The sequence below is a fragment of the Nostoc sp. FACHB-190 genome, assembly GCF_014696905.1.
Lineage (GTDB): Bacteria > Cyanobacteriota > Cyanobacteriia > Cyanobacteriales > Nostocaceae > Nostoc_B.
The window spans coordinates 173,015-225,450 of the sequence record NZ_JACJQW010000009.1; the positions used below are offsets into that span (position 1 = coordinate 173,015).

Below are 52,436 nucleotides of genomic sequence, written 5' to 3' on the forward strand. Positions count from 1 at the left end.
ATTTAGTCAGTGATGTCATTGAAATTCTAGAACCAAGCAAAAATATTCAAATAGAAGTTAGTGATAATTTACCGATTATTTACTGTGAAAAAACTAAAATGCAGCAAGTTTTTCAGAATTTGCTGAGTAATGCCATTAAGTTTTTAGGTAAACCCCAAGGAAAGATTATCATTGCTTGTCAAGAAGTGGCAGATTATTGGCAAATCAGTGTTACAGATAATGGCATTGGCATTGAGGAGAAATATTTTACAAAAATATTCCAGATTTTTCAAAAATTATCTAGTACTGAAGACCCGACAAGTACAGGAATTGGTTTATCTATTGTTAAAAAAATTGTTGAGATGTATGGCGGTAGTACTTGGGTAGAATCAACATTTAATCAAGGTAGTACGTTCTTTTTTACTATCAAAAAAACGCTGCAAATTCAGCCAGTGCAACCAGTGTCTACAGATGTAGGAGTTCTGTTGGATATGTGAATAAGAGAGACAAGGGGGACAAGGGAGACTCACAAGTGTAGGTTTTTAACAGAGTGATGAGTAGCGACTCTAAAAATCACGATTTAATCAGAGTTCCACCCCCCTCACACCCTTACACCCCTACACCCTAAATCAAGGTTTTTGGGGCATAACGTAAAAAACCTACACCTGTCAGCAACTCCCCACTCCCCGTTTCCGCGAACGAGGAAAGGGAAAAAACTGCGGTACAGAACCTTGTTGACGCAGGCGCGTGACAAAGACGTTTTCTAATGTGGGTTCGCCATGTTCGATGCTGGGTGTGGGTAAATCATTTTGTTGCAAGAGTTGGCGGACTTCTGTTTCTCCCGCATCTAAATTTGGGACGAGGACATCTAAGCGATCGCCAAAAATCTGCACATCTATAATATTGTTTTGTACAGTCTGGGAAAGTATCTCTTCTGTGGCTGTTAAATTTGCGGTTCGCACTTCTAAGCGATGCAAGCCCAAGTTAGCGCGTAAATCTGCGGGTGTGCCAATTTCATGAATTTGCCCACTGTACATCAAAGCCACACGGTGACAGCGTTCGGCTTCGTCAAGGTAAGGTGTTGCTACAACAATTGTCATCCCCTCGGCGGAAAGTTCCGCTAACACATCCCAAAATTCTCGCCGGGAAACAGGATCAACGCCCGTGGTAGGTTCATCTAACAATAAAACTTCTGGTTGAGAAACTAAAGCACAACACAATGCCAGCTTTTGTTTCATTCCTCCAGACAATTGTCCCGCCAAGCGATCGCCAAATCTATCCAAACTCATTAATTTTAAATATTTTTGGCGGCGTTCCCACAGCAAATCATCCCCTACTTGCCGCAAACCTGCCGCATAACGTAGGTTCTCATCAATACTCAAGTCTAAATACAGCGAAAACTGTTGAGTAAGATAACCCGTGATTAACCGTGCATCTCGCGCAGGTTGTCCAAATATCTGCACTTCCCCGGCGGTTGCTTCCATCACGCCGCCCAAAATGTGAAAGGTGGTGGTTTTTCCTGCGCCATCAGGGCCGATGAGTCCAAACATTTCGCCTTTTTGGACGCTGAAATCAATGCCTCGAACGGCTGCTAAGTTGCCATAGTGCTTGTGTAATGCTTGTACTTTGATGGCGGTTGTAGTGGGGCTGGATGAGGGCGGTATGATGGTGAGTTGCTGTGTCATAATTTTTCACGCAGAGACGCGGAGGCGCAGAGAGTTATCAAAAGTTGGCAAACAAGTATCTTTCCCACTCCCTACTCCCTACTCCCTACTCCCCACTCCCTTCAACTGAATCTCCCCATCAGCCGGCATCCCAATTTTGGCGCAGGGCAAATCTGATTGGGCATAGGGATTTTCGGGGTTAAAGCAACCATCGGGGTTTGTGACTTCAACGCGAATACCGACGACTTGTCTGACTCTATCTTTTTGGAAGTAAATATTTTCTGGTGTAAAGGAAGCTTGGGGATCAATGGCTATAACTTTACCTTGCAAGGGTTTGTCTGGTGCAGAATCTAGGATAATTTTTGTGGTTTGTCCTAAGCGTACTTTGCCAATGTCGCCTTCGGGAATAAAACCGCGAAAATACAATGTTTTGGGGTCAACAATGGTCAATATCTTTGTTTGGCTGTTCACTACTGCCCCTGGTTCGGCACTCCGGGCTGTGACTACACCATCTATGGGGCTGAGGACGTTTAAATCTTTTTTAGAGTCGGCAATTTGGGTGAGGATTTGTTGTTTGGCGGCTTGGGCATCTTTGACTTTAGCTTGTGCAGATTTAACTTTAGCTTGTGCAGATTTCAGTTGGGCGTAACTTTGCTGTTGCTTGCGGACTAAGGCTGTTAACTGGGCGTTGCGAATATCCGGGTTAAAGCCTGTGGTTTTGGCTTGGGTTAGCGCCCCTTCGACTGCACTTAATTGCTGATTTGCGGCGTTCACTGCCGCTTGTCTGGCTTCTAAGGTGGCTATGGCTGTGTCCAGGGTGGTTTGGGCTTGGTCGAATTGTTGTTGATTAATCGCGCCTTCTTTGACTAATTTGGCGTAGCGATCGCGGTTGACTCGTGCTAAATTTACTTCTGCTGTTGCTTGTTTAACTTGGGCTTCTGCCTGGACTAATATTGCTTTGGCGGCAGCAACGTTCGATTGTGCCTGTTCTATTCTGCCTTGGGTATCACCTTGAGATTGGCGTACATTCAATTTGGCTTCGTTAATTTGGCTGGTAATTTCTTGAATTTCTCTTTCTACTCGCTCAACATCAGAAATTGCTTGTTGTTCATCTGATTCAGCCGATGCTATCCTCGCTTCTGCACCCCGCAATTGGTCTTGTAAAAGTTGATCATCGCTGTCATCCATTGTGATTAATTCTTGTCCCTTTTTGACTGCCGTCCCTTCCCGCATGGCAATTGACTCAATTCTGCCGGAACGCTTCACCCCAATTTCGGTTTCATAACCCTCAATGCGCCCGCTAACTTTCAACACATTTGTTGCGCCTTGGGGTTGACTATGCCAGACTGCATAGCCAATACCAGCAATTACCAATACACCTCCAATGATTAAAGGTATTGGTTTTTTACGATGCTGCGGTTTGGATACTGGGACATTTGTAAGACTTTCCGGGGGAATTGGGGCAGTCTGAGTCATAGTAGCATCCTGAATTGTCCAAAATATTTTGGTCATCATACTAGACTGTCCAGTATGATACAGCAAGAGATCAGCAAAAAAATTTACTTTTCATGCCTCATACCTCTACATCCCCACTGGAAATTGAGTTACCTGCAATTACGCAAAAACAAGAGCAAATTTTGCAAGGCGCAATTCGAGTATTTTTGCGCGAAGGTTACGCAAAAACTAGTATGGATAGGGTGAGTACAGAAGCTGGAGTTTCTAAACAAACAATTTACAGTCACTTTCAAGATAAAGAAGGGCTGTTTACAGCGTTAATGGAAAGGTTAACACTCAGGTGTTTTCAAAGTATTTTTGCTCACACAGAATTACAAGGTGAACCAGCCAGTTTATTACGTCAAGTTGGCGAAACTTACTTAACCAAAGTTGCCGATAATCCTGATTATGTGGCGCTGTTGCGCTTAGTGATTACGGAATCACAAAACTTTCCTGAACTCGCCAAACTTTATAATCAAACAGTTGTGCAACGTGGTCGATTTTTGTTGAGTCAGTATTTTGCATCCCATCCAGAATTAAATATTACTGACCCAGAAGCGATCGCTCATATTTTTATGGGTTCGCTAGTTTCCTATGTAATTCTACAAGAAATTATGTATGGAAAAGAACTGATGTCTTTGTCACGCGATCGCCTGTTAGATAGTTTGATGACTTTGGTAATGAGTCAGTCTACAGCATGTCTCGGTTGAGTGCAGTACAGGTAGATAGGGAAAAGAGGTTAGAGGCTAGAGGCTAGGGAAATGTACCTCACTGGAATGAAAACCGCTATAAACCTGCCAAAGTGTTATACACAATTTATACTGAATTCTGGCTCCTGATTTCTGAATTCTTCTTCATAAACATTCTGAATATCATCAAAAGGAATGGAAAAATGCCCCTAATTTTTAATCAAGATAAATATAAAGAATTATTAATTAAATATCAGCCAAAGTTAATTAAAACTGAGGCGGAAAAAGAACGAATTTTAGCTATTGTCGAAGAATTAACACGGCGTTCTAATCTTATTCCAGAAGAAGCTGAGATTTATGAATTACTAATAACTTTAATCGAGAAATATGAACAAGAATAGGAGTTATACTAATTCACGAAATTAAGGTTAAATTTCATACATTTTTTATTGTGGTGTGCTGATACCGTCGCACAGATGGCGATCGCTTTCTTCTACCGTCGAGTTATTCTGGAGATAATCTCGCGCCAAATCGCAAGCACTAACCATCAAAGAATCTAGATTCCAATCCCACAAAATTACGGTTTTGTCATAACTAGCGGAAGCAATGGTTTTACCGTCGGGACTAAAAGCCAGATCGTATATCTCTTTTTGATGTCCTTGGAAAGTTTGTAGTAGTTTACCGCTTAAATCCCAAAGTTTCACTGTTTTGTCATAACTAGCAGAAGCAATGGTTTTACCATCAGGACTAAATACTACGCTTGTGACTGTATAATCATATCCTTTGAAGGTTCGTAGTTCCTTACCGCTTAAATCCCAAAGTTTTATGTTACAATCCACACCTGATGAAGCAATAATTTTACCATCTGGACTAAATGCAACACCTGTAACCTGGTCTTGATGTCCTTTAAAGGTTTGTAGTTCTTTACCGCTTAAATCCCAAAGTTTTAAAGTTTTGTCAAAACTAGCAGAAGCGATAGTTTTACCATCGGGGCTAAATGCAACACTAAAGACCGAATCTTGATGCCCTTTGAAGGTTTGCAGTAGTTTACCAGTTAAGTCCCAAAGTTTGATTGTTTTGTCCGAACTACCAGAAGCAATCGTTTTACCATCTGGACTAAACACCACTTTATTAATCCAAACTTGGTGTGTCTGGAAGGTTTGCAGTAGCTTGCCGTTTAAATTCCAAAGTCTCACGGTACCGTCATAACTAGCAGCAGCAATGGTATTACCGTCTGGACTAAACGCTACGCTATAGACTGGATAGATATCTCCTTTGAAAGTTTGCAGTAGCTTGCCGTTTAAATCCCAAAGTTTCACGGTACTGTCATAACTAGCAGAAGCAATAGTTTTACCGTCGGGACTAAACACTACTCTATAGACATAATTTTCATGTCCTTTGAGGGTTTTTAATTCCTTAGTACTTAAATTCCACAGTGTCACATCATTGCCCCAATCAGCCGAAGCAATCGTTTTACCGTCTGGACTAAACGCTACACTTCTAAGTGCAGTGTTCTGTTTTTTAAAGGTTTGTAGTTCCTTACCGCTTAAATCCCAAAGTTTCACAGTATTGTCAAAACTACCAGAAGCAATAGTTTTACCATCTGGACTAAAAACTGCTCTTAAGATTTGATTTTGATGTCCTTTAAAGGTTAGCAGTTCCTTAGCGTTTAAATCCCAAAGTTTCACCGTTTTGTCATCACTAGCAGAAGCAATGGTTTTACCATCTGGACTGAATGCCACACTATTGACCCCAGCTTGATGCCCTTTAAAGGTTCGCAGTTCCTTACCATTTAAATCCCAAAGTTTCACAGTATTGTCTAAACTGGCCGAAGCAATAATTTTACCATCTGGACTAAATACCACGTTAATTAACCTATCTTTATGCCCTTTAAAGGTTTGCAGTTCCTTACCGCTTAAATCCCAAAGTTTCACAGTATTGTCAAAACTACCAGAAGCAATAGTTTTACCATCTGGACTAAAGGCTACACTATTAATCTCAGCTTGGTGTCCTTTAAAGGTTCGTAGTTCTTTACCGTTTAAATCCCAAAGTTTGATTGTTTTGTCATCACTAGCAGAGGCAATGGTTTTACCATCTGGGCTAAAAGCAACACTGATAACAGAATCTTGATGTCCTATAAAAGTTTGCAGTAGCTTGCCTTTAAGATCCCAGATTTTAATTGTTTTGTCTCTACCAGCAGAAGCGAATGTCTTGCCATCGGGACTAAAAGCCATGCCATAGACTACACTGCCGTGTGTAAAATTATTGCGCTGCTTGATTCCATAAACTGCTTTTTGCAAAGCTACCATAGCTGGAATGTAGTTAATTTTTTGTTTTTTAAAGATTCTTCCAGCCTTAATTCCTTTTATCAGTGCTTCCAATTCTTGATGAGAATCAAACAGTACTAACGAAGATTGAGTAATAGCCTCCGCCTTAGCTATTTCGGCTTCTTGCTTTTGAGACCAAGCCACCAGTCCCAAACTAGCACTAATCATCACAGCCACAACTGCACCACCAGCCACCCCCCTGGCTGTTCTAATTTCTCGACGGCGACGGGCTTCTTTTTCTGCTTCTTGACGCTGGCGTAACTCTATACAAGCGTTAACATAGTTAGCCTCAAGTTGGTTGAGAAATCCGGTTTGTTTGGCTAAGACTTGAGCATCTTCTAATCTCCCGCCACGATGCACTAAATAATTATCATCTTTTTGTTGCTTGTCCCAATCTAACGCCGCTTGACGAATAGTTTCTCGTAGTTGCAAATTAGTGCGGTTTTCATCCAACCAATTCAGTAATCTTGGCCAGTAGCGAATTAATGCTTCGTGGGCTACTTCCACTTCTTCTTTACTTGTAGAACTATCAATACTAGTAACTACCAGTCTTGCACCTTCCCCAGCTAATCGATTAACTAGTTCTTTAATTGATGCTGCTGTACTACCCGTTGGAACTAGCTCATCTAACCACACTCTGCGCCTTGTATCGCGGCGGATGTCTCCTTGAATAACGCTGTCATCTAGACGGGTGAGGCGAATGAAAATATTTTTAACTTGTTCCTGTTCCGACAGTGATAGGGTATTGTAAACATCATCGGCAGTTTGAGCGATCGCCATCCTCACACCACCAATCGCTTCATACTCCCCCGACTGCAACCATCTGCCATGTCGCCGCTTCCATAACTCTAGCAGTGCGTGTTGCAACAATGGCATTGCCCCCGGTTCACCTTGAACATCATCCAGAATGGTGTTACTCAACCCTGGTTCAAACCGCAAACCTACCTGTGCAGCTTGCATTTCCATTGCTTTTCGCAATTCCGTCCCATCCATTGGCGCAATCAATTTTTGTCGGGCTTCCATAAGTTCTTTCAACTCCCGGTAAGGAGCGCATTCTCCCCAAAAATCTGCCCGCATCGTAATTACAACTTTTTGCTGTTGAGTTAAGTTTAAAACTTGTGCGATAAATTCCCGACGTTCGGTTTCATCAGGACATAGGGTAAATAGTTCCTCAAACTGGTCAACGATTAAAATAAAAGTTTGCTTAACAGTCGTGCTGACAGCAACACCACCACCACCATTAGCTAATTCAACGGCGGTTTCTGGTTTTGGAACCCATTCATTTTCAATATCCAACAAACACAACGACTCAACTAAAGGTGCAGGTTGTTGATTTTCCCCGCCAGCCAATGTTGCTTGCAATTGCGCCATTGGGTTATTACTGGGTGTCATATATGACACAACTAAATGCGGCTGTTTTGCTTGTAATGCAGGAATCAGCCCTGCTAATACCACTGATGATTTCCCACTCCCAGAAGCACCTAACACAGCTAAAAAGTTATGTTCTGTCAGTTTTTCATTGAGTTGAACAATTAATTGTTCTCGCCCAAAGAAAAACTCGCGGTTTTCTTCGCGGAAAGGATACAAGCCCAAGAAAGGACAACAAGAATTATACGTGGGTGGTTGTTGACCTAAAGCCAAGGCGTTAAAACTCAGGTCAATGATTTCTTCGCAACTAGATAAAGCTCAGTATTTCACCGTAAAATTCTGAGGATTGTGGCACGGATTTTTATCAACCTATAACCTGTAACCTATAACCTCTACCCTATTCCTCATCTCCTGTTGTATCAGTCGGTGATTTTTCGTTATCGCTAAGTTTCACCAAACTTTCTAAGCCATACCACAACAGCAAATATAAAGTGGTTGTTTTCCATCGCGCCAAGGGTGGTAGCACTCTTTTGAGTGCGATCGCCACAACAGTAAAAGGTATAATAACTCGTAAATCTACACTTTCTTTCGTAATTTTTTTAACTTGCTCATTTATTCCCAATAAGCTGGTAGCAAAACTTGGCGACTGGGGTTTTTCCTTGGGAATCTCAATAATAACAATGCCTTGAGCCTGCAATTTATCGATAATTTCTGCAAAATCAGTGTTTGCATCGGCAGCATAAAAAGTTACACTGCCTGTTTGAGAATTTACCTTTAACTGTTCAACCTGTGGGAAAAAGGTTTTGAGGTAATTAGCAGTCAACTGAATTTCTGCTTGTTCTAGATTTTGAGGAGAAATTCGCAGCCTTAGCCGTCCCGGAGTTTGACTAACAATTTGAATATATATAGGACTCATATTTGATTTGTGAAAAAAGCGACATACAGCGTTTTTCGGTTGAGTGCAGTATAAGTTGATAGGGAATAGAGGCTAGAGACTAGAGGAATGTACCTCATGGAGATGAAAAACACTGTAACTAAAACATTATCTTTTCTGCTCCCTACTCCTACCCCAAGGTTACTATAGCAATCCTAAATGATCAGGACTTACGTAAGTGTCACAATTGGTGGTTGGTGCGTGACGCTATAAATCTGATGACTACTTTCAAATCTTCCCGTTGCGTCACACACCCTACAGAAAAAATATGCCAGTTGCGTAAGTCCTAATGATATACAAACATCTCTCTACCTTGTCTACCTTGTCCTCCTTGTCTCTTTTGTTCATTTCTCAAATAGGACTCCTATATCTTTGACTGTAACTTGTTACTAGTTTCTATTTTCCAGTTTTTACCGTACGACGATCGCGCAATTTTGGAGTTTGGTGAATATCAATCTGAGAGTCTGGAGAATTTAATTTTAAAACATGATCAACGGTTGACTGCTGTTTAGCGATCGCATCGATAAATAATTCTTCATATCTGGCAATTGCTTGTTCACAAGCATAATATTCAACCGCAAATTGTCTACCTTGCTGCCCTAAATGTTCTCTTAGCTGTGGTTGATGGTACAACTCTAAAATTTTATCGGCTAAGGCTTCTGGGGATTCTGGTTCGACAATGACACCGCCACCACTGTCTCGAATTGCTTTCGCCGCCGTACCTGTGGCTGGTACTGAACCCACAATTGGACGACCACTCGCCAACAGCAAAGGAATTTTAGAAGGCATATTAAAGGAGATGACGTTGCGTTTTTGGACAATTAAGCCAATATCAGCCGCCGCTAACATTTGCGGGAGTTGTTCGCGCGGCTGTAGGGGTAAGAGTAAAACATTATCTGCGCCACAGGCTAAACAATATTGTTGTAATCTTCCCAGAGCGATCGCTTCTCCCGCAATCACAAAGGTAATTTTAGGAAGATGACGCAACCTAGCCGCCGCCGCCACTACTGTTTCTAAACCTTGAGTTAAGGCAATGTTTCCAGAATACATCACCACAAATTTTCCCTCTAATTGATGGGCGATTCTCCAGGGATTTTGATTTTGTGGGAAAGGATGAATAAAATTAACATTGACCCAATTGGGAATACAAGTAATTTTTTGGGGAGATACGCCTTTATTCACTAAATTTTCTAAAAAACCATCAGCAATGACACTGATGGCTTGAGCATTTCTGTAAGCAAATTTCTCTAAGAACTCACAAAATTTAATCATCCTTTGATTTGTCATTAAGCCGACACGCACCGCCGCTTCTGGGAGAATATCTTGGACATTTAATACTACCGGACAATTGTATATTTTTCCTAATAAAGCCGCAGGTAATGTCACTAATAAAGGTGGTATCGTCAGCAAAATAACATCCGGTCGTTTACCTCTCAAAGCCTGCGGTAAACTCGTCAAAATAAAACTTAATTCTAATAATAATCTATCCAGCAAATTAGGTTTAGACTTGATTCGCAAGTAACTGCGCTGAACTGTTACACCATTAATTTTTTCTGTGATGTACCACTTACCCTGATAACCTGGATAAATTTCGCGTTGTGGATAATTTGGCATTCCTGTAATTACCCGCACCTCATGACCTTTTTTTACCAGTCCCTCTGCTAGTTCCGTCATTAAAGGTGCAATTCCAATTGGTTCTGGATGGTAGTTATAGGAATAAATCAAAATCTGCATGAGTTATTGATAAGATTTTTGTAGTAATTAGGCTCAATTTAGGATAGGTTTCTAGCTGGTTTAAGAGTCAAATTAATAGGGAATTTAAATATTGCAGAATTGTAAAAATATATGTATAATCTGCACTCGATTCTATTGGGTATGGAAGATTATATCAATTTATACGAAATTAAAATACACTGATATACACATTAACTGAGGCAGGGTGCAGGAAGCAGGGGAGACAAGGGGGACAAGGGAGACAAGGGAGATAAGGACGCAATCTTTCTACCTTGTCTCCCCCCTCTACCTTGTCTACTCCTCACCCCTCTCAGCACTCAGCACTTTCAAGTCAGAAGGCAGTGCCGATAAAACTTAAACCTGGACGCTGTTTCTGATTTGCTGCAAAATTGCGGCTAAATCTTGAGAGATATCAATATAAACGGCTTCTTGAGGTGTGGGTGCTTCTAAGGTATCAAACTGGCTTTGTAAAAGATTGGCGTTCATAAAATGATTGTGGCGATCGCGCAATCTTTGGGCAATTAACTCATAACTGCCTGTGAGATACACTAGCTTTACCCGTGGATCATGATCCCCAAGAATATTACGATAACTGGCTTTGAGTGCCGAACAAGCCAAAATCACGTTTTTCTCTGCTTGTAACCATTGAGCGATCGCAGTTTGTAATGATTGTAACCAAGGTTGGCGATCGGCATCTGTTAACGCTTCTCCTCGACTCATTTTGGTTTTCGCAGCAATTGAATGAAACCAGTCAGCATCGCAAAATTCCCATCCTGTTCCTGCTGCTAATGCTTGACCAATGGTGGTTTTACCAGCACCAGTCACTCCCATGATTAAAATTATCATTTGTAATTAGTAGGGTGTTGATTTTGAGTAATGAGTAAGGAGTAATGAGTGATGAGTCAATAGGACTTACGCGAAATTATGAAAAAACCTAGATGCGCTCTTCGGCTACTCTTACGATAACGCCTAACGGTAAACCCACAGAGTAAGATACAAAGTTATCAGAGCTTGAGAGATTTCTTACATACGTCTTAACTCATCACTCACTACTCATTACTCAATCTTCCATCCCTAAAAAGGTACAAAATCAACAGCCTATATTTACAGCGCAAGGGTGTAAGGGTATATATCCAAAACCCTTACACCCTATTTTCATCACCGTAACTCAGTTACAATCACCCAACTAGCTTTTCACTCAAATCCCACAGGCGTTCAGCTTTAGCATCATCCCGCGCTTGGGGAGAAACTGTCTGCACAAAAGATTTACCCTCTTTTTTCTGGCGATTTCCCCAACTCCAATAAGCACCAGATTGCTTATATTCTGGTTCAATCACCACGGCTGCAACCCGTTCTCCTGCCGTATCTTGAGAGACATATCCCCCGGTAATATATTTCTGGAACAAGGGGAAGAGTTTTTGGAACAAAGGATAGTGGTTGCGGAATAGTGGTGTTTCAGCCACACATCCCGGATAGAGAGAGGTGAAGGTAATACCAGTTGATTCGTGATAGCGTCGATGCAGTTCGCGCATGGTTAACACGTTGCAAACTTTACTATCTTTGTAAGCTTTAACGGGTTCAAATTTCTTACCGTCAATCATCGAAATCGGTGCTTTAAAACCTGCGGCGAAGCCTTCTAAATCACCCAAGTCTGGACGTGGCGGAATTTTACCACCTAGTTCGTCTGGGTTGTGGGTAACAGTTCCCAAAATCACCATTCGCTTATCCGCAGCCGGAGATTTTTTCATATCTTCCAGCAAGAGTTTGCACAACAGAAAATGACCAAGGTGATTGGTGGTCATGGTTAATTCGTAGCCTTCGGGACTGCGTAATGGCTCTTTGATTAATGGCATATAAATCGCCGCATTCGCCACCACCGCATCTAAATATTTGCCACTGGCTCTAAAGTTGTTGACAAATTGGCGCACACTATCCAAAGAACCCAGGTCAATGTGCATAAGGGTATAGCTGTCCTTGGGTATGCCTACTTCTTGAGCAGCGTTTTCAGCCTTTGCCAAATCTCGGCAGGCCATGACAACGTGCCATCCTCTGCGAGCAAATGCTTTTGCAGCGTACAAACCTACCCCAGAGGACGCACCTGTGATTACAACCGTTGACTTACGATCCTGTGCCATTGCTATTCAGACTCTGTTATCGCCTTTTACTATCTTCTGGATTTTACATCACTCGGTTATACAGATTATCTATCAATTTTTGCTTAATAATTGTTAACAATTACAGAGTTCAGAAGTCAGAATTCAGGAGTCAGAATTGACACTTCGACTAAGCTCGGTGCTGAATCAGTGAGGGAAAAAGACCACCACTGACTTTATATGTAGCAATCCTAAATGATTGATAAACCTATATCCCTTATCTGCCTTGTCTCGTATCTTCCTATATCAAATAGAATTGCTAGAAATAACCTCTAATAAAAAAATAATGGTGGGCAGAACCCACCACAAATCTCTATTTAATTTTTATTTTATAATAAACATTCTCTAGTTTGATGATGATTGATAAACATTTCCATGTCATATTCAATATTGTCTAAGACAATTGAAAAATTTGTTCTATCATATTCACCCTCACAAAAGGTTTCCATATATAAATTACTGCCTGAATTATCAATATATGCTTTCATAAACATAAATAATAAATTCAGTTCATTTACGTATTCTAAAAGATTATATCTATCTACATTCAGATTGCAAGAATAAAGAATTCTAATTAATACACCTCGATTTGGTACATTCTTAACTATTAAACCATGCTTTCTTGGGTGGCGACATAACAGTAATTCATCTTCTTCATCAACGTGATAACCATTGAATTCTAAATGATTGCGATATCTCACCAAGGGGTGAGCTAAATAATCACCGATGTTAATTTCTGACATGGGTATAAACCTCACAATGTGCTTAACCAATGATGTTGGTTAAAGTTAGTATTCCCACTTAGGGATAATTTATTAACTCTATCTTGAGATATATAGGAATCTGGTTTGATGGCTGAATCTGTTGCTGTAGAAAGGGAGTAGGAAAGAAGGCGTATATCAATGTAATGAACAGAGGCTAGAAAAAGAAAGTGATTAATCTCGCTTATACAGGACGTTACTAAAATCCGTCTAATTTTAAATAAGCAGTATGCTCAAAGTCAGAGCATACTGCCATAACAGAAGGTTAAAGGTAAAAATTCACAATGGATCAGAGTTGGAGAATCAGTACTATAAGAATATCTATCTAGTAGAGTACTGATTCATCAATGATTCGGAATGTTGACTATCACCATTACCTTCTGTGGTCAGAATCGCACCCGAAATCACCAATTTTTAGCCGGTATACCAAGCCGCACCAAGTCTACTTTGAGTAGCGACAGTAGATTCTGTAGCTTGTGTGCCATTCACTGTCCAAATCTTATCTGCACCAGAAGCTTGATCACGCCAGTAGACATCGGTTTTACCATCGCCATTGAAATCGCCAAAGGATGGTGTCAAGGATGCGCTGTTGCTGGGGAGGAAGGCTTCAGACTTAACGGCTGTACCATTCATTAACCAAGCTGTATTCTCACCAGTTGTTTTATTGCGCCAGAAGATATCGGTTTTGCCGTCACCGTCAAAATCAACAATGTTAGCTTGCCAAGAAGAATCGAGTGTCTTAGCTGCGGCTTCGGTGACGACGATACCGTTCATAGTCCAAATTTTGTTTTGACCACTGGAAGAGTTACGCCACAGAATATCAGTCTTTAAGTCGCCGTTGAAATCGCCGAGGATGGGAGTTAAAGCCGAAGATTGAGATTGTAGGTTAAACTTGCTGACTTGTGTGCCATTCATAAACCAAGCACTGTTAGCGCCAGTATTGGCATTGCGCCAGAAGATATCGCTTCTACCGTTACCGTCAAAATCAACAACGGTGGGAGTTAAACCAACTGCTGTGGTTTCTAGAACATTGGCACTGGAAACTCTTGTACCATCCATTGTCCAAAGGGCATTTTGGCCAGTTTGAGCATTATTCCAGAAGATATCTGTTTTGCGATCGCCATTGAAATCACCAATTAAGGGATTCAAGTTGGGATCTACTCTTTCTAAGGCGGCGGTACTAGCGACTCTTGTACCATCTATGAGGGCAACTCTGTTCTCCCCTGTCTTCATATTCCGCAACAGAAAGTCAGTTTTGCCATCATTATTAAAATCGGCAATTCTGTAAGTCCAAGAGTTAATGTCAAACGTACCCATAGAACCTTGGGAGAGGATTTGTCCACCATCCATGAGGCGTAGGACAATCTCACCTGTTTGAGCATTCACCCAGAGTTTATCAACTTTACCATCACCGTTAAAATCAGGTGCGATCGCTGCACTCTTTAGGTAAGGGTTGGGGTTAGGATTGGCGCTGGCTGTAACTTTTGATGTTGTATTTTGCTGTGTTGATAAAGAGCTTGTATCTAATGTTGACGCGGAACTACTGCCTAAAAAAGTTTTGCCAATTCCTTGATTGTTGTCGAGAACGTCTAACAAATCACTGGATTTTTTCAAAGAGTCAGAAAATGCTGTTACTTGTAATGCTGATGATTTTGAAGTTAAAGACATAGTGCGTTCTGATCACTGGTTGTCTTCAAAGTTTTAACTTAAAGCTCTTAGTCATTTCTGTATTTTAATAACAGTTATTATCTTTTTATGGTTTCACAGCTAAACATTTTGCTATTTAAAATATCAAGGTTTCTATACAAGTTATTTTATATAAGTTATTTTATTTATTTTTGCAAGTCGTAGATAATCAATCATCCGATTTGTCAGCGTATTTTATTTATGTCAGGCTTTAAATATATAAAATAAGTTTGTCATCTAATTATCAGCAGGCAAAACTTAAAATGACCAAACAATACAAAAATCAAATTCTCCAAAAGTTCTGAATACAATAACTCACTACTCGTTACTCATTACTTATTACTCATGCTGTACCTCACTTACTTCAAAAGTGCTGTATGAAGATTGCTGAGGATGGGTTTTTGACTCAGCCTTAAATACTAGGTAAGGTAAAATAACACAGTATTTAACTGACAAATTGAAAAACTATGCAATTAGAATATCGGCAGCGTCGGGAGCAATTAATGGCAAAAATTGGCAATGGTACGGCGATTTTTCGCAGTGCGCCAATGGCAGTCATGCACAACGATGTCGAATATGCTTATCGTCAAGACAGTGATTTTTTCTACTTAACAGGCTTTAATGAAGCGCAAGCCGTGGCAGTGTTAACACCAAATCACCCCGAACATCGTTTTGTGTTGTTTGTCCAGCCAAAAGACCGAGAAAAAGAAGTTTGGTCTGGTTATCGCTGCGGGGTGGATGCAGCCAAAGAAATTTATGGCGCTGATGCAGCTTATCCTATCAATGAATTAGATGAGAAATTGCCCCAATATCTCGAAAAATCCGATCGCATTTATTATCACTTGGGGCGCGATCGCAAATTTAATGAAAAAGTTTTAGCACATTATCAAAGTTTACTGCGGACTTATCCCAAACGAGGTACAGGGCCAATTGCCATTGAAGATACCTGTACGGTGCTTCACAGTATGCGCCTAATTAAAACAGAAACCGAATTAGAAATGATGCGCCAAGCAGCTGCGATCGCTATTGAAGCACATAATCAAGCAATGGCGATTACCAAACCCGGACGTTATGAATACGAAATCCAAGCCGAAATTGAATGGCTATTTCGCCACCGGGGTGCAATGGGGCCGGCTTATCCTTCAATTGTGGCTTCAGGGGTGAATGCTTGCGTCCTCCACTACATTGAAAATAATCGTCAGATGCAAGATGGCGAACTGCTATTAATTGATGCTGGCTGTGCCTACAATTATTACAACTCCGATATTACCCGGACATTTCCCGTGGGTGGTAAGTTTACGCCAGAACAAAAGACATTGTATGAAATTGTACTAGAAGCACAAAAACAAGCGATCGCCCAAGTCAAACCAGGTAACACCTTTAAAGCAGTTCACGATACTGCTGTGCGCGTCCTCACCACAGGCTTAATTGACCTTGGCATTCTCCAGGGCGAACTTGACAAAATCATCGAAGAAGAAAAATACAAACCATATTATATGCACCGCACCAGCCATTGGTTAGGCTTAGATGTGCATGATGTTGGCGTTTACCAACATGGTGACGACAAACCGCAGATTTTACAACCCGGTCAAGTCCTCACAGTCGAACCAGGGCTATACATTGTTCCAGATACAAAACTAGCCGAAGACCAACCACAAACCCACCCACGTTGGATTGGTATTGGCATTCGCATCGAAGATGATGTACTCGTCACACCCACAGGCCATGAAGTATTAACTGCTGGAGTTCCCAAAGAAATCGATGAGATAGAACGAGTAGGCTAATGAAGGCAGGAAGTAAGAGGAAATACCCATAAATTCTGCCTTTTTGGTCAAAATTTTCCCTTACACCCCTCCCACACCCCCCCTTTCAAGGGCAGGCTTTTTTTATTAGACAAATTTTTGGGCTTTTAAAACCAAAATTATTGTCTGAACAGTTAAAACTACGTTTCATAATTGAGAATATTCTCAACTATTTATCGAAGGTTTAAAAACCTGCCCTTGAAAGCCACACCCCCCACACTCCCCACACTCCCCTCTCTCTCCACACCCGCTACCCATACGTGAGAAATTCGGGTCAAACCCCCACTCCCGACTCCCAATTCCCTACTCCCTTTTGTTCACACTTAAGATTTTCTAGGTAAGTTCAGCAGTTACACGGAAGCCATAAAAAATCAGATCAGTTATTCAGTGGATGATAGTCAGTACATCTAGCTAGAAAACAATGGTCAGTAATAGTTCTGTGCAGGGCGAAAAAACCCAACGGTTAGTAATGCGCCTGCCACGTACCTTAAGTTATCTAGAAACCTGGGGCTTTGGGCTGACGGGTCATGTAGGATGGATTGGCACTGCACCGGTTATCCATGCAGCATTAGGATCTAAAGCTGTTTTTGTGTGGGTGTTTGGGACAATTGTTTCCTGTATTTTGAACTTACAAATCCAAAGTTTAGGTAAACATTGGCTGGATGTAACCGGAGGGACACCTAATTATACGGCTCGGCTACTCAAAAACTATCCTCATTTGGGTCTTTATGTTGCTTTGGCTTATTATTTTAGCTGGGCAGCCGCACCCGCATTATACGCAATTATCCTGACAGACTTAGTTAAAGTTAATTTTCAACCTTTAGGTATTTCCTGTCCAGAAACTTTCTTAAAAATTACCTTCACAGCAATTCCCTTTATTGTGGCCTTTAGCGGGACTCGTGCTGTCGCCCTACTACACTTATTTTTTGTAATTCCGGCAATTTCGTTAGTACTTTTATTTTGTACTCAAGGTATATTTTGGTTAGTTTTATCTCAGGGAATTAATTTATTTCCACCTAGTACCCACAGCCTAACTTTTGCCGAATGGGCAAAGTGGTTTTTCCTAGCCAGTTATTCAGTTTACGCTTGTGAAACCACAACTGCTTTTGTTGCCGATAGCCGTTCTCCGCAAAAAACTTTGAATTTTTTAACCACAGCAACTTGGCTAATTCCCCCTGTTTTTCTTGGTGGTTCGTGGGTATTAATGTGTACCGTTACCAATACTAATCTTGGTGAAGATACATTCTTGAATTTATTAGCGGCATCACAACCTTTTTGGGGTTCATTTGCCCCTTTTTTAGTTACACTGCTAATTGCGTTTTCTTGTCTGCTAAGTTGTGCCACAGCCGTTACCAATTCTCCTCGGATTCTTTACCAACTGGCGTTGGATGGTCAGTTGTCGCCTGTGTTTACGGTAGTTTCCCGCCAAGGCATTTTGGGGCCAGCTATTTTTATTACTTTTTTACTCAGTTTGCTTTGTTTGAATCTAGGCAGTGTATCTCACTTGGTGACAGTGGCAGGTACATGCTATTTGTTAGCCATTATGGGGCTACATTTTGGCTTGTGGTTATGTCGCCATCAAGTAGAAGTTTTGTGGCCTTGGTGGTCATTGGGTTTTTTTTTGGTAGAAGCAGTAGTTTTAGTAGTTGGTGGATTAGCTTGGAGTTGGCAAGATTTATTAATTGGGATGATTATTCCTTTGGTGTTGATGATGGGAGATATGGGCTTGCGTCGCTGTAACTTTGCACCATTTCATCCCCAATGGTGGACAGAACGTTACACCGAAAAATTTACTAGTAATAACTCAGATTTTGTAGTACTTCAGGTAATTGTTTTAGTATCGCTGATTTGTGCTTCTGCTATTGGCAGTTGGATTTTGCGTGATTTATTAGGTGAATTTCATGACAACTCACGCAATGCTTTACTGGCTATTGTGTTGGTTATGCTTTCGTTTGTGGGGGTAGCGATCGCCTGCTGGACTACCCTACCACAAATTGCCGCCATTGATCAGGCACGGCAACAAGCCAAAAATCTCTTTATTACCACCCTCAATACTGTTCCCGATGTTGTTTTAGTTTTGGATGAACAAGGTACAATCATCCAGACCAATTTAGCAGCAGAAGAATTATTTCACATTAGTACTCAACAACTCATCGGACAGAGTTTAAATCTCTTCTTGATCAACCATCATGGTAAACCAGAGCAATGGTCGATGCGGAGTGAACAAACTCTCACCACCAAACATGGTTCATATATTGTAGAGTCTACTGTTTCCCAGCCTTCTAATTTGTCATTAGGACAATATGTTGTCATTTTGCGAGATATTACTCAACGCAAACTAGCCGAAGAAGAACTCAAACAATATCGTTGTCAGTTGGAACAGTTAGTCGCAGAACGTACCATTGAACTGATGAGAGTTAATCAACAGCTGCAACAAGATATTCTGGAACGACAAAGAACCCAAGAACTACTGCTGCACAACAGTTTACATGATGCCCTGACAGGATTACCCAACCAATCTTTGTTTATGGAGCGAGTTAAACTATCTCTAGAACGCAGCAAACAAAAGCTAGATTATGTATTTGCTGTTATTTTTTTAGATTTAGACCGCTTTAAAGTAATTAATGATAGTTTAGGGCATTTACTCGGCAATCAACTGTTAATTGCTATTTCCCATCGACTCCAGTCAATTTTACGCGCAGGCGATATGGTGGCGCGGTTTGGCGGTGATGAGTTCACAATTTTACTGGAAGAAATCGATGGTATCAACGGTGCAATTCAAGTCGCTGAACGCATTCAAACTTTACTGGCTTTACCTTTTCAATTAAATGAACATAAAGTCTTTACTAACGCAAGTATGGGGATTGCCTTAAGTAGCAATAATTATGAGCAAGCTGCACATATTCTGCGAGATGCTGATGTGGCAATGTATTCAGCAAAATCTAATGGTAAAGCACGTTATGAAATTTTTCATCCCACTATGCACGAAAGTGCATCTCTGCTATTGCAGCTAGAAACGGCGATGCGTCATGCACTGATTCAGCAAGAAGAATTTCGCCTGCACTATCAGCCAATTGTGTCTCTAGTTACAGGTAGAATTGTTGGTTTTGAAGCCTTAATTAGATGGCATCATCCCGAAAGAGGGATTATTTCTCCAGAAGAATTTATTCCCTTAGCGGAAGAAACCGGAATGATTGCTTCTATTGGTCAATGGGTGCTTTATGAAGCTTGTCGCCAATTGCAAGTATGGCATCAACAATTTCCCGCTTGTGTACCCTTAACAATTAGCGTCAATTTTTCTGGCAAACAAGTTATGCAGCCAGATATTGTCAAACAAGTGCAACAAGTTCTACACAATACAGGTTTAGAACCCAGTAGTTTGAAGTTGGAAATTACCGAAAGCTTGCTGATGGATAACTTTGAATTAGCCAACGCTATGCTTTCGCAATTAACTACCTTGAATATTGAGTTACACATGGATGATTTTGGTACAGGTTATTCATCCTTAAGTTATTTGCACCGCTTACCACTGAGAACGATTAAAATCGATCGCTCTTTTATTCGTAATATCGGTAGTCGGGGGGAAAATTTAGAAATTGTGCGAGCCATTATTACATTAGCCCACAGTTTAAATATGTCAGTCACCGCCGAAGGCATTGAAACAGTAGAACAATTAACCCAACTCAAAGCCTTAAAATGCGACCAAGGGCAAGGATATTTCTTCTTCCCAGCCTTGGAAGGTTCTGTAGTAGAAGGACTACTGCACAGTAATTTATCGGAGAAGAAGTTTTTTGAAGTGTAATATATTACTTATGAAAAAATTACACCCTGGGTTAGCTTTTATCATTTGCTTGTTATGTCTGGGTGCTAACCAGCCTAAATCTGAGTCGCAATGGACACCGCAGATGGAGGCTGAGTTTCAAGAACGTTCTCAGCAAACAATTGCTAAATTTGCTGGTGAGAAATACGGTTCGACAGCCTTTGAGAATGAAAAAAAATCTTATCCAAAAGCGATGATGGACTTTTTAGCAGGTAATCGAGAAAAGGCGATCGCTTTTTTACAATCAGAAGACGCTGATCGTCAGCTTCATGCTCATACCTTGGGTATTGATTTTTACTCTAGCTTTACCCTCAAAGGCCAAGTCCGCAAATACTTTTACTTTGGCAAATATCTTGACCCAAGTTATCGTCAGCGAATGCGGAAAGCAATGGCAATTTTGACCGAAAAAGACCCACTGACACGCAAGTGGATCACTCCGCGCAAATTTTGGGTGAAATCATCTGATAACTGCAATACTTGGGTAGACTGCCGCAACACCGATAATCTAAAAGGAATGCGGAATGTCGCAGTTTATTTATTTGCCCAAGAAACAGGTAACGAAGCCACACGCAAAATATATAAAGAACGTATTCGGCGTGATATCCGCACTCTCTACCAAATTGGTCAAGGCGAATGGGACTCGGAAAACTACCTGGGACATACCATTACAGGCTATATTAACCTCTATGATTTTGCTCAAGATCCTGAAACCAAATCTCTTGCTAAATCTGCACTTGATTGGTTTTTTGCATCCGGCGCGTTGAAATATTGGCGCGGTGGCTTTGGTGGCCCCTCAAAGCGTGACAATAGTGGCGGTAACTGTGTTTGGTGTTCTCTAGCAACTCATGAATTAGGACTATATTTTGGTGATTCTCCCATCTCAGATCCCAACCCATCCCCAGACGAAGTACACCTCATTACCAGCAGTTACCGCCCCCCACCAGCAATTGTCGCTTTAGCAAAAAAGCAATTTCCCAAACCAGTGGAATTACTTAATTCCAAACCCACTTACGAAAACTGGAAACCAGGAAATGATGCTGCACCACAGTTTTATGAAACTCTTTATTTTGGTCAGACATTTCAATTAGGAACATTAGCCCAAGGTTCTGGCGGCGACTGGAACGGTTTTAAAATGATGGCGTTTAATTCTGGGCGGGGGGTAGATTATTTTATTGCTTCCACCGGCACAGACCCGACAAAAATTTCTACTGCTTCCCTTGGCGGTGAAAACATTGCTCAATATCGTAATTTGGTAATCTGGCTGAATCATCAACCCCAAGCACCATTTCAATTTTTTCTCCCTAAATCTGCCTTGGTAGAGAGCAGTAAGGGCATAACTTTTATTAAATACGAAAAAACATGGCTGGCATTAACACCAATTAATTTAGTGGTGGAAGGTGTAAATGCAACAGCAACTCAAACTATTCAAAAACAATATCCTGATGACCAAATTTTAACAGCAACAGGTAATGGTAAAAAATACACAGGCTTTGCCCTGGAAGTTGGTGAACCAGAAACCCACGGTAGCTGGGAGAAGTTTCAACAGTCTGTTATTTCTCAATCTTGCTTAAATCTACAGCAGCTAGATCAGGGAGAAGTGGAATATCAAGGTGTTTCTAGTAAGGTAAAAATGCAATATCAAGGTGTAAATTTACCGAAAGTTTGGCGCAATGGTAAACAACATAATTGGCGAGAACATTTTGCTGTTTATCAAAGTGCTGATGGTGTTAAAAGCCCAATTTATCAAGGATGGAAATCAGGTAAATTGACAATTAAAGCCGGGGGATATGAGTTTCAAAATCAAAGCAGGTGATATAGGAATCCGATGTGATTTCTGAATCTATTTGTGTAGGCAGGGAGTAGGAAAGCAGCTTGATCTGAGTGTACTGATTTTTTTCATAAATCAAATATGAGTCCTATAAGTTACAGGTGATAGGTTACAGATTATAAATAGCTAAAAGACGCATTTCGACTTCTCCCCAAGGGAGACGCTACGCGAACGCTCAATGCTCGATAGGCTTCGGTTAGTGAGCTTTGCCGAAGTGTCGAAACCTTCCCCTTGTCTCCCTTGTCTCCCTTGTCTCCCTTCACTACTGCACCGTATAACCCCCATCTATCACCAGGGATGTTGCTGTAATATATGAGGCTTTATCAGAAGCAAGAAATAAAATAGCTTGAGCGACTTCTTGGGGTTGTCCTAAGCGTTTGACGGGAATTGTTGCAGCGAGTTGATGAATTGCTTCTTCTTTTGTCACACCTTGCCAATCAGCAAATTGTTGTATCTGTAATGTATCAATTACGCCTGGACAAACACAATTAACTCGAATATTTTCTGTTGCTAAATCATGAGCCAAACTGCGGGTTAATTGGACAACTGCGCCTTTGGTAGTGTTATACAATGCAAAATTGGGAAAGGCAATCAAAGCCGCTATGGATGCAACGTTGACAATTGCACCACCACCACGCTGACGTATATGGGGGATGGCATATTTAGCACAAAAAGCATAGCCTTTAACATTAGTTCCTAAGACTTTATCCCAATCAAAATTGCCAGCTTTTTCTAGAGAACCAATGGCTAAAATTCCCGCATTCGCAACTAAGATATCGATGCTGTACCATTGATTTACGACACTTTCAATCCAATGCTGCACCTGATTTTCATCACTCACATCGCAGTTGTGAAAAGTGGCTTCTCCACCACTATTTTTGATTTCTTCCAGCAGAGATAAACCACCAGTGGTATCAATATCAGCGATCGCTACTTTAGCACCCTCAGCCGCAAACAGTTTAGCCGTGGCTCGACCAATACCAGAACTACCCCCAGTCACTAAAGCAACTTTATTTGCTAATTCCATAAATTCTTAGTCCTTGTTGGTATCAGGGTGTAGATGTTAGGACTTACGCATAAAAAGGATTTTGGTGAGGGTGTAGGGGTACAGGGGTGTATGTATCTAATACCCTTACTCACACATCCTTACACCCAATTTTCATAGACAATATTGATTGGTGCGTAAGTCCTGGATGTTTAAAATCCTCACACCCATTGTTAATGATCAGTTTTTCAACAACACTTAATTAAGAAAGTACTGGTTGTAAGTGTAAATATTCAGATTCTGGTAATAATCCTTCTTGTAAGACCAGTTCATTCACGAAAGTATCAATTTTGTGTCGGTCTATATTTTGCATGACAATCAGATGTGCCACATTATCCATAGTAGCCAATTGCCATTTTTTAATTAAAGGTTGGCTTGGCTTTTGAAACACAACAGTATTGGAGAATTTATTCAGCATACAGGGATATTCTCGCAATTTAAGTTGCTGGAATAAATATTGGGCGTTTTGAATACATGTTTTTGCTTCTTTGGCGAATCCTTCATAACCTCTGGTTTTCAGCGCATACCAAATAATTAGAGGCGTATGACCATTACGAGAACCAAGAATAGTGGTATCCTTAGAACCAAGATATTCAATCATAGTTTCTACTTTTTCTACCCACTTTTTCTTAGTTAAGACTACACCACAGGGTAGGGGCGAACCAATGAATTTACCAGAAATAGCGATACTATCTATTGGTCTTTGAAAGTTAATTTGGGGGGCATTCTCTAAAAATGGTAAAATCATCCCCGAAAGCGCGGCATCACAATGAATGTAGTAATCTTTAATTTGATGCTGTTTGAGAATTTCTAGAACTTTATCTAGGTTATCAATTGCGCCTTTAACAGTAGTGCCAATATTCAAGTTAAGAATGACTGGGCGTTGGGAATTTTGTTGAATTGCCTGGGATAAATGTTGATAATTTATCTCGCCATTTGTTTGGGAATTAATTACTTGATGCTTTATCCCAAAAAGTCTAGCAGCTTTAGCAATAGAGTAATGAGAATCTTGAGATGAATAGAGAATGCCATCGGGATAAATTTCTCTTGCTAATAGCATTCCATATAAATTTCCCTCTGTTCCGCCAGCAGTTACATAGCCCCAAGACTCATTTTCGGGAATTTTATATAGTTGGGAAAAAAATGATAGAACTTCTTGTTCAAATTTGCGGGAATGTAGACCAAAATCTGGCTCTACATAGGGGTCGCCGGCATTATTTAATAAAAAATTAAAGAACTTGGTTAGATAAGTGAAATCACAACTTAAATTATATGGATAACCTGCATGGAATTGCGTTTTCTGTTCTATTTGCTGCCAAAAAAGTGCTAACTCTTTGCTCACAGTATCTAACATATTTCTTGATTGTTTATATTTTTAGTTCACGCAAGTTTTACACTGAATCTCAAGTAGTGATTCAATATTTTCAGGTTTTCTTAATAACTATCTTATTGCAATTAAAGATTCTATAAAGCAGTGATTACACGGAGAAGATTTCCTGAAAATATTTGGATTAATCATGTTTGACCTAATATATATATTCGCATTATCTCCTAACGGCAAAAGTAGGAGTTTCGCTCAGGAATAATATCAAGATTTAACGGAATTTCTATAAGAAGTTTCACCGAATTATTCAACTACGCCTACGGAAGATTCAGCATAATTACAGACAAATTTCAGTTAATACTTAGAAGGAAATACGATGTTGCTAAATATACCTGATTTACGGGATATCGAAAAATTACGGACAGTTTTCGCTAAGTTCTAGGTGATTAGCGATCGCACCTAGTTAAATATATGGAAAAGGCTCAGGGTATGAGAGATGATTTATGAAGTGAACTTTAAATTATCTTGGACTGACGCGACTAGGATTTTGCCTTGAAGCTTATAGGACTTACGCAAAACATCTCTCAAACTCTCATTTCTCCGTGAACTCTGCGCCTCTGCGGTACCCTGCGGGAAGCCGCTTGCGCGTCTATGTTCTTTCGTAGCCTGCGCGTAATTTCTGGCTTAGATGAAATTAACCGCAGGTAAACGCGGTTAATTTCGGTCTTTGAATGCCGAATATTTAGATGAGACAGTCCACGACTTAAGACTTAATATTTGCTCGCTATGCTTGGTAAGCTACGGTGTACATCCGCATTGCTCACAAACAGTAGGGGCGGGTTCACAGATATACTCGAATCATTTATGAATATTTTGCTCAATCAGCCCCTACGGACTCTGGACTGAGGTTGCAGGGATTGGAGAGAAATCCAGGCACACAAAAGTCGCAAATTAGCAAAGATTTCTGGTGTAGACTCACAAAATTTATCCAGCCCAAGCCAGAATAAGCCAGGAATGGAAATTCAGTATGATTGATGCAGTCCTCAGTCTGTGGAAACGAGGCGATGCTGTCTTTTGTTTTTAGTAATTTATTCTCTGGAAGTTTCTCAGATGAATCCGGTATAGGCTGAAACTTCTATGAATTGGTATTTTTACAAGTCACCTGATTTTCCGTCACTTGGGTAATGTAGCGAAGAATAGCCTCAAACTCTTGACGAATTTCTGTGAGTTGTTTTACCCAGGTGTTAGAAGTTGCGATCACATTTTCTTCATGTTGGCGTGCAGCAGCAATTTGCTTGTCAATTTCTCCATAAATTTGTAAATCTACATCCCTAAATATACTATCTATTTGATTTTCAAGACTCTTGGCAACACTCATAAAATGACTAGTAATCTCTCGACGAGCTTCAGCCATTTTCTCTTGTCTTTCAGCTTCTTGTTGCATAGCATGAAAATCTGCAAGCACACCAGCTACTGCTATTACAGGTGCAAGAAATACAGTAAAATTAGCAAGGTTTTTAGCAATACCAACCGCTTGCCAAGGCTTGAAATCTACACCAATAAATTTTCCTACACCATAAACTACATGATGGAGATGACTACCAGCTAAATTTGAGGCATTTAAAAAACCTTGACCACTAGCTGCTACCCTTCCAGCAGTAAATTTTTCCCAATGAACGCCTAATAGTTCACCAATTTGTTGCAGAGATTTTACTTGATTTTGAAGATGTTCAATACTTGTATTATTATTAACATTCTTAGCCGATAGTCTTTCGGTATTATCCAAGCAAGTTATAAAAGTTTGTACAAGATTACTTTGTAATACTTCTTCTACTTCTTGACTAATCTCTTTAATTGCTGATTCGACTAAGTTTTTTAGTTGTTCTGTAGCATCTGTATAGTGTTTTTCTACGTTTAGCTCAGTTTGGTGATTCAGTTTTTCAAAATCTTCCTGAGTCTTTGTTCCCACAGTATCTGCCAACTTAATTCCCTCTTGAGAAATTGCAGAAGACATTTCTAAGGCTATATTATTGAATTTGATTCGTAGACGTTCTCTCTCTTTACGTACTGTACGCGACAAACGTGCCATTACTTCTAGAAAAGCAGTATCTTGATTAGAATTGCGTGTAAAGCTTAATTGAGCTTCATCTAAAACCGCTAAAATAATTCTGATTGGCGTATCATAACGGGCAAGTGTAGCGCGGCTTTTAACAAAATTATTTAAAGCATCAATAAATGTTGGAAAGCGGCTGATGTCGATCAAGAAATCATCTTTTTGATCTATACCTTCACAATAATCCTTAGCATCAATAAAGCACGCAGGAAATTCATCCAGATTATGAGGCTTAAGTGCATCAGCTAAACTTTGGCGATAATTAGCAATTTTTTGTGCTTCCTCTCCAGCTTCATCAGACATTTTGTTGATGAGCAGCATCATTTTCCAGCGATAGCCTTTTTCATAAGCCAGCTTTATGAAATTTTCTACTGTGATTGAATCAAAAAGCATATAAGTGAGGCTAAAAACTAATAAGTCAGCTTTATTGATTGCATCATAAGTAATATCATCATGGTCTTTGCGGTCTGTAAATAATCCTGGTGTATCTATTAACTTGATGCCATTCCAGTCATAGCTAGTAGTTTTATCCGTTGCAATATCTGAATCAATCTTAATATCACGCTTTCCTGTTAATGCAGAGATAGTTGTTGATTTACCAGCATTATATTGACCGATAAAAGCTACAGTCATAATACCATTTTCATGATATTTATTGATTTCATCATGAAGTTTATGACGAATAGCCGTCAATTCAGGATGCTTTGCTTCAACTAAGATATTATCAAACAGACGGCTTGCCTCACTAAATTTATTAGCAATCTCAGCAGCATTAAAGACTATATTATTTGGAACCATTCTTAACCCCTTCTTAGAACTGTGCAACAAAACATAAGTAGAACGACTAGAAAAAACTAAACGATGTTAAGCAATTTAAAAATAATAGAATTCATTTCGTAGTAAGGACTTTAGTCCTTTTCTTTTCGCGGAGCGTCTCGTAAAGCCTACGGTATAGGTAAGCTTAAGGTGCTGGTTGGGTAGGGTGCGTCAGTATCAATAATTTCTGATTACTGTTAGGTTCTATCGCACTGACGCACCCTACAGTTTGGATATTTAGTATTTGGAATTTTCTTACGTCTTATAGCGTTTCCTAATCTGTTGAGGTACTTAGCTAATACTTAGGTTTTATGCTGTAGGTTGCCAAATGTTTGTTCAGAAGACTTGACTGAGATAATAGAGATGTCTTCTTGTAAAACCTGATTAATTATTTTCTGGAATCTTTTAGACTTAAACTCAGATTTAGTTTGAATTTTGATATTTCGTCCAAAATCTCTATCTACCTGAGCAATAGTTGTGATAATACCTTCATCAGTCAACGGTTCATATTTATCGGCACACCAATCTACAATACGTTTGGCATAAGCACGATTAAGATTGTCAGCACAGCCATCTAATTTATTTTGAGTATTTTCTAGATGCTTGATGATTATTTCTAAACTTTCAATTAGTTCATTGAAGTAATCGCTAATATTACTTTCTACGCTAATAAAGCATTTATTGAAATATTCTTGGGATTTATCAAGCATTTTATTTTCTTCATCTTTTAGTTGTTCTCTTAAAGTTTTACAAAGATTTTTTACAGCTTCATCCCGTTTTTGTTCCTCTGATTTAAATAAATTAGAAATTAGATTTAAACTAATACCAGTAACTCCTAGAAAAATTCCAACAGGAGGTGCAAACAACATTGTAGCTACCCCTGCTAATTGTAATAAATTACCAGTAGTACGAACTGCATTTTTATCAGAGTTACTATCTTGCTCATTTAACTGAAAACTACCAACCTTTAATCCGGTAAAAATTCTTAACTCAGATCCTATTTCTTCTAGTAAGGTTTTTAAATCTTGATTAAAATTTTCCGCAGCTTCTTGAAGAGAATTATTTAACTTATCTTGCAACTGGAATAATTCCAACCTATTTTTCCATTTAGAGTTCAACTGAATTTGATCTGTATTCCAATTGTCTTCTGCGAAAGGGTATATTATATAAAAAACCTCTTTAAATATAAGGTTAATTTGCTGTAACAAGTATTCGCAATTATCCTTGGATGCTTTTTTTACTTCATGCTGAAACCTTTGATGTATATCTTTCAATTGCGTAACCCAATCTTGATAACTTTCTATCTGTTCAGTAACCCACTTGTTTGGTTCTTCAATTGCACTGACAGTAGAGCCAAGTAAAGTTTGAGAACGCCGAATCACTCCATGCTCGGCTAACGAAACTCGAATAGCATCAAGAAGCTCTTGTATATGGCTTCCTTGAAACAGCTTTTCTTGATTGTCTTGATGCTCTGGTTCTTGTGACATCTGTGCAGCTAAGAGCATCACAGGAATAATATCAAAGTAATCATTAGCATAATGATTTTTGGCGTAGCGACGAATGCGTTCAATATGTCCGCCTAAACCACTACTACTATCCATAACAAATAATTTATCTGGGTCTTGCAAGAAATAATCTAATCTGCGCTGGTCACGGAGATTATTCTTAATATTTAATAAGATAATCAGTGGTTTTGCTTTTTCTTTTAGAAGTTCTAAAAATTTAAATTCAGTTTCTTGAACACTATCATTTGTAACTACATAGCAGATAACATCAGATTCTTCGATTACTCTAGCAGCAATCTCTTCATCACTTTCTCCACCTGGCGCACCAATACCAGGAGTGTCAATGATCCGAATATTTTTCCATTCATAAACGCGGTTAAAACGAGTAGTACGCTGTTTACCAACACCAATTGCTTCCCAACCATCACCTGTAATAATTGCATGGAGAGTGCTTTTGCCAGCTTTAGTTTTACCCATAAAGGCGATACTAAAATAATTTAAAGCACGTTGTTTTGATCGTAGTGATTCACGTACTCCTTCAAGTTTTTTGATAACTTCAGCCGAGAGAGCATTTTTTGTAACTTCAAGCTGTTGTGCTACTTCCTTAGCTGTATTAGCTTGTCCTTTATTACTTGTTTTTTTATTTATTGATTCAGTAGTTTGTTGAATATTTTCTACTAGATTTTCAAGAGCCGTATAAGCACTGTGAAGTGAGTTTTCCGTATATTTGTAGTCCTCGGTTGCTATTGATTTACATTTTTGAGTAGCTTTTTCATATTCAGCCCCATATAGTAATATTTCTTTCCGTAGTTTCTCTACTTTGCGTCCGAGACTTTTGGGAGCAACTTGTGTCAGATTATCTACAAGTGAGCGTGATAAAAGTGAATCTACTCCCTTTAAAAGACGCGCACCTACAGATAATTCATATTTTTCGATATCGGTATAAATATTTTTAACTGTGCTGAAGTTTTTTGCTACTTCTAGCAAGTTTGTAATTTCTGTGTCTGACCAATTCCAAATTTTTGCAACATGGTTAACCATTTCCTTTTCTGAAGGTGAACAGTAACCATCAACATAAGCAATTGCTAGTATCTGTCGTATCGCTTCACTTTTCTCCTTGGTGGGGATTTGACGCGCTACCTCTTCAAGAGATATGAAATCTTTATCTTGATTGAGTATTTTCTCCATCTCCTCAAGGGTGCGTGTTCCCATTTTGGCTTGCTGTCCCAAATCTTGTAGTGCTTTTGATTCTTCGCTGTGAATTTGTCCGTCAGCACACACCATATGGGTGAGGAGTAAAAACTGGTAGTTTATTTGCTCAGTAGTTGGTAGTGACATCTTTACCCTAAGTTCAAATCCTATACTTAGGGTAAGCAATAATCATTATTAAGAACGTCAGAAAATATACTTAACTTAGAAATATACTGAAATGATTTATTTGTGGAATTTTTACTAGTCGTAATAATCAGTTCGAGGTTGTATGTTTCTGAAAATGCTTCACAATATTGGGTGTGAAAAAAGCTGGTAGTGTGGAGCCAATACGGATATTTTGAATACCGAGGTGGAGTAGTGTGAGGAGAACTGCGATCGCTTTTTGTTCATACTAAGACAATACTCAAAGATCATCGCAAGCGATCGCTAACAGAAAATCTTTGTGCGTAAATGCTAATTTGCTCAAACCCCGGCGGTTGAGTCGGGGTTTTGGTTTCAGGTTATGCGATGAAAATTTGACGAATTAATATACTCATCACTTCCCCAGCGTTGGCTGTGGGTAGTAATGGACTCCAGTCGCCGACACTTGCATAACCAATTGCTTGCAAACGGTAAATTGAACTAGTCACCGCTTTAGGCGAACCAATCAATAAATGTTTAACTGGTTCTCTGGTAGGAAATACCGCAGATTGCTTGAGTGTGGGAATCTCAAAACCTGTGCTTGGTAAATACTGTTGGGTAAAATTTTGTACTTGTGTAATCATGGTATTTGAATCCTGTTGTGGGTTTCAAGAAAGGCGATCGCAGACTCTTGCCGGAGGGCGATCGCCTTTCTCATGCTTTTATATTATAGTATAAATTTATACAAGTCAACTACTAGTTAAAAAATATTTGCAATCAAAAATATCCCCGAATTTTTAGAAAATTCGGGGATATGATTTTTTTGTGAAATGTATAATGTTTTCATTAATAGGACTTACGCAAAAAAACGAAAAAATAAGGTTTTAGTAAAGGGTGCAGGGGTATGAGAGTGTAAGTATTCAAAACCCTTTCACCCCCGCACCCAATCCCCACAGACAATTGTGGTGCGTAAGTCCTGATTACCTCACAGTTTGCCACAGCGATCGCATAAGTTTTTTGGTTCTTCAGTTTTCACTGTCCAACTCTGTCAACTTAAGTTGCTGGATATTTTCTGCGGACAGACCTGTTACTTTGATGACTACTTCATCAGCTACTCCTTCCCGTAGAAGATTAAGGGCTACAAGGCGAACACCTTCTTCAATACCTTCAACTCGACCTTCAGCCCGACCTTCAGCTCGACCTTCAGCCCGACCTTCATTCATAAGTGCTTGATAAGTTACTGACTCTTGCATAAGTTCTCTCCGCAGCAACTGTTGAATAATATCTTGATTTAATACTAACCCAGCGAGAATAAACGCCGATGCAGCTATATTACTTTGTGTTCGTTGGTCGTCGATTTGGGAAATTTGTTGGGCGACTTGTCGCAGTGTTTCAGTACGATTCTCAGTTTGGCTTAAAACTGCAAAAGGAAGTAACCCTGGAGATTGGAAAAAATTATCTGTCGATTGTTCCCAAAGGCGAATCACCTGAAAACGATGGAAAGTATCTTCTAGGGTAAATGTTGTTTGCTGCACTAGTTCAGAATTGGTTTGTTGCAGGTAAATAACAACCTGAAGCATTCGTTTGTGGGGAAAACGTCGATATACCCGCAGTCGATAATCAATCATCCGAAAGGGGATCTCAATTTTGGGCTGAGTCTGAAATTCTATGTGCAGTACAAGTTCGTCTGACTGAAGTAATATCAGCGCATCAGCACGAATTGGTTCTAAAGACAGTTCAGAAGGACTTAATTTAGTTAGGGTGATGGGTTCACCTAAAAGCCAGGTAGCAAAATCACTGGCAAAGTTTTCTACGAGAAATTTACAGATGTTATCAAACATAAGAAAACTTTACCAAGTAATGATCGTGCGATCGCTACCTCCAATTAAGTAAGCCAAACACTGGACATCACATAGAACTAGAGGTTATGACATAGAGGTCTTATTTGGGACTCGGTATGCACTACCTCAACGATTTAACTTTTCAGATGTTTTGGCATTTGCCAATGAATGCAATGGTGTTGGCGCAGCAAATTAGTGACCCAAATCTCATGGGTCAGGTGCAGAAAGCTTGGAATCACTTTATACAAACAGGTCAAGTCTGGGCTTTACTGATTGGTTTGGTGATTGGTTGGCTATTTCGCAATCTTACCAGCTACGGTTGACACAGACAGGGGGTTGGTAGTAGGGATTAGAGTATTTGCCTACTTCCAATTCCCCTTTGTTTTATGACGCAACAACAAACCTGGAGTCAGCGATTTGAATCAGCCCTGCATCCTGCGATCGCTCGTTTTAATGCCAGCATTAATTTTGATATTGAATTAATCGAATACGACCTGACTGGTTCTCAAGCTCATGCCAAAATGTTGGCGCATACGGGGATAATTTCTGCTGAAGAAGGCGAACAACTCGTTACAGGTTTGGAACAAATTCGCCAGGAATATCGCCAAGGCCAGTTTCAGCCAGGAATTGATGCTGAAGATGTGCATTTTGCTGTAGAACGACGACTTACAGAAATTGTCGGCGATGTAGGGAAAAAGTTACACACGGCGCGATCGCGTAATGACCAAGTAGGTACAGATACTCGGCTTTATCTCCGTGACCAAATTCAGGAAATTCGCACTCAACTGCGAGAATTTCAACGAGTTTTATTAGATATAGCCGAAAATAACGTGGAAACTCTCATCCCTGGCTATACTCACCTCCAACGCGCCCAGCCTTTAAGTTTAGCCCATCACTTATTGGCTTACTTTGAAATGACACAGCGCGACTGGGAACGTTTGGGTGATGTTTATCGCCGCGTGAATATTTCGCCTTTGGGTTGCGGTGCTTTGGCGGGAACCACTTTCCCCATTGATCGCCACTACAGCGCCCAACTACTCAATTTTGATCATGTTTATGCTAACAGCTTGGATGGCGTGAGCGATCGCGATTTTGTGATCGAATTTCTGTGTGCGGCTAGTTTGATTATGGTTCACCTCAGCCGCCTTTCAGAAGAAGTGATTCTCTGGGCTTCAGAAGAATTTCGCTTTATCACCCTTAAAGATAGCTGTGCTACTGGTTCTAGCATTATGCCCCAGAAGAAAAACCCCGATGTCCCAGAACTAGTACGCGGTAAAACTGGGCGGGTTTTTGGTCATCTCCAGGCGATGTTAGTCATAATGAAGGGTTTGCCTTTAGCCTATAACAAAGACTTGCAAGAAGACAAAGAAGGTTTATTTGATGGCGTTAACACCGTCAAAGCCTGTTTAGAAGCAATGACAATTTTGCTACGGGAAGGCTTGGAATTTCGTAGCCAGCGTTTAAACACAGCCGTCGCAGAAGACTTTTCTAATGCTACCGATGTCGCAGATTATCTCGCTGCTAGGGGTGTTCCCTTCCGGGAAGCTTATAATCTCGTGGGCAAGGTAGTGAAAACTAGTATTGCTGCGGGTAAACTTTTAAAAGATTTAACCTTAGAAGAATGGCAACAAATACATCCGACATTTGCGGCTGATATTTATGATGCGATCGCCCCACGCACAGTTGTCGCCGCCCGTAATAGTTATGGTGGCACAGGTTTTGCCCAAGTCACCAAAGCAATCGATCATGCTCGCAACCAAATCAGGGAATAGGTGATAGGTTACAGGTTACAGGGTTAAATCTTGTACTGCCTTCACATAGCAGGAGGCAGAAGATAGGAGAAAAAGTCTTATTTTTCCTGCCATTCAAGCTTTTAAGTTGTCCTAATGTATCTCAATACGGTTCAGATAAGAAAACTCAATGACAGCAAAACCAACAAATATAGGACTTACGCAAAAAAACGAAAAAATAAGGTTTTAGAACAGGGTGCAGGGGTATGAGGGTGTAAGGGTGTAAGTATCCAAAACCCTTACACCCCATACCCTTTCACCCTCACACCCAATCCCCACAGAAAATTTTGATGCGTAAGTCCTGAAATAATGACTCAACAAAAAACGAAAAAATGATTTTGGAGGGGGTTTGGGGGACGCAACCGTCCCCCAATCGGGGGTGTGGGGGAGAATCCCCCAAATCTTACTCATTGTCTGAATAGGTAGAGCAGAAATTGGGAAATCAACTCTCATCACCTTAACTGAACCGTATTGTAATATATCTAACTATCGCTATACTTCAAAAAAATAAGAGCGTACATCTGTACGCCCTTAAAATTAAAATCACTTCAAGAATCAGAGACTAAACTGGCGGCTTACTCAGCGTCAATTGCTGCTGCACCCTCATCTTCCTCACTCTTAGGTGATCTTTGCTGGAATCTTCTTTGCATTCTTCCCGTTGTAGTCCGTTTACGAAACTTTCTGGCGTATGCCTGGTTCCGTAGCGCCTTTTCTTTTTTCGGGTTACGGCGCTTTGCCATGTTCACCTCATTTAATAAACAACAAAAAAAGATAAACTAGGCATCTCTTAGGCATTATCAGCTACTAAGGCTGATGCTATTGATATGATTTTCCCCTAGTTTAGCAGTTTAACTACTTTATTTGAACAGCATACAATTTTATCGCATTAATTTTAATCATGTCAATATAATTTTCCACGGAATCATAATCACACTATCTTGCAGAAAATTCAAATATTTAATTAGAATTAACCGATTGAATTGTAATTTTGACAAACAGATTACTCAATTCTGGTTTGCTGCCATCTTGATTGTAGGCGGGGGTAAACTTATCTTTGCTAAAAAGTTCGTTAATTGCTTGTTGGTAGAGATTTTTTTCGGCTTGGAGTGTGGCGGGTTGTATCTCTAAGACTCTAGCTTCTTGAAACTTACCATTTTGATCAATTACCAAGCTGGCTAAAAGTTGTGCGGGCGCAAGTCCCTGTTTGCCATTCAGAGAATTTACCTCTAATGTTTTGATGCTGCTTCCCTGGTATTGAGCCAGAACATCAGGTAAATCTTGGCTGAGTTGACGCATTTCCTGATCAGTTAAAGGCACTATTTTAACCGTTGAGCCAACTTGTGGAGAGGTTTGAGAATTTGTGCTGGCAGGAGAAGGAGAAGTCTGGGGATTTCTCGGAGTTGGGGTGTCAGAAGTTGTACCTGTAGGATTTGGAGTAGGCGGATTTTTCTTGGTTCCTGTGGGGGAATTTGTTGCTTGATCAGTAGGAAGACTGTTGGGTAATGGCGTTCCTGTTCCCAGAACGATTTTTTGGCGACGATTCCAAGGAAGATTACCCACAGGAACAGTCGGTGTCGGTTTAGGCTGTGGCGGAGATTTAGTTAAATCAGGTGTAAAACTGGGTTTTGGTGTGGGTTTTGGCTGGGAAACTGATTTTTTGACTGATGGTTTAGGTTTAGTGTTTTTTGGCGAAACCGCAGGTTCTTTTTGCTTCAAAATGCTGGGATTTGCATCTTGATTTCTGGGTGTAGTTTTTGCTGTTTCAGTTCTGGCTACAGATTTTGGTGATGAATTATTAGGTTTGGGTGAGACTGTCGTCTTAGGTAATGTTGATTTAGCTGTGGGAGAAATTTCCACAACCTCGATAGGAACAATAGCTTGGCTTGGCGCTGGAAACCACACTCCCAAAGCATTAGACGATCGCATCAGCCAGAAAACCAACAAATGTAGGGAAACTGAACTCACAGCGACAAATATCCATAAACTGGGAGGATCGCTATGTCGTCGCCAAATTTTGGGCGGAACAGGAGTTTTGTCTGCAATAGGCGTTTTCATATCACCAAAGCCAAATATAATCCAAAGTCTTTAGCAAAGCTTAAGGACTCCGTTTGGATCTTAGCGATTAACTACTAAATCTGGCGAAACTGCAAAAGTCAGGACAGTTTCATCAACTCCTTTGAGTTTTAATGGGCTACCTTTGGTAATTTCTTCATCCTGTAAATAATCTGCCACAGCCGCCGAAACCAAAATCGTACCGGGAACCGCAGCAGCCTGCAACCGGGCGGCAATATTGACACTTGGCCCAATGGCAGTATAGTCAGCGCGTTCAGCACTACCAAACATCCCGACAACGGCTGTACCTTGGTGAATTCCGCAGCGAAACTGTACGCTAGAACGTCCATCGCTTTCAAATACACCTTGGTCTCGCCAACGCTGGTTTAATTGTCCTAGTGAACGGTGCATTCCTCTGGCAGTGTTGATCGCACGACGTACCTGTTCATTTGGGGTGAGTTCTTCTGGCGCTCCATACAACGCCAAAATTGCATCTCCCATGAATTTATCAACAGTGCCGCCATTGTCAAACACAACTTTGGTCATACATTCTAAATATTCATTCAGTAATTCTGCCACCCGTCGAGACCTGAGAGTGTTAGCTAACTGAGTAAACCCTACAATGTCACTAAACAAAACTGTAATCAACCTTGGTTCAGGGCGTAAATCTAAAGTTAAATCCCCGGCGGCGGCTTTCTGCACCAATACACTGGGTAGAAATCGCTTGAGAACTGATTCTGTCAGATAAGTATTCAGTTCCAAAACCCGTCGTTCATTTTCCTTCAAAGCCAAGAGATTTCTGACTTCTGCCAGCAATTCTCTATCGTTAAATGGTTTGGCTAAATAAGCATCTGCCCCATGTTCTGTGCTTTCAATGCGAGTTTCTTCGTCTACTTTGGCGGTGAGCAAAATGATCGGAATTCCTTTTAATTTCTCATCAGAGCGAATCATCCGAATCATTTCTAGCCCTGTCACCAAAGGCATCATCAAGTCTGTAACAATTAAGCTGGGGACAATTTCTTGAACTACACCAAACCCTTCATAACCATTACGTGCTGTGTGGACTTGATAGCCGTTGCGGCGAATAATATCAGATACGTAAGTTCGTAAATCTGGGTTATCGTCAACAACTAAAATCGAGTGACGGCTATTCTGCTGTGTGCTGGAGTCTGCCGCCGTTGGATAGTGATTGACTGCTGAATCCTGATTTAGTGGCACAGAAGATACATCTTTTGTGATGTTTTCCGACCTTTCAGTCGTTGCTTCTATCAGTTCCAAATCAGCTAATTCTACAGTTGCCCGGCTGGTATTTAATTCAGCTGGTGTTTCTAATACTTGATTGATGGGTAAGTGTTCATGGCCAGTCAGCAACCACAATGTAAAGGTCGTTCCTTCACCGTAAACTGAATCTACAGTGATTTTACCGCCATGCAGTTCTACCAATTCTTTGACTAAGGCCAAACCCAGTCCACTACCTTCATAGGAACGGTTTTCTGAGCCTTCAGCTTGGCGGAATCGCTCAAATAACATCGGAATCTGCTCTTGAATAATGCCAATTCCGGTATCTTTGACTTGCAAAATGCAGTATTCGTTGTGGTGTTGGAGTGTAACGCTGATTGTGCCATCTTCAGGTGTAAACTTCATGGCATTTGACAGCAGGTTGTAAACCACTTTGTCAAATTTTTCCATATCTAAGTAAACCTTGGGACAGGCATCAAAATCAGTGGCGAGATGCAGTTGTTTTTTCTCGCAGTAGGGACGAAATGACTCGACAATTTGGCTAACAAATTCGACTAAATCACAAGGACGAAAACTCGGTTGCATTCGGCCTGCGTCTAAGCGTTGTAAGTCGAGTAATTGGTTGACGAGTCGCAGCAAACGGCGAGAGTTCCGTAGGGCGATCGCACTTTGGGCATGAGATAATCCTTCACCAGATGCCACTGCCGATTCTAATGGCCCTTGAATTAAGGTAATTGGGGTGCGGAATTCGTGGGAGATGTTTTGGAAAAACTCGGTTTTTTGTTTATCTAATTCCAATAAACGCTCGGCTTGTTCACGGGTTTTCTGATACAGGCGTGATTGTTGTACGGCGATCGCGGCTTGGGCGGCTACCGCTTTAGCCAGTTCAATATCAGAGGATACCCATTGCCGGATTTTTCGCCCTTCTCGTAAGGTAATACTACCAATACATTTGCCATCCGCTAACAAAGGCACAACCATCAGCGATCGGGCTGGCTTTTTCACAGGTAAGTCCAAACCCTTTAGTTCTAAGGGACTGACACTTATATCAGAAATTACTACTGGCTCCTGTGTCCGCAAAATTTCTTGCAACAAAGGATTATCTTTAATAGGAGCTTTCGTTGAGTAAGGGAAATTTTGAGATATTAAGTCAAGATTAATATTTAAATTAGTATTTTGCCCTGGTTTAAGTATATGGTCAGGATGTTGAAAAACATCATATAATCCCACACACTGAACAGCTTCATCTTCCTCTGTCCATAAAGACAGCGCACAGCCATCAACTTGTAAGGCTTGCCCTAATTGATGGGTAATTGCAGCAAAAATATCTTGTGGATCTAAGCTAGAGCGAATTGCGGTTGTAACTGTATTAATCAGTGCTTCTCGTTTCGCTAAAGCACGTACTTGTTCATAAGCATAGGCTTGAGATAAAGCCAGAGCCGCCTGATCTGCCACCATTGTCACTAGCTGAATTTCTTCACTCCCCCAAAGGCGGGACTCATGACACTGATGCAGTGCTAATACTGCTAACAATTCTTGTTGACAGATCAACGGTACAACTAAGCTAGAACAAATATTCGCCGTAGCAAAAGCTTGTCCTCTTTGTTTTAGTTCAGGCGCGTTTCCTTGAATTCGCTCATCTGTCGCTACATCATGAATTACCTGAACTTCACGGGTTTCCCAAACTGTTTGCGCCAATAAAGCAGCAGAAGCCGAGAAGGATATGGCTGTTGTCTCTTGAGAAATTTCTGCGCCTGCTTCTGTTTGCGTCTGGGACAGTTTTTGGTAGATAAATCCTTCTTCTGCTAACTGTTCATCTTGAAAAGAACGTAACAGGCAAACATCTACTTCTAACATGTGACCGACGGTATCGACAATTGCTTGCAAAATTTGCCGATAGTCTAAAGCACTGCGAATTGTATTAGTAACTGTATTCAGCAGCGATTCTTGACGCAATGTGCGGGTGAGTTCGCGGGTACGAGCTTTTAAAACATTGTGGGTGTCTAAGGCTTGGCGTACTACTGCTTTGAGTTCTTCCGCTTCCCAGGGTTTGGTGACATATTTGAATACCTTACCAGCGTTGATGGCTTCTACTAAGTCTTCGACATCAGTGTAGCCAGTCAAAATAATCCGAATAATATCTGGATATTGAGTTGCTGTCAGGCTCAAAAATTCCGTACCACTCATAATTGGCATTCGTTGATCGGAGATAATCACTGCGACTTCTCCTTCTTCTGCCAGCAGGTCTAGTGCCGCCGGGCCAGAGGTTGCCCGCAACACTTTATAATCACGATAAAAAGTACGGTAAAGCAAATCTAGGTTGTCTGGTTCGTCATCAACAACCAAAATTTTCGGCTTACTGTTTACTTGAGATTTCATGCACCGCTTTCCTGCTGCAACAGCAGTTGAATAAAGAATAATCTGCTCAGGAGGTAATTTTTCTGAATCAGGTAAGAGCAGAGCATTTTGCCCAATCGGGTTTTTTGGCTACACAAATGCTGGGTGTAAGAGTATCTACTCACAGTAATTAGCCTCAATCGGTGGTAATTTTTGCCACTGTCTCTGATACAGCACAGTTTTTGGGATGGTTGGTTTTTGTACTACAGAGTAGATGCTTGCTTTTCAAGTCTGGTTTCACCTCCTGTGAAAACTTGTGCGGGTGACATACAACATTCAGGTCTGGCGGAAAAGCTAACTGAAGTTGCATATTAAGTTTGCCCTTTGTCGTCGTTGTAATAACATTTGCAAGTAAATTTTATTTATTTTGTTCATAGGAGAGTGAGCTAGGTCACAACGATGAGTGTTAAAGGCAAAGTATACTATTAGACTTATTACTTGTTCTAATTTAGCAATCATAACCACCAGTGAGAAAAGTGACATGGGGCTGTCACAGATTAATGCTGCTTTAACTATTACAGCATGTACTTAGTTTATCTAGGCGATCGCTAAAAAATAACTGCTTTATTATCCCAAAAATATTTCAGATATTTTTTCAGTATAAATACGGTAGTCATCTATATTTTTAGCTAGATTACTATATAGCTTTTTAGTTTTATAAGATAAAAACAATTCTTCATCCTAAGTTTTACAGATGTTGTCTACAAAGTATCTACAACCTGTGGTGGGAGTGAGGAATCAGAATACTATTTCTGAAAGCAACTTAGTATCATCCTCAGAAGTGGTCGAAAAGCTGTCTAAAATTCAGTGGTGGGTCTTTTTCCTCTAATGATTGATTCTGACTCCTGAATTTTTCAATGGTTGTGACAATTGATGTTCTTGTTGCCCAAAATGATGCTAAGTATGTTATTTACTTACAGAAGAACCTCTGCTACCGAGATAATTTCCTGATATGCAAGTAAATAAAACAATTGTATTGAAGGTAGCAAACGGTGTTTTAGAATATTTGAGAAAATTTTTGTAAAATACAATTAACTAATAATAAACTAGCCTTGACATCCTGGTTTTTTGACTCATCTCACGAACAACCATTGACATCAGCCGCAGAACAAGCTGGTCAACAATTCCAAATTCGTGCAGCTACAGCTACTGATTTAACAGCTATTTCTCAGATTATTGCAGAAAGCTTTCACTCCCAAACTGGTTTCTGGGGATGGGCTTTTCCGTTGTTACGCCTGGGTATCTATGAAGACTTCAGAAATCGTTTATCCTCAGCTGCACCCCATCACACTTGTTTAGTTGCTGTTCACACCACTGTTAGTGGTGCTAATAACCTAGTGGGAACTGTAGAGTTGGGAGTGCGTTTCCCTGACTCATGGAAGAAAAATGGCAAAAGTTTTCTTTATTTGTCTAATTTGGCTGTTGACCAGAAATATCGGCGGCATGGTGTCGCCTCAAAGCTACTGCTAAGTTGCGAAAAACTTTGCGAGGAATGGGGTTTTCAAGATTTATATCTCCATGTTTTAGAAGATAACCATCAGGCACGGCAGTTATATTTCAAGTTAGGTTACAAGATATGTAAAGTAGAGTCCAATTGGAATTTTTTCTTTTTCCAGCAATCTCGTCAAATCTTATTGCATAAACGCTTACTACCAAATTCAGAGTGCTGACTCCTGGATTTTGAACCAGAAGTTGCCGTGAATATATTTTAGGTGATGGTAGAAAGATGTAGCGATCGCAGTTGGAACTTATATTTAGATTCTTCTATCAGAATTAACACTTAAGATTTTTAACCTATGTTTTAAGTCTAAGTTAGTTTTTGATGGACAAAACTGTATAATCACTCATTAAAATAAATGAATCTGAATCGTAGACTGTAGGTAAAGTTATTTTTCTATGAGTTTCCCTAAAATATATCTTTTAGATATTAAGATTTTTATTTAATTTTTGAAAAAACATTACACAAAAAAATCCTGTTTAATGCACACAACTCTCTGCCTGTAAGGATAATGGCAAAAAATAAAACAAATTATTATAGTAATTAATAATTTGTTTTATCTCCAGTAGTTGTAGAAACGGTAAATAGAAAATCAAGCCTAGATTTACTTGCTATTCTGAGAGAAAATGCTTTATATTTTCAACGGCTCTCAAATAACGACTTAATGCCTTATTTCATCAACGTCTAATCTAAATTTTTTAATATATAATATCCAATATGTGGAAGCCATCGGTAAAATTACGCTAAATAAAATATTCCTCATAATAACTTTGTATTCATTTTATTCATCTTTATAAAAACTTTAATTTTTTGAGAGTTTAGTTGGCAGACAAATTCAGCTATATCTCATAAAATATGGTTACATAACTACAGAGTGAAATCTGATTCATCTTTGTTATTAATTTTGAACAAAAAGTTCTCGATAGTTAAGATAACCAAAAAAACTAATTTGATTTAAAACCAAGTTACTGCTTGACGTGCATCGAACTACCAAATTATTCCAAAGTTATAGAAAACATGGATAGCGAACAACCAACGCGCTATCAAACCGCTATGGTATCAACTTATTACCCTGAAACCAGTTTTCTGAACCATCTTGTTATGTCAGATGGAACTGAGCAATCTTGCGGCTCGGATACTTTAAACCTTCTACATAGCGGGAAAGTTTTGATTGTCAATAGTCGCAAGCGGAATGGGTTAATACTTTTTAAACGCTACCATGCAGAATTTGCTGGCCCAGGCGCAGCAGTTGGTGGAGAATATGATAGTGATTGCCAGATGGTTCTGCCTATCGGCAATTTATCTTTGTTAGATACCGAATCTTATGAGGAACGCCAGAAAGCTTACTTAATTCGGCGACAATGGATTCGCTTAATCAAGCAAATTACCGAAAATCCTGCGCCGCAACAGCGAGTCCAAAAGATTTTAGATCAGTTTGACCAATATTTTCCAGCAGAAATAGTGGCTGATTTACCAGATGCAGCCTTTGCGCTTTTAGTGGGTGTATTTCCTCAAACTGTGAGGATGGTACGTCGTTTTGGTAGTGACGTTGATGGCAGATTCAATTACTAGCTCCAGCGTTACAATTTACTATGGCAGCTTGTAGTCTTTCCCAGGTACGGGAATTTTCGGCGGGAGTCCCAATTGTGATTCGTAATCCCTCACTCAGTAGTCTAACAAGAGTTCCAGAGTTGCTGAGTTGTTGGTGTAAATTTTGTAGGGTAAGATTTTTGGTGGTGGAATCATTAGGTTTGAGACGTACATAAAGAAAGTTAGCTGCACTATCTGATACTTGCAAGTTAGGATGTTGTGCCAAAATTGCTGTCAGCTTGTCACGCTCATTGAGAGTTTGTGTAACTGAACTCAGTAAGAGTTGACGATTTTGTAAAGCTACTAACGCGGCGGCTAGTGAAAAGCTTGGTAGATTATAAGGCAAGCGGACTTTCTCTAAAATGGCGATCGCTTCTGGATGAGCAATACAATAACCCACACGCAAGGCAGCTAAACGGAAAGCTTTAGAAAAAGTTCGTAGTATTATCCAATTCGGACGCTGCGTTAATTCACCCACTAAAGTATTTTGGCTAAACTCAAAGTAAGCTTCATCGATTACTACTAAAATTTCCTCTGGTAAACTTTTTAGCCATGCTAATTCTGCCGCAGTGAGTGGATTAGCGGTGGGAGAATTGGGATGTACAACAAAAACTACCCGAATAGGTGGATTTTGGGTTTGGATAATGGCTGTTTGTGCGGCTTTGAGGTCAATTTCAAAGTTTGTTTCATCTCTGCCGACTGACACCACTTTGATACCCAAGGTTTGGGCTAAAATGCCGTACATCGAAAAAGTGGGATTGGCAACTAAGATGGAACCTTCTCCGCCCAGACAGGTGGCGATTAATAAAGAGCGAATGAGTTCATCGGAACCATTACCCACAGAAATATTAGCCCTAGTCAACGGTGATGAGACAAGATTAGCTGATTCATTAACATATTCTGCGATCGCATCTTTGAGTGACTCATGGCCGCCATCAGGATAGCGATTAGTTTCGATAACTTGTTGATATGTCCAGGCTAATTTTTCTTTGAGTTCAGGGGGCAAATCATCAGGACTTTCATTGGTATCCAGTCGATCAAACTGGGTGGTGACTGGTTCTGCTGTATTGCTGCTAGGGTGAGGTTTGTAAGCTGTAAATTGGGCTAAATCTGACCGAATAAAAGGAAGCATAATTTTAGTCGATAGTCATTTTTGTTCTTATGACTAAGAGAGTGCTTGTTGGTAGGTTTCATATTTTACCGTTTTACGGTAACTGACAAAAGAGGCGAATTGCTTGCCAAATTTCGGCTGTGACATTACCTAAAGCATGATCACTCTCAAGTTCTATTAACTTTACCCAAGGGCGTGAGTTTGCAAAGTTACGACTGGCTGTAATTGGAATCACCTCATCTTGTTTACCGTGCAGAATCAGCGTTGGCACTAGACGCTGTAAGATATCCTCTTGGTATTGCTGGGCATCTGTCACGAAATCGTAACTTAGAGGCAGCGATCGCGCTTCCCCATAGTGGTAAATCATGAGATATTTTTCTTGTTGCCAACGCTTCATTGCTTCATCTCCTAGCTTCGGCAACCAATGAGATAAAAAGCCAAAAGCAGGTGCTAACAAAATTAAGCGTTGCACTTGCTTGTGTTGTTGTGCCAAATGAGCAGACACCAAACCACCCAAACTAGAACCGATTAATGTAACTGCTTCAGAATTATCCAAGAGTGCTGCTACTTGATTGATTTGGCGGGTAATTGTCAACTGAGAAAAATTGCCAGCATTAAGATCAGGAATATTTAGCTGTATTGGAATTGTTTGAAAGCGATCGCTCATCGCCTGGGCTTTAGCAGATTTAGGGCTAGAAGCAAACCCATGAAGGTAAATGTATTGCAAGACTGTAGTTATTGAAATTAAAAGGAACAGGGAAAAGTGCAGACTTACGAAGAGGGTTAAAACCTTTCCAAAGCGATCGTCTTAACCCTGCGCGAACTTGTATTATTTATAACCATTCAAAGGTTTAAGGTGGGGGGAAATCTCCTTCTAGTGGTCTCCCTCCAGAATGACCACCACCAGTATCATCACCGCCGGGATTACCACCTGGGTTTCCATCGGGGTTGCCGGGATTACCGCCTGGGTTGCCACCTGGGTTGCCGGGATTACCGCCTGGGTTGCCACCGGGATTACCCCCTGGATTACCGCCTGGGTTTCCGCCTGGGTTGCCACCTGGATTACCGCCGGGATTACCGCCTGGATTGCCACCTGGATTGCCACCTGGGTTGCCACCTGGGTTGCCGCCTGGATTGCCACCTGGGTTGCCACCTGGGTTGCCACCTGGGTTGCCACCTGGGTTTCCGCTTGGATTACCACCTGGGTTGCCACCTGGGTTGCCACCTGGATTACCGCCTGGATTACCGCCTGGGTTGCCACCTGGATTACCACCTGGGTTGCCACCTGGGTTGCCACCTGGGTTGCCACCTGGGTTGCCACCTGGGTTGCCACCTGGGTTGCCACCTGGGTTTCCGCTTGGATTACCACTGTGATCATCACCAGGGTTGCCACTGTGATTACCACCTGGATTACCACTGTGATTACCACCTGGATTACCACTGTGATCATCACCAGGGTTACCACTGTGATTACCACCTGGATTACCACTGTGATCATCACCAGGGTTGCCACTGTGATTACCACCTGGATTACCACTGTGATCATCACCAGGGTTGCCACTGTGATTACCACTGTGATCATCCCCAGTGTTACCGCCAGTGTTACCGCCAGTGTTACCACCAGTGTTGCCACCAGTATTGCCACCAGTGTTGCCGCCAGTGTTACCGCCAGTATTGCCACCAGTGTTGCCACCAGTATTGCCGCCAGTGTTGCCACCAGTATTGCCGCCAGTGTTGCCACCAGTATTGCCACCAGTGTTGCCACCAGTATTGCCGCCGGGATTACCAGGATTATCAATATTACTTGGCAGACTTATTTCATTGTTGCTGGTATTGCGCGTAGTGTCTGATATTACTTCTCCAGTATTGACAAAAGAATCTACTGAAGAATTATCTGACTCCTGATTTTGGTCAGATGAGTTAGAAGAGTTATTACCAGATAACTCCATAAAAGATGGATTTTCAATGACTCCTTGACCGACTAGAGGCATTTGTGTTGCTAATGCTGCGATAATTTCAGATTGAACACTAGCGATCGCTGGGTCAGGGTTAGCTGTACTATTTTGCTTGGTTAAATCTAATCCTTCTACTAAATCACTGGTTTCATAAAAAGTTTTCAGATCAAAATCATATAAGCCCCGAAATTCACCCTTCACGATGACCATCAGTTGTCCTGCTGCTAACACCTGATTTTGAGAGGCTGCTTGATTAAATACTTCGATACCGCTATTTGTCAGCGCCCCAACAATTGTGGTGTCTGTTTGTTTGTCGTAGCGGACAAATAATGCTGAACCACGAATAGCAGCGGCCGCGCTTGGTGTTTGTATGCGTGTCTGTCCTTTTCCTGGTGGAATCAGTAACAGTACTGTCCCGTTGGACAGCCGAAAATTTCTAGTTTTGGGTAGGAATTGAAATACTGCTCTTTCTCCAACCCTTGCTAGGGAACCATCGTTAAAACGTAAATCAGCCAAAGATGCTCTACCTGTTGACAAACCATCACCAGGAGTTATTGGATCTAATTTACGTGCTGGGCGCTTTTTATGATTCTGCGGCAGTAATTGTACTAAATTTCGCAGATTTTGAATCTCGGCGCGAGTCAGAGGAGTAGACGCGATCGCCGACAAAGGCATCATGTTCACTCCCCACACACTCATTATCAATAAGGCAACAAATTTCAAAGACATCGCTTGAATGCTGGATAAATTACCTGAGACCACACCAACTGAAGATAGATTTTGAGATATTAGATTTACTTATTGGTTTGTGAGTTTTATCACTAAATTTTTTTGTATTCATTGAAAATTTTAGCGAAATTTTGTTATAAATCAAGGTAATAAAAATTATCAAAAAATATTAAAATCAAATAATTAATTTTGAAAAGGTAATAATCGTTGTCTTTTGATAATCAGACTGAATGGTGAATTCTGTTGTCTATAAAATATAAATGTTAATGCAATCCCAGGGCTGGACAAAACTGTTATTTGCAACTTTATTAGCTGTGATTAGTGGCAATAAGTGTTGTATGGGGGTAGATGTAGTATTGGCTGGTAACTCAAAAAACTCTGGTGAGCAACACAAAGCAAACATAAAATATGCTACAGATAGCCAGCCAGGTTATCAGTTTTACCAGAGTAGCCAGTTTCAGGCAAGTAATTTTGATTTAGAGCGATCGCCACTACTAAATTTTAATTCAGCAGCAAATATCCTTATATCTCAATCTAACCCTGAAACAAAACCTGATACTGAATCCTTACCTCAAAGTCCAACTCCACCTAGCAATCCGCCACTATCCAATGAACCACCACAGCTAGAAGCACAGCCTAGAGAGTTTCCCCAGTCCTCACCCACGATTATCGAAGAACTGTTAAATAAACCCACAGTCAATAGAACTGAGCAGTTAGAGAGACTCAGAAGAATTTTGCAACTAAGGCAAAAACCCAAACCCCAAACAGATAATCTGCGAGAATTAGAACTAAGAGTTAGACAAAGACCTTTACCCCAACAACAGCCAACATCTAATGCTAATAGTCTTCGGGAACTGGAGTTAAGGGTAAGACCAAGACCTGTACCACAAACAAAACCACCTGTAGCCAAGTTTAAACCAATAGGTTCCCTACAAGCTAATGTTGGTTACTTTCAGACAAATAACATCTTTGCTTCTGAGTTTTTCCCTAGAGAAGATGGCTTAATCTTTTATGGTCTGAGTCTGGCTTCAGCTTATTTTCCTTTAGGTGCTAAAACTTATATTAATGGTTCAATCAATGGAAATTTAATTCGCTACATTGATCAATCAAGGTTTAACTATAATCAAATCAATTTTAATGTTGGGATTTATCAACAACTCTCACCTCGGATGTATGCCGAATTAGATTTTAATAACCAACAGTTTTTTTATGCTAAGAGCGTTGGCAGGTTTCAAGCAGGCGATCGCTTTTTAGATGAAAATTCAGTCAGGGTATCTTTAGGCAGAAGAGATCCTATTAATTCTAGATTAAACCTAGATAGCTTTTACGAGTTTAGTGCCAATTTTTCGGAACCTAATAACCGTAGTCGGCTAATTAATAATTTCTGGTTATCTCTGAGTTATGCTTTACAAGAGCCGCTACAAGTTGGAATTAACTATCAATTAACCCTTGCTGATTTTACACAACGACAACGCAACGACAATTATCACCGCTTGTTTGGCCATGTAATTTACCGAGTATCAAACTCTAGTAATTTAAATGTACAAAGTGGTTTTAGCTTTGGGGATTCTACAGATAGAAATATTAATTTTGACAACTGGTTTTTAAGTGTTTATTACAATTTGAGAATTGGTGAATTTTAATATGGGAATCCAAAACTATTCCCTGTTCCCTACCCTCATCAAATAACTTTTTCAGAAAATTCTACATATAACTAATCCAATCACTCCAGCTACCTGCATACAATTTCCCTGTGTGAATGCCTGCTAATTCTAAAGAAAGCAAATTCACGCAAGCTGTGACACCGGAACCACAGTAGACTAAAATTTCTTGGGCTGTAGAAATATTTTCCCATCTTTGACGCTGCTGTAGTTGGGAAAGTAGATAACCAGATGAGTCTGTAACTTCTTGCCAAGGATAGTTAACTGCGCCAGGAATATGTCCAGCTATTTTATCAATGGGTTCTCGTTCACCACGATAGCGATCGCCTTCTCTAGAATCAACTAAAATAACTTCTGGTAAGTCTTTACGGCTTTTCACAACTTCTACATCTACTACCAATTCGGTTTGAATTTGTGGAATGAAATTACCTGTCTGGGGTTCTGGAATCACATCTGTAATGGGGTATCCAGCTTTTTGCCATGCAGCATAACCTCCATCCATGACTACTACTTGTTCATGTCCGAGATAACGCAGTAACCACCACAAACGAGAAGCAAAAGCCAAGCGAGAGTCATCATAAGCGACTACCAAAGTTTCTTGGGAATTAATTCCCATTGCTGATAACTTCTTCGCTAAATTATTAGTATCAGGTAAAGGATGTCTCCCACCGTGTTTACCTACAGGGCTGGAAAGATCCTGATTTAAATCTAAATAATATGATCCTGGAATATGACTGGTTTGATATTGTTTGCATCCCAATTCTGGATCAGCTAAAGAAAAACGACAATCAACAATGATAATTTGTGGATCATTGGGATGATTAAGCAGCCAATCTGGAGAAACAAAAATTTGAGTATTAAGCATAAATATAAGAACTCGATTTTATTGTTGAAATTATTTGTAAAGGTTGGGAGTGGGGAGTTGGGAATGGGGAATAGGCAAGGGCATTTTTTTGTGTCCTATATTTTTCTCCAAATCAAATACGAATCCTTTGCAAGAATTTATAATAGTGCGAAAATAAGTGTTACAACTTATTAATAATAATGGATAGTGATGTAATTATAAATAATCAACATTTTTGAACTATTGACTATCAAATAAAGTGGAAAAGTCGAATGGTAGAATTTGAGAATTTCATACCACAAGCAACAGCAGATGGTTCGTTTACTTTTTTCTCCTCAGAGTTTAACGAATCATTTCACAGTCATTTTGGTGCAAAACAAGAAAGTTATTTTAAGTTTGTTGAACCAACTCAACTGGCTCAAGCAGCGCAAAAACCAGTTGTGCGGTTATTAGATGTTTGTTATGGTCTAGGATACAACACTGCGGCAGCTTTACAGACAATCTGGAGAGTAAATCCTAGTTGTTATGTGGAATTAATTGGTTTAGAACTGAATCCGGCTGTACCGCAAGCTGCGATCGCCAATCATTTATTTGAGCAGTGGGATTATGAATATACACCAATTTTGACCCAACTAGCTTTTGAGGGACAAGTTAACACAGAACGCCTGCAAGCAAAGTTACTCATTGGTGATGCGAGAATTTCAATTCAAGCAGTTAATCAAGCAGAGTTTTATGCAGATGCTATTTTTTTAGACCCCTTTTCACCGCCTCAGTGTCCTCAACTATGGACTGTAGAATTTATGCAGCAAGTTGCAGTGTGTTTACATAAAAATGGCTGGCTGGCAACTTATTCTTGTGCGGCATCTGTACGGACAGCCATGAAATTAGCGGGTTTAAACATAGGTTCTACGCCACCAGTCGGCAGGCGATCGCCTGGTACAGTGGCGGTATATCCTCATAATCAGTATTTGAGCAACTTACTGCCGCCTCTTTCTCTAGAAGAACAAGAACATTTGTTAACTCGTGCTGCAATTCCTTACCGCGATCCAAAATTGAGTGATTCTGCCGATGTCATTATTATGCGGCGACAACAAGAACAACAAGCTTGTTCATTAGAACCTACTTCCCGTTGGCGCAAACGTTGGTTCATGAAAAACCAAACAGCCGACTCCTAGAACTTAAGCACTGACAGCGATAATACAATATGCTTGGGAACTTTCTGGTCTTGAGATTTGATGATTTACCATAAGTCAGTGATTGCACTTGCTCCAGCACAATTATCCCAGTTTCTAGAACGACATATTTTCGTTATGCACAAAATAGTTATTTTGTACAGTGCATAAGTCCTAATATATTCCTAATTCAAATCATACCCATTAGGCGAGACAACAACTAAAAATATATATATGGACGTTTTACTGCCAGCTAGTGTTTCATCAAACCTGAAATTCCTGAAACACTGCGTTGCTAATTCTTAGATGTTGAAATCTACAGTCTTTCATACGCGATGCTTTTAAAATTGTTCTATTTTTCCATGTATGGGTTACGTCAGTTAACCTCAGAGCCAACTATTTATTGAATATGATGATTATCAAAAAATTCTCGCAAGAAGTACATCTTTTTTTGAAATTTTCCTAAAAAATCAAAATAAAAATAGAATTTTTCAGACAAATTATAACAGCAAAACATCATGACTGTAGCTGTACTGAAATCTGAAAAAATCTCCGTAAAAAACCTGATTTAATATCTGTATGAATTTATGATACTAGAATGAGTACTTAGGATGTTTATGGCAAATTTCCCTTAGTAAAATTATATTTTTATAAAGAAAATATCCTTAACATGATAAAAACAAGCAGATTCAAAATCGGTACACAAGCTTGTCAAAATCCCAATAGGAGTAAGGTAGCAAAGCTAAATTTTATTTTTGTAGACGGAAACTGTTAATTTAAGAAAAATGGGGTGCTTTCGTGATTTACTGGAGTGCTAATTCCACCAACTCTAATCAACAAAGTCATAGTGGAACAAATACCAAAAAAAAATTACATACGGAAAATGCAAATCCTGAGCTAGAATGGCGAGATTTAGGGGAATATCCACTAAACTTATCCCAGCAAGAAGTAATGATTGAACAGGGACAAACCGAGTCTTCTTGGAGCAACTCTGAGATTAATTCTGGCTACAATTCATTATTATCTAGAAATCTACAAGCCAAAGGCTCCAAAGTGAATTGCTTCTTTGATACTGAAGCACCAAAAATTTTAGTAGTTGACGACCATGCTGCAAGTCGAATGACAGCTGCGGCTTTGTTGGCAATGGAAGGTTATGAAGTAATTGAAGCAGACAGTGGTGCGGCTGCTGTAATGTTAGTAACACATAAACAACCTGATTTAGTTTTACTAGATGTGATGATGCCCGGTATGGATGGGTTTGAGGTATGTCAATTACTCAAACAAGACGAACATACAAGGCTGATTCCAGTCATATTTATTACAGCATTAAATGATCGGCGATCGCGCATTCGTGGTATTGAAGTGGGCGCTGATGATTTCCTCACCAAACCTTTTGACAGGGTGGAATTAGCAGCCCGTGTGAAGTCTTTAGTTAGACAAAAGCGGTTAAACGAAGATTTAGACCATGCTGAACAAGTCTTATTTTCCATTGCGAGAGCCATTGAAAGCCGAGACCCCAATACCGGAGATCACTGTGAACGCCTCGTCAAGCTAGGACAAGCTTTTGGTGAATACTTAAATCTTTCTCGTTCTCAACTGCGGGATTTGATGTGGGGTGGTTATCTTCACGATATAGGTAAAGTTGGCATTCCCGATGCAGTGCTACTCAAGAATGAGCAACTCACCTTAGAAGATTGGGAAATGATGCAGCAGCATGTTTTAATTGGGGAAAGAATTTGTCAACCCCTGCGTAGTATGCAGGGTGTAATTCCGATTATTCGCCATCATCATGAGCGTTGGAATGGTTCGGGTTATCCTGATGGACTCAAAGGTCATGAAATTCCTTTCCTCGCCCAAGTATTTCAATTGATTGATATTTATGATGCTTTAACTAGCGAAAGACCTTACAAAAGAGCCTTTACGCCAGAGGAAGCTTTATCAGTAATGCGAGAAGAAACAGAAGCAGGTTGGCGCAACCCCGAACTCATGGAACGGTTTACTGATTTTATTCACACTTACAAGCGGTGATGATGTTGTAGCTCTCAATTGTCAGTGGGAGTAGAAAGTAGAAGTGACGTACTCCACACACTCCCCTTCGGGTGAGTGTGGGCTTCTCAATGACTCTTCTAGGAAGACATTAATTGAGCTTTAAGACCATGCGTCCCACGGTTCTTTATGTTTAT

General features: G+C 40.3%; 35 protein-coding genes and 1 pseudogene (1 of these 36 cut by a window edge). 13 read left to right on the plus strand and 23 right to left on the minus strand.

Annotated features, from left to right (window positions below):
• Positions 1–476, plus strand: the end of a protein-coding gene (locus H6G28_RS13290; protein WP_190671338.1) for a sensor histidine kinase. 841 nt of this gene lie to the left of the window's left edge; the window shows 476 of its 1,317 coding nt (coding positions 842–1,317); its start codon lies off the left edge, out of view; the stop codon is at positions 474–476.
• A gap of 195 nt (positions 477–671) precedes the next feature.
• On the opposite strand, the pseudogene H6G28_RS13295 reads toward H6G28_RS13290, so the two are convergent.
• Together H6G28_RS13295 and H6G28_RS13300 are read right to left on the minus strand one after the other, a co-directional pair.
• A pseudogene (locus H6G28_RS13295) lies at positions 672–1,664 on the minus strand (ABC transporter ATP-binding protein); the annotation flags it as partial.
• Between the two features lie 78 nt (positions 1,665–1,742).
• Complete coding sequence (locus H6G28_RS13300; RefSeq protein ID WP_190671257.1) at positions 1,743–3,119, minus strand: HlyD family secretion protein; 1,377 nt, start codon at positions 3,117–3,119, stop codon at positions 1,743–1,745.
• Positions 3,120–3,211: 92 nt separating this feature from the next.
• Between H6G28_RS13300 and H6G28_RS13305 the strand changes: the two genes are divergently transcribed.
• Positions 3,212–3,847, plus strand: coding sequence for a TetR/AcrR family transcriptional regulator (locus H6G28_RS13305; protein ID WP_190671259.1), 636 nt, complete (start codon positions 3,212–3,214; stop codon positions 3,845–3,847).
• A 182-nt stretch (positions 3,848–4,029) separates the two neighbouring features.
• Positions 4,030–4,227, plus strand: a complete 198-nt coding sequence (locus H6G28_RS13310) for a hypothetical protein (RefSeq protein ID WP_190593284.1) — start codon at positions 4,030–4,032, stop codon at positions 4,225–4,227.
• 45 nt (positions 4,228–4,272) lie between these two features.
• Here H6G28_RS13310 and H6G28_RS13315 read toward each other — a convergent pair whose 3' ends face one another.
• The 7 genes from H6G28_RS13315 to H6G28_RS13345 all read right to left on the minus strand — a co-directional run bounded on the left by H6G28_RS13315 (position 4,273) and on the right by H6G28_RS13345 (position 14,771).
• Positions 4,273–7,794, minus strand: coding sequence for an nSTAND1 domain-containing NTPase (locus H6G28_RS13315; RefSeq protein ID WP_242054562.1), 3,522 nt, complete (start codon positions 7,792–7,794; stop codon positions 4,273–4,275).
• Between the two features lie 124 nt (positions 7,795–7,918).
• The gene (locus tag H6G28_RS13320; RefSeq protein ID WP_190671261.1) at positions 7,919–8,437 is read right to left on the minus strand and encodes a hypothetical protein; all 519 of its coding nucleotides are present in this window, start codon (positions 8,435–8,437) and stop codon (positions 7,919–7,921) included.
• Positions 8,438–8,851: 414 nt separating this feature from the next.
• Positions 8,852–10,189 (minus strand): glycosyltransferase family 4 protein, encoded by a 1,338-nt coding sequence (locus tag H6G28_RS13325; protein ID WP_190671263.1) that lies wholly within the window; start codon positions 10,187–10,189, stop codon positions 8,852–8,854.
• Positions 10,190–10,543: 354 nt separating this feature from the next.
• Positions 10,544–11,035 (minus strand): gluconokinase, encoded by a 492-nt coding sequence (locus H6G28_RS13330; protein WP_190671264.1) that lies wholly within the window; start codon positions 11,033–11,035, stop codon positions 10,544–10,546.
• Positions 11,036–11,367: 332 nt separating this feature from the next.
• The gene (locus H6G28_RS13335; RefSeq protein ID WP_190590858.1) at positions 11,368–12,324 is read right to left on the minus strand and encodes a protochlorophyllide reductase; all 957 of its coding nucleotides are present in this window, start codon (positions 12,322–12,324) and stop codon (positions 11,368–11,370) included.
• Positions 12,325–12,671: 347 nt separating this feature from the next.
• Positions 12,672–13,085, minus strand: a complete 414-nt coding sequence (locus H6G28_RS13340) for a DNA mismatch repair protein (RefSeq protein ID WP_190590857.1) — start codon at positions 13,083–13,085, stop codon at positions 12,672–12,674.
• Positions 13,086–13,517: 432 nt separating this feature from the next.
• The gene (locus H6G28_RS13345) at positions 13,518–14,771 is read right to left on the minus strand and encodes an FG-GAP repeat domain-containing protein (RefSeq protein WP_190671266.1); all 1,254 of its coding nucleotides are present in this window, start codon (positions 14,769–14,771) and stop codon (positions 13,518–13,520) included.
• Positions 14,772–15,256: 485 nt separating this feature from the next.
• On the opposite strand from H6G28_RS13345, the gene H6G28_RS13350 reads away from it, so the two are divergent.
• The 3 genes from H6G28_RS13350 to H6G28_RS13360 all read left to right on the plus strand — a co-directional run bounded on the left by H6G28_RS13350 (position 15,257) and on the right by H6G28_RS13360 (position 22,224).
• Positions 15,257–16,573 (plus strand): aminopeptidase P N-terminal domain-containing protein, encoded by a 1,317-nt coding sequence (locus H6G28_RS13350; protein WP_190671268.1) that lies wholly within the window; start codon positions 15,257–15,259, stop codon positions 16,571–16,573.
• Between the two features lie 439 nt (positions 16,574–17,012).
• The gene (locus H6G28_RS13355) at positions 17,013–20,393 is read left to right on the plus strand and encodes an EAL domain-containing protein (RefSeq protein ID WP_190590852.1); all 3,381 of its coding nucleotides are present in this window, start codon (positions 17,013–17,015) and stop codon (positions 20,391–20,393) included.
• A 103-nt stretch (positions 20,394–20,496) separates the two neighbouring features.
• Positions 20,497–22,224, plus strand: a complete 1,728-nt coding sequence (locus tag H6G28_RS13360) for a hypothetical protein (RefSeq protein WP_190671341.1) — start codon at positions 20,497–20,499, stop codon at positions 22,222–22,224.
• A 277-nt stretch (positions 22,225–22,501) separates the two neighbouring features.
• Here the strand turns inward: H6G28_RS13360 and H6G28_RS13365 are convergent, their stop codons facing one another.
• The 7 genes from H6G28_RS13365 to H6G28_RS13395 form a co-directional block, all read right to left on the minus strand.
• Positions 22,502–23,266, minus strand: coding sequence for an SDR family NAD(P)-dependent oxidoreductase (locus tag H6G28_RS13365; protein WP_190590850.1), 765 nt, complete (start codon positions 23,264–23,266; stop codon positions 22,502–22,504).
• A gap of 220 nt (positions 23,267–23,486) precedes the next feature.
• The gene (locus H6G28_RS13370; RefSeq protein WP_190590848.1) at positions 23,487–24,638 is read right to left on the minus strand and encodes a histidine decarboxylase; all 1,152 of its coding nucleotides are present in this window, start codon (positions 24,636–24,638) and stop codon (positions 23,487–23,489) included.
• A 1,105-nt stretch (positions 24,639–25,743) separates the two neighbouring features.
• A complete protein-coding gene (locus H6G28_RS13375; protein WP_190671277.1) occupies positions 25,744–27,519 on the minus strand; it encodes a GTPase in 1,776 nt (591 codons plus the stop codon).
• Positions 27,520–27,839: 320 nt separating this feature from the next.
• Positions 27,840–30,380, minus strand: a complete 2,541-nt coding sequence (locus tag H6G28_RS13380; RefSeq protein ID WP_190671287.1) for a GTPase — start codon at positions 30,378–30,380, stop codon at positions 27,840–27,842.
• Between the two features lie 127 nt (positions 30,381–30,507).
• Positions 30,508–30,630, minus strand: a complete 123-nt coding sequence (locus tag H6G28_RS37645) for a hypothetical protein (protein WP_313949918.1) — start codon at positions 30,628–30,630, stop codon at positions 30,508–30,510.
• A gap of 124 nt (positions 30,631–30,754) precedes the next feature.
• The gene (locus H6G28_RS13390; RefSeq protein ID WP_190590847.1) at positions 30,755–31,018 is read right to left on the minus strand and encodes a hypothetical protein; all 264 of its coding nucleotides are present in this window, start codon (positions 31,016–31,018) and stop codon (positions 30,755–30,757) included.
• 381 nt (positions 31,019–31,399) lie between these two features.
• The gene (locus tag H6G28_RS13395; protein WP_190671289.1) at positions 31,400–32,215 is read right to left on the minus strand and encodes an Rpn family recombination-promoting nuclease/putative transposase; all 816 of its coding nucleotides are present in this window, start codon (positions 32,213–32,215) and stop codon (positions 31,400–31,402) included.
• 116 nt (positions 32,216–32,331) lie between these two features.
• On the opposite strand from H6G28_RS13395, the gene H6G28_RS13400 reads away from it, so the two are divergent.
• Both H6G28_RS13400 and argH read left to right on the plus strand, forming a co-directional pair.
• Positions 32,332–32,538, plus strand: coding sequence for a hypothetical protein (locus H6G28_RS13400; RefSeq protein ID WP_190671291.1), 207 nt, complete (start codon positions 32,332–32,334; stop codon positions 32,536–32,538).
• Positions 32,539–32,601: 63 nt separating this feature from the next.
• Positions 32,602–33,987: an argininosuccinate lyase gene (gene argH / locus H6G28_RS13405; protein WP_190671293.1), complete on the plus strand. Its 1,386-nt coding sequence runs from the start codon at positions 32,602–32,604 to the stop codon at positions 33,985–33,987.
• A 593-nt stretch (positions 33,988–34,580) separates the two neighbouring features.
• Here argH and H6G28_RS13410 read toward each other — a convergent pair.
• The 3 genes from H6G28_RS13410 to H6G28_RS13420 form a co-directional block, all read right to left on the minus strand.
• Entirely contained in the window at positions 34,581–34,745 is a 165-nt protein-coding gene (locus H6G28_RS13410) for an Asl3888 family RNA-binding protein (protein WP_190671295.1), read from the minus strand.
• 217 nt (positions 34,746–34,962) lie between these two features.
• Complete coding sequence (locus H6G28_RS13415) at positions 34,963–36,060, minus strand: hypothetical protein (RefSeq protein ID WP_190671298.1); 1,098 nt, start codon at positions 36,058–36,060, stop codon at positions 34,963–34,965.
• Between the two features lie 60 nt (positions 36,061–36,120).
• Positions 36,121–39,675: a response regulator gene (locus H6G28_RS13420; RefSeq protein WP_190671299.1), complete on the minus strand. Its 3,555-nt coding sequence runs from the start codon at positions 39,673–39,675 to the stop codon at positions 36,121–36,123.
• Positions 39,676–40,745: 1,070 nt separating this feature from the next.
• On the opposite strand from H6G28_RS13420, the gene H6G28_RS13425 reads away from it, so the two are divergent.
• Both H6G28_RS13425 and H6G28_RS13430 read left to right on the plus strand, forming a co-directional pair.
• Complete coding sequence (locus H6G28_RS13425; protein WP_190590840.1) at positions 40,746–41,363, plus strand: GNAT family N-acetyltransferase; 618 nt, start codon at positions 40,746–40,748, stop codon at positions 41,361–41,363.
• 845 nt (positions 41,364–42,208) lie between these two features.
• A complete protein-coding gene (locus tag H6G28_RS13430; protein ID WP_190590838.1) occupies positions 42,209–42,763 on the plus strand; it encodes a hypothetical protein in 555 nt (184 codons plus the stop codon).
• On the opposite strand, the gene H6G28_RS13435 is transcribed toward H6G28_RS13430, so the two are convergent.
• The 3 genes from H6G28_RS13435 to H6G28_RS13445 form a co-directional block, all read right to left on the minus strand.
• Complete coding sequence (locus H6G28_RS13435) at positions 42,753–43,913, minus strand: histidinol-phosphate transaminase (RefSeq protein WP_190671301.1); 1,161 nt, start codon at positions 43,911–43,913, stop codon at positions 42,753–42,755. The genes H6G28_RS13430 and H6G28_RS13435 overlap by 11 nt on opposite strands.
• A 73-nt stretch (positions 43,914–43,986) precedes the next feature.
• Complete coding sequence (locus H6G28_RS13440; RefSeq protein WP_190590834.1) at positions 43,987–44,619, minus strand: YqiA/YcfP family alpha/beta fold hydrolase; 633 nt, start codon at positions 44,617–44,619, stop codon at positions 43,987–43,989.
• 124 nt (positions 44,620–44,743) lie between these two features.
• On the minus strand, positions 44,744–46,576 hold the full coding sequence (locus tag H6G28_RS13445) for a FecR domain-containing protein (RefSeq protein WP_190671303.1): 1,833 nt from the start codon (positions 46,574–46,576) through the stop codon (positions 44,744–44,746).
• 266 nt (positions 46,577–46,842) lie between these two features.
• Here H6G28_RS13445 and H6G28_RS13450 point away from each other — a divergent pair, with 266 nt between their 5' ends.
• Entirely contained in the window at positions 46,843–48,219 is a 1,377-nt protein-coding gene (locus H6G28_RS13450; RefSeq protein ID WP_313949912.1) for a hypothetical protein, read from the plus strand.
• A gap of 61 nt (positions 48,220–48,280) precedes the next feature.
• On the opposite strand, the gene H6G28_RS13455 is transcribed toward H6G28_RS13450, so the two are convergent.
• Positions 48,281–49,102: a sulfurtransferase gene (locus H6G28_RS13455; protein ID WP_190671307.1), complete on the minus strand. Its 822-nt coding sequence runs from the start codon at positions 49,100–49,102 to the stop codon at positions 48,281–48,283.
• A 251-nt stretch (positions 49,103–49,353) separates the two neighbouring features.
• Here H6G28_RS13455 and H6G28_RS13460 point away from each other — a divergent pair, with 251 nt between their 5' ends.
• The gene (locus H6G28_RS13460) at positions 49,354–50,256 is read left to right on the plus strand and encodes a tRNA (5-methylaminomethyl-2-thiouridine)(34)-methyltransferase MnmD (protein WP_190671309.1); all 903 of its coding nucleotides are present in this window, start codon (positions 49,354–49,356) and stop codon (positions 50,254–50,256) included.
• A 795-nt stretch (positions 50,257–51,051) separates the two neighbouring features.
• On the plus strand, positions 51,052–52,281 hold the full coding sequence (locus H6G28_RS13465; RefSeq protein WP_190671311.1) for an HD domain-containing phosphohydrolase: 1,230 nt from the start codon (positions 51,052–51,054) through the stop codon (positions 52,279–52,281).
• The last annotated feature ends 155 nt before the right edge of the window (positions 52,282–52,436 follow it).

Coding starts and splice junctions, on each gene's coding strand:
- H6G28_RS13300 (WP_190671257.1), bottom strand. CDS start 3,119: ATGACTCAGACTGCCCCAATTCCCCCGGAAAGTCTTACAAATGTCCCA.
- H6G28_RS13305 (WP_190671259.1), top strand. CDS start 3,212: ATGCCTCATACCTCTACATCCCCACTGGAAATTGAGTTACCTGCAATT.
- H6G28_RS13310 (WP_190593284.1), top strand. CDS start 4,030: ATGCCCCTAATTTTTAATCAAGATAAATATAAAGAATTATTAATTAAA.
- H6G28_RS13320 (WP_190671261.1), bottom strand. CDS start 8,437: ATGAGTCCTATATATATTCAAATTGTTAGTCAAACTCCGGGACGGCTA.
- H6G28_RS13325 (WP_190671263.1), bottom strand. CDS start 10,189: ATGCAGATTTTGATTTATTCCTATAACTACCATCCAGAACCAATTGGA.
- H6G28_RS13330 (WP_190671264.1), bottom strand. CDS start 11,035: ATGATAATTTTAATCATGGGAGTGACTGGTGCTGGTAAAACCACCATT.
- H6G28_RS13335 (WP_190590858.1), bottom strand. CDS start 12,324: ATGGCACAGGATCGTAAGTCAACGGTTGTAATCACAGGTGCGTCCTCT.
- H6G28_RS13340 (WP_190590857.1), bottom strand. CDS start 13,085: ATGTCAGAAATTAACATCGGTGATTATTTAGCTCACCCCTTGGTGAGA.
- H6G28_RS13345 (WP_190671266.1), bottom strand. CDS start 14,771: ATGTCTTTAACTTCAAAATCATCAGCATTACAAGTAACAGCATTTTCT.
- H6G28_RS13350 (WP_190671268.1), top strand. CDS start 15,257: ATGCAATTAGAATATCGGCAGCGTCGGGAGCAATTAATGGCAAAAATT.
- H6G28_RS13355 (WP_190590852.1), top strand. CDS start 17,013: ATGGTCAGTAATAGTTCTGTGCAGGGCGAAAAAACCCAACGGTTAGTA.
- H6G28_RS13360 (WP_190671341.1), top strand. CDS start 20,497: ATGGAGGCTGAGTTTCAAGAACGTTCTCAGCAAACAATTGCTAAATTT.
- H6G28_RS13365 (WP_190590850.1), bottom strand. CDS start 23,266: ATGGAATTAGCAAATAAAGTTGCTTTAGTGACTGGGGGTAGTTCTGGT.
- H6G28_RS13370 (WP_190590848.1), bottom strand. CDS start 24,638: ATGTTAGATACTGTGAGCAAAGAGTTAGCACTTTTTTGGCAGCAAATA.
- H6G28_RS13375 (WP_190671277.1), bottom strand. CDS start 27,519: ATGGTTCCAAATAATATAGTCTTTAATGCTGCTGAGATTGCTAATAAA.
- H6G28_RS13380 (WP_190671287.1), bottom strand. CDS start 30,380: ATGTCACTACCAACTACTGAGCAAATAAACTACCAGTTTTTACTCCTC.
- H6G28_RS13390 (WP_190590847.1), bottom strand. CDS start 31,018: ATGATTACACAAGTACAAAATTTTACCCAACAGTATTTACCAAGCACA.
- H6G28_RS13395 (WP_190671289.1), bottom strand. CDS start 32,215: ATGTTTGATAACATCTGTAAATTTCTCGTAGAAAACTTTGCCAGTGAT.
- H6G28_RS13400 (WP_190671291.1), top strand. CDS start 32,332: ATGCACTACCTCAACGATTTAACTTTTCAGATGTTTTGGCATTTGCCA.
- argH (WP_190671293.1), top strand. CDS start 32,602: ATGACGCAACAACAAACCTGGAGTCAGCGATTTGAATCAGCCCTGCAT.
- H6G28_RS13410 (WP_190671295.1), bottom strand. CDS start 34,745: ATGGCAAAGCGCCGTAACCCGAAAAAAGAAAAGGCGCTACGGAACCAG.
- H6G28_RS13415 (WP_190671298.1), bottom strand. CDS start 36,060: ATGAAAACGCCTATTGCAGACAAAACTCCTGTTCCGCCCAAAATTTGG.
- H6G28_RS13420 (WP_190671299.1), bottom strand. CDS start 39,675: ATGAAATCTCAAGTAAACAGTAAGCCGAAAATTTTGGTTGTTGATGAC.
- H6G28_RS13430 (WP_190590838.1), top strand. CDS start 42,209: ATGGATAGCGAACAACCAACGCGCTATCAAACCGCTATGGTATCAACT.
- H6G28_RS13435 (WP_190671301.1), bottom strand. CDS start 43,913: ATGCTTCCTTTTATTCGGTCAGATTTAGCCCAATTTACAGCTTACAAA.
- H6G28_RS13445 (WP_190671303.1), bottom strand. CDS start 46,576: ATGTCTTTGAAATTTGTTGCCTTATTGATAATGAGTGTGTGGGGAGTG.
- H6G28_RS13450 (WP_313949912.1), top strand. CDS start 46,843: ATGCAATCCCAGGGCTGGACAAAACTGTTATTTGCAACTTTATTAGCT.
- H6G28_RS13455 (WP_190671307.1), bottom strand. CDS start 49,102: ATGCTTAATACTCAAATTTTTGTTTCTCCAGATTGGCTGCTTAATCAT.
- H6G28_RS13460 (WP_190671309.1), top strand. CDS start 49,354: ATGGTAGAATTTGAGAATTTCATACCACAAGCAACAGCAGATGGTTCG.